69 protein-coding genes, 1 tRNA gene and 1 pseudogene are annotated in these 52645 nt (G+C 60.6%); 25 read left to right on the top strand and 46 right to left on the bottom strand.

The genetic code is table 11. From position 1 onward, the window contains the following. Nucleotides 1-71 precede the first annotated feature (71 nt). Nucleotides 72-686: an FMN-dependent NADH-azoreductase gene (locus J2X43_RS25055; RefSeq protein WP_112387931.1), complete on the top strand. Its 615-nt coding sequence runs from the start codon at nucleotides 72-74 to the stop codon at nucleotides 684-686. 76 nt (nucleotides 687-762) lie between these two features. Here J2X43_RS25055 and J2X43_RS25050 read toward each other — a convergent pair whose 3' ends face one another. The 3 genes from J2X43_RS25050 to ilvA form a co-directional block, all read right to left on the bottom strand. Further along, a complete protein-coding gene (locus J2X43_RS25050; protein WP_310298861.1) occupies nucleotides 763-2034 on the bottom strand; it encodes a GGDEF domain-containing protein in 1272 nt (423 codons plus the stop codon). A gap of 193 nt (nucleotides 2035-2227) precedes the next feature. Beyond that, a complete protein-coding gene (locus J2X43_RS25045) occupies nucleotides 2228-2560 on the bottom strand; it encodes an HlyU family transcriptional regulator (protein WP_112387929.1) in 333 nt (110 codons plus the stop codon). Nucleotides 2561-2597: 37 nt separating this feature from the next. Next, nucleotides 2598-3854, bottom strand: a complete 1257-nt coding sequence (gene ilvA, locus J2X43_RS25040; RefSeq protein WP_310298857.1) for a threonine ammonia-lyase — start codon at nucleotides 3852-3854, stop codon at nucleotides 2598-2600. Between the two features lie 195 nt (nucleotides 3855-4049). Here ilvA and J2X43_RS25035 point away from each other — a divergent pair, with 195 nt between their 5' ends. Together J2X43_RS25035 and J2X43_RS25030 are read left to right on the top strand one after the other, a co-directional pair. Next, nucleotides 4050-4427, top strand: coding sequence for a VanZ family protein (locus tag J2X43_RS25035; protein WP_310298854.1), 378 nt, complete (start codon nucleotides 4050-4052; stop codon nucleotides 4425-4427). A gap of 33 nt (nucleotides 4428-4460) precedes the next feature. Continuing rightward, nucleotides 4461-4546, top strand: a tRNA-Leu gene (locus J2X43_RS25030). A 5-nt stretch (nucleotides 4547-4551) separates the two neighbouring features. Here the strand turns inward: J2X43_RS25030 and J2X43_RS25025 are convergent. From J2X43_RS25025 to wrbA, 3 genes are all read right to left on the bottom strand, one after another. After that, nucleotides 4552-4959: a GFA family protein gene (locus J2X43_RS25025; RefSeq protein WP_310298851.1), complete on the bottom strand. Its 408-nt coding sequence runs from the start codon at nucleotides 4957-4959 to the stop codon at nucleotides 4552-4554. 74 nt (nucleotides 4960-5033) lie between these two features. Further along, entirely contained in the window at nucleotides 5034-5297 is a 264-nt protein-coding gene (locus J2X43_RS25020) for a hypothetical protein (protein ID WP_112387926.1), read from the bottom strand. A 422-nt stretch (nucleotides 5298-5719) separates the two neighbouring features. Continuing rightward, the gene (gene wrbA, locus J2X43_RS25015; RefSeq protein ID WP_310298848.1) at nucleotides 5720-6316 is read right to left on the bottom strand and encodes an NAD(P)H:quinone oxidoreductase type IV; all 597 of its coding nucleotides are present in this window, start codon (nucleotides 6314-6316) and stop codon (nucleotides 5720-5722) included. A 223-nt stretch (nucleotides 6317-6539) separates the two neighbouring features. Between wrbA and J2X43_RS25010 the strand changes: the two genes are divergently transcribed. From J2X43_RS25010 to J2X43_RS24975, 8 genes are all read left to right on the top strand, one after another. Continuing rightward, on the top strand, nucleotides 6540-7316 hold the full coding sequence (locus tag J2X43_RS25010) for a competence/damage-inducible protein A (protein ID WP_310298845.1): 777 nt from the start codon (nucleotides 6540-6542) through the stop codon (nucleotides 7314-7316). Between the two features lie 111 nt (nucleotides 7317-7427). Continuing rightward, nucleotides 7428-8270, top strand: a complete 843-nt coding sequence (locus tag J2X43_RS25005) for a universal stress protein (RefSeq protein WP_310298842.1) — start codon at nucleotides 7428-7430, stop codon at nucleotides 8268-8270. 159 nt (nucleotides 8271-8429) lie between these two features. Continuing rightward, nucleotides 8430-8924 carry a xanthine phosphoribosyltransferase gene (gpt, locus tag J2X43_RS25000; RefSeq protein WP_112387922.1) on the top strand — a complete coding sequence of 165 codons (495 nt, stop codon included), beginning with the start codon at nucleotides 8430-8432 and terminating at the stop codon, nucleotides 8922-8924. 195 nt (nucleotides 8925-9119) lie between these two features. Continuing rightward, complete coding sequence (locus J2X43_RS24995; RefSeq protein WP_112387921.1) at nucleotides 9120-9713, top strand: PDC sensor domain-containing protein; 594 nt, start codon at nucleotides 9120-9122, stop codon at nucleotides 9711-9713. Between the two features lie 590 nt (nucleotides 9714-10303). Next, nucleotides 10304-14128: a vitamin B12-dependent ribonucleotide reductase gene (locus J2X43_RS24990; protein ID WP_310298836.1), complete on the top strand. Its 3825-nt coding sequence runs from the start codon at nucleotides 10304-10306 to the stop codon at nucleotides 14126-14128. Nucleotides 14129-14364: 236 nt separating this feature from the next. Next, nucleotides 14365-15225, top strand: a complete 861-nt coding sequence (lepB, locus tag J2X43_RS24985; protein ID WP_310298833.1) for a signal peptidase I — start codon at nucleotides 14365-14367, stop codon at nucleotides 15223-15225. 226 nt (nucleotides 15226-15451) lie between these two features. Then, nucleotides 15452-16045, top strand: a complete 594-nt coding sequence (locus J2X43_RS24980) for a carboxymuconolactone decarboxylase family protein (protein ID WP_310298831.1) — start codon at nucleotides 15452-15454, stop codon at nucleotides 16043-16045. 113 nt (nucleotides 16046-16158) lie between these two features. Continuing rightward, complete coding sequence (locus J2X43_RS24975; protein WP_310298828.1) at nucleotides 16159-16338, top strand: DUF1508 domain-containing protein; 180 nt, start codon at nucleotides 16159-16161, stop codon at nucleotides 16336-16338. A gap of 182 nt (nucleotides 16339-16520) precedes the next feature. On the opposite strand, the gene J2X43_RS24970 is transcribed toward J2X43_RS24975, so the two are convergent. The 4 genes from J2X43_RS24970 to J2X43_RS24955 form a co-directional block, all read right to left on the bottom strand. Then, nucleotides 16521-16715 (bottom strand): hypothetical protein, encoded by a 195-nt coding sequence (locus J2X43_RS24970; RefSeq protein ID WP_310298825.1) that lies wholly within the window; start codon nucleotides 16713-16715, stop codon nucleotides 16521-16523. Nucleotides 16716-16733: 18 nt separating this feature from the next. Continuing rightward, nucleotides 16734-17768 (bottom strand): alpha/beta hydrolase, encoded by a 1035-nt coding sequence (locus tag J2X43_RS24965; RefSeq protein WP_405049644.1) that lies wholly within the window; start codon nucleotides 17766-17768, stop codon nucleotides 16734-16736. A gap of 84 nt (nucleotides 17769-17852) precedes the next feature. Continuing rightward, nucleotides 17853-18698, bottom strand: coding sequence for an oxidoreductase (locus J2X43_RS24960; RefSeq protein WP_310298822.1), 846 nt, complete (start codon nucleotides 18696-18698; stop codon nucleotides 17853-17855). A gap of 84 nt (nucleotides 18699-18782) precedes the next feature. Beyond that, nucleotides 18783-19670 (bottom strand): LysR family transcriptional regulator, encoded by an 888-nt coding sequence (locus tag J2X43_RS24955; protein WP_310298819.1) that lies wholly within the window; start codon nucleotides 19668-19670, stop codon nucleotides 18783-18785. 130 nt (nucleotides 19671-19800) lie between these two features. Here J2X43_RS24955 and J2X43_RS24950 point away from each other — a divergent pair, with 130 nt between their 5' ends. Further along, nucleotides 19801-20634 (top strand): oxidoreductase, encoded by an 834-nt coding sequence (locus J2X43_RS24950; protein ID WP_310298816.1) that lies wholly within the window; start codon nucleotides 19801-19803, stop codon nucleotides 20632-20634. Between the two features lie 55 nt (nucleotides 20635-20689). Here the strand turns inward: J2X43_RS24950 and J2X43_RS24945 are convergent, their stop codons facing one another. Further along, nucleotides 20690-21679, bottom strand: a complete 990-nt coding sequence (locus J2X43_RS24945; RefSeq protein WP_310298813.1) for a zinc-dependent alcohol dehydrogenase family protein — start codon at nucleotides 21677-21679, stop codon at nucleotides 20690-20692. A gap of 101 nt (nucleotides 21680-21780) precedes the next feature. On the opposite strand from J2X43_RS24945, the gene J2X43_RS24940 reads away from it, so the two are divergent. Next, nucleotides 21781-22638 carry a LysR family transcriptional regulator gene (locus tag J2X43_RS24940; protein WP_310298810.1) on the top strand — a complete coding sequence of 286 codons (858 nt, stop codon included), beginning with the start codon at nucleotides 21781-21783 and terminating at the stop codon, nucleotides 22636-22638. A gap of 15 nt (nucleotides 22639-22653) precedes the next feature. Here J2X43_RS24940 and ftsZ read toward each other — a convergent pair whose 3' ends face one another. Further along, complete coding sequence (gene ftsZ / locus J2X43_RS24935) at nucleotides 22654-23673, bottom strand: cell division protein FtsZ (RefSeq protein WP_310298806.1); 1020 nt, start codon at nucleotides 23671-23673, stop codon at nucleotides 22654-22656. Between the two features lie 215 nt (nucleotides 23674-23888). Here ftsZ and J2X43_RS24930 point away from each other — a divergent pair, with 215 nt between their 5' ends. From J2X43_RS24930 to J2X43_RS24905, 6 genes are all read left to right on the top strand, one after another. Continuing rightward, entirely contained in the window at nucleotides 23889-24107 is a 219-nt protein-coding gene (locus J2X43_RS24930; RefSeq protein ID WP_112387910.1) for a hypothetical protein, read from the top strand. A gap of 91 nt (nucleotides 24108-24198) precedes the next feature. Next, a complete protein-coding gene (locus tag J2X43_RS24925; RefSeq protein ID WP_310298804.1) occupies nucleotides 24199-25200 on the top strand; it encodes a 2-dehydropantoate 2-reductase in 1002 nt (333 codons plus the stop codon). A 134-nt stretch (nucleotides 25201-25334) separates the two neighbouring features. After that, a complete protein-coding gene (locus J2X43_RS24920) occupies nucleotides 25335-25490 on the top strand; it encodes a hypothetical protein (RefSeq protein WP_162698787.1) in 156 nt (51 codons plus the stop codon). 8 nt (nucleotides 25491-25498) lie between these two features. After that, nucleotides 25499-26395, top strand: coding sequence for a dihydrodipicolinate synthase family protein (locus tag J2X43_RS24915; RefSeq protein WP_310298798.1), 897 nt, complete (start codon nucleotides 25499-25501; stop codon nucleotides 26393-26395). Nucleotides 26396-26490: 95 nt separating this feature from the next. Then, nucleotides 26491-26757, top strand: coding sequence for a hypothetical protein (locus J2X43_RS24910; protein WP_310298794.1), 267 nt, complete (start codon nucleotides 26491-26493; stop codon nucleotides 26755-26757). Between the two features lie 114 nt (nucleotides 26758-26871). Continuing rightward, nucleotides 26872-27177 carry a DUF1883 domain-containing protein gene (locus J2X43_RS24905; protein WP_112387906.1) on the top strand — a complete coding sequence of 102 codons (306 nt, stop codon included), beginning with the start codon at nucleotides 26872-26874 and terminating at the stop codon, nucleotides 27175-27177. A gap of 18 nt (nucleotides 27178-27195) precedes the next feature. On the opposite strand, the gene J2X43_RS24900 is transcribed toward J2X43_RS24905, so the two are convergent. Together J2X43_RS24900 and J2X43_RS24895 are read right to left on the bottom strand one after the other, a co-directional pair. Beyond that, nucleotides 27196-28512 (bottom strand): replication-associated recombination protein A, encoded by a 1317-nt coding sequence (locus J2X43_RS24900; RefSeq protein WP_310298790.1) that lies wholly within the window; start codon nucleotides 28510-28512, stop codon nucleotides 27196-27198. Then, nucleotides 28509-29912 (bottom strand): DegQ family serine endoprotease, encoded by a 1404-nt coding sequence (locus J2X43_RS24895; protein ID WP_112387904.1) that lies wholly within the window; start codon nucleotides 29910-29912, stop codon nucleotides 28509-28511. The genes J2X43_RS24900 and J2X43_RS24895 overlap by 4 nt, the downstream gene beginning before the upstream one ends. Nucleotides 29913-30051: 139 nt before the next feature. On the opposite strand from J2X43_RS24895, the gene J2X43_RS24890 reads away from it, so the two are divergent. Continuing rightward, nucleotides 30052-30423 carry a YkvA family protein gene (locus J2X43_RS24890; RefSeq protein WP_310299615.1) on the top strand — a complete coding sequence of 124 codons (372 nt, stop codon included), beginning with the start codon at nucleotides 30052-30054 and terminating at the stop codon, nucleotides 30421-30423. Nucleotides 30424-30453: 30 nt separating this feature from the next. Then, nucleotides 30454-30798, top strand: coding sequence for a lysozyme inhibitor LprI family protein (locus tag J2X43_RS24885; protein ID WP_112387902.1), 345 nt, complete (start codon nucleotides 30454-30456; stop codon nucleotides 30796-30798). A 3-nt stretch (nucleotides 30799-30801) separates the two neighbouring features. Here J2X43_RS24885 and J2X43_RS24880 read toward each other — a convergent pair whose 3' ends face one another. From J2X43_RS24880 to J2X43_RS24870, 3 genes are all read right to left on the bottom strand, one after another. Beyond that, nucleotides 30802-31140: a type II toxin-antitoxin system PemK/MazF family toxin gene (locus J2X43_RS24880; protein ID WP_112387901.1), complete on the bottom strand. Its 339-nt coding sequence runs from the start codon at nucleotides 31138-31140 to the stop codon at nucleotides 30802-30804. Continuing rightward, the gene (locus J2X43_RS24875; protein WP_112387900.1) at nucleotides 31127-31345 is read right to left on the bottom strand and encodes a type II toxin-antitoxin system PrlF family antitoxin; all 219 of its coding nucleotides are present in this window, start codon (nucleotides 31343-31345) and stop codon (nucleotides 31127-31129) included. The genes J2X43_RS24880 and J2X43_RS24875 overlap by 14 nt, the downstream gene beginning before the upstream one ends. Nucleotides 31346-31415: 70 nt before the next feature. Next, nucleotides 31416-31871 carry a MarR family transcriptional regulator gene (locus J2X43_RS24870; protein WP_310298782.1) on the bottom strand — a complete coding sequence of 152 codons (456 nt, stop codon included), beginning with the start codon at nucleotides 31869-31871 and terminating at the stop codon, nucleotides 31416-31418. Nucleotides 31872-31948: 77 nt separating this feature from the next. On the opposite strand from J2X43_RS24870, the gene J2X43_RS24865 reads away from it, so the two are divergent. Continuing rightward, nucleotides 31949-32353, top strand: a complete 405-nt coding sequence (locus tag J2X43_RS24865) for a GFA family protein (protein ID WP_310298779.1) — start codon at nucleotides 31949-31951, stop codon at nucleotides 32351-32353. Between the two features lie 59 nt (nucleotides 32354-32412). On the opposite strand, the gene ilvD is transcribed toward J2X43_RS24865, so the two are convergent. Beyond that, complete coding sequence (ilvD, locus tag J2X43_RS24860) at nucleotides 32413-34248, bottom strand: dihydroxy-acid dehydratase (RefSeq protein ID WP_112513875.1); 1836 nt, start codon at nucleotides 34246-34248, stop codon at nucleotides 32413-32415. 326 nt (nucleotides 34249-34574) lie between these two features. Between ilvD and msrP the strand changes: the two genes are divergently transcribed. The 3 genes from msrP to J2X43_RS24845 all read left to right on the top strand — a co-directional run bounded on the left by msrP (nucleotide 34575) and on the right by J2X43_RS24845 (nucleotide 37167). Further along, on the top strand, nucleotides 34575-35522 hold the full coding sequence (gene msrP / locus J2X43_RS24855; RefSeq protein ID WP_310298775.1) for a protein-methionine-sulfoxide reductase catalytic subunit MsrP: 948 nt from the start codon (nucleotides 34575-34577) through the stop codon (nucleotides 35520-35522). Next, a complete protein-coding gene (gene msrQ / locus J2X43_RS24850; RefSeq protein WP_310298771.1) occupies nucleotides 35522-36181 on the top strand; it encodes a protein-methionine-sulfoxide reductase heme-binding subunit MsrQ in 660 nt (219 codons plus the stop codon). The genes msrP and msrQ overlap by 1 nt, the downstream gene beginning before the upstream one ends. A 143-nt stretch (nucleotides 36182-36324) precedes the next feature. Beyond that, nucleotides 36325-37167: a dienelactone hydrolase family protein gene (locus tag J2X43_RS24845; RefSeq protein ID WP_310299612.1), complete on the top strand. Its 843-nt coding sequence runs from the start codon at nucleotides 36325-36327 to the stop codon at nucleotides 37165-37167. A 76-nt stretch (nucleotides 37168-37243) separates the two neighbouring features. On the opposite strand, the gene rplQ is transcribed toward J2X43_RS24845, so the two are convergent. From rplQ to tuf, 28 genes and pseudogenes are all read right to left on the bottom strand, one after another. Continuing rightward, complete coding sequence (gene rplQ / locus J2X43_RS24840; protein WP_112513879.1) at nucleotides 37244-37669, bottom strand: 50S ribosomal protein L17; 426 nt, start codon at nucleotides 37667-37669, stop codon at nucleotides 37244-37246. 122 nt (nucleotides 37670-37791) lie between these two features. After that, nucleotides 37792-38802, bottom strand: a complete 1011-nt coding sequence (locus J2X43_RS24835; protein ID WP_112387893.1) for a DNA-directed RNA polymerase subunit alpha — start codon at nucleotides 38800-38802, stop codon at nucleotides 37792-37794. A gap of 100 nt (nucleotides 38803-38902) precedes the next feature. After that, nucleotides 38903-39292, bottom strand: a complete 390-nt coding sequence (gene rpsK, locus J2X43_RS24830; RefSeq protein ID WP_003547577.1) for a 30S ribosomal protein S11 — start codon at nucleotides 39290-39292, stop codon at nucleotides 38903-38905. A 132-nt stretch (nucleotides 39293-39424) separates the two neighbouring features. After that, complete coding sequence (rpsM, locus tag J2X43_RS24825) at nucleotides 39425-39793, bottom strand: 30S ribosomal protein S13 (RefSeq protein ID WP_112387892.1); 369 nt, start codon at nucleotides 39791-39793, stop codon at nucleotides 39425-39427. Between the two features lie 225 nt (nucleotides 39794-40018). After that, on the bottom strand, nucleotides 40019-40669 hold the full coding sequence (locus J2X43_RS24820; protein ID WP_112387891.1) for an adenylate kinase: 651 nt from the start codon (nucleotides 40667-40669) through the stop codon (nucleotides 40019-40021). Beyond that, entirely contained in the window at nucleotides 40666-42006 is a 1341-nt protein-coding gene (secY, locus tag J2X43_RS24815; protein ID WP_112387890.1) for a preprotein translocase subunit SecY, read from the bottom strand. Before secY ends, J2X43_RS24820 begins: the two co-directional genes overlap by 4 nt. Nucleotides 42007-42241: 235 nt before the next feature. Continuing rightward, nucleotides 42242-42715, bottom strand: coding sequence for a 50S ribosomal protein L15 (gene rplO / locus J2X43_RS24810; RefSeq protein ID WP_112387889.1), 474 nt, complete (start codon nucleotides 42713-42715; stop codon nucleotides 42242-42244). Between the two features lie 15 nt (nucleotides 42716-42730). Further along, nucleotides 42731-42940: a 50S ribosomal protein L30 gene (rpmD, locus tag J2X43_RS24805; protein WP_016553562.1), complete on the bottom strand. Its 210-nt coding sequence runs from the start codon at nucleotides 42938-42940 to the stop codon at nucleotides 42731-42733. Nucleotides 42941-42954: 14 nt separating this feature from the next. Next, nucleotides 42955-43524 carry a 30S ribosomal protein S5 gene (gene rpsE, locus J2X43_RS24800; protein WP_027509270.1) on the bottom strand — a complete coding sequence of 190 codons (570 nt, stop codon included), beginning with the start codon at nucleotides 43522-43524 and terminating at the stop codon, nucleotides 42955-42957. A 131-nt stretch (nucleotides 43525-43655) separates the two neighbouring features. Next, on the bottom strand, nucleotides 43656-44018 hold the full coding sequence (rplR, locus tag J2X43_RS24795; RefSeq protein ID WP_112387888.1) for a 50S ribosomal protein L18: 363 nt from the start codon (nucleotides 44016-44018) through the stop codon (nucleotides 43656-43658). A gap of 12 nt (nucleotides 44019-44030) precedes the next feature. Then, complete coding sequence (gene rplF / locus J2X43_RS24790; RefSeq protein WP_112387887.1) at nucleotides 44031-44564, bottom strand: 50S ribosomal protein L6; 534 nt, start codon at nucleotides 44562-44564, stop codon at nucleotides 44031-44033. Between the two features lie 42 nt (nucleotides 44565-44606). Continuing rightward, nucleotides 44607-45005, bottom strand: a complete 399-nt coding sequence (rpsH, locus tag J2X43_RS24785; protein WP_022718381.1) for a 30S ribosomal protein S8 — start codon at nucleotides 45003-45005, stop codon at nucleotides 44607-44609. Nucleotides 45006-45017: 12 nt separating this feature from the next. Next, nucleotides 45018-45323 (bottom strand): 30S ribosomal protein S14, encoded by a 306-nt coding sequence (gene rpsN, locus J2X43_RS24780; protein ID WP_074067600.1) that lies wholly within the window; start codon nucleotides 45321-45323, stop codon nucleotides 45018-45020. A 32-nt stretch (nucleotides 45324-45355) separates the two neighbouring features. Further along, a complete protein-coding gene (gene rplE / locus J2X43_RS24775) occupies nucleotides 45356-45913 on the bottom strand; it encodes a 50S ribosomal protein L5 (protein ID WP_112387886.1) in 558 nt (185 codons plus the stop codon). Continuing rightward, complete coding sequence (rplX, locus tag J2X43_RS24770; protein WP_112387885.1) at nucleotides 45913-46215, bottom strand: 50S ribosomal protein L24; 303 nt, start codon at nucleotides 46213-46215, stop codon at nucleotides 45913-45915. Before rplX ends, rplE begins: the two co-directional genes overlap by 1 nt. Before the next feature lie 12 nt (nucleotides 46216-46227). Continuing rightward, the gene (gene rplN, locus J2X43_RS24765) at nucleotides 46228-46596 is read right to left on the bottom strand and encodes a 50S ribosomal protein L14 (RefSeq protein ID WP_018900268.1); all 369 of its coding nucleotides are present in this window, start codon (nucleotides 46594-46596) and stop codon (nucleotides 46228-46230) included. 260 nt (nucleotides 46597-46856) lie between these two features. Continuing rightward, a complete protein-coding gene (gene rpsQ, locus J2X43_RS24760) occupies nucleotides 46857-47096 on the bottom strand; it encodes a 30S ribosomal protein S17 (protein ID WP_112387884.1) in 240 nt (79 codons plus the stop codon). Between the two features lie 11 nt (nucleotides 47097-47107). Continuing rightward, the gene (gene rpmC, locus J2X43_RS24755; RefSeq protein WP_007812871.1) at nucleotides 47108-47308 is read right to left on the bottom strand and encodes a 50S ribosomal protein L29; all 201 of its coding nucleotides are present in this window, start codon (nucleotides 47306-47308) and stop codon (nucleotides 47108-47110) included. Nucleotides 47309-47318: 10 nt separating this feature from the next. Continuing rightward, on the bottom strand, nucleotides 47319-47732 hold the full coding sequence (rplP, locus tag J2X43_RS24750) for a 50S ribosomal protein L16 (RefSeq protein ID WP_003573792.1): 414 nt from the start codon (nucleotides 47730-47732) through the stop codon (nucleotides 47319-47321). A 36-nt stretch (nucleotides 47733-47768) separates the two neighbouring features. After that, complete coding sequence (gene rpsC / locus J2X43_RS24745; RefSeq protein ID WP_018857109.1) at nucleotides 47769-48488, bottom strand: 30S ribosomal protein S3; 720 nt, start codon at nucleotides 48486-48488, stop codon at nucleotides 47769-47771. Next, entirely contained in the window at nucleotides 48488-48877 is a 390-nt protein-coding gene (gene rplV / locus J2X43_RS24740; RefSeq protein ID WP_112387883.1) for a 50S ribosomal protein L22, read from the bottom strand. Before rplV ends, rpsC begins: the two co-directional genes overlap by 1 nt. Nucleotides 48878-48879: 2 nt before the next feature. Continuing rightward, a complete protein-coding gene (rpsS, locus tag J2X43_RS24735; protein ID WP_007531666.1) occupies nucleotides 48880-49158 on the bottom strand; it encodes a 30S ribosomal protein S19 in 279 nt (92 codons plus the stop codon). 15 nt (nucleotides 49159-49173) lie between these two features. Then, nucleotides 49174-50010, bottom strand: a complete 837-nt coding sequence (gene rplB, locus J2X43_RS24730) for a 50S ribosomal protein L2 (RefSeq protein ID WP_112387882.1) — start codon at nucleotides 50008-50010, stop codon at nucleotides 49174-49176. An 11-nt stretch (nucleotides 50011-50021) separates the two neighbouring features. After that, nucleotides 50022-50315 (bottom strand): 50S ribosomal protein L23, encoded by a 294-nt coding sequence (locus tag J2X43_RS24725; RefSeq protein WP_112387881.1) that lies wholly within the window; start codon nucleotides 50313-50315, stop codon nucleotides 50022-50024. Beyond that, nucleotides 50312-50932, bottom strand: a complete 621-nt coding sequence (gene rplD / locus J2X43_RS24720; RefSeq protein ID WP_112387880.1) for a 50S ribosomal protein L4 — start codon at nucleotides 50930-50932, stop codon at nucleotides 50312-50314. The genes J2X43_RS24725 and rplD overlap by 4 nt, the downstream gene beginning before the upstream one ends. A 13-nt stretch (nucleotides 50933-50945) precedes the next feature. Beyond that, entirely contained in the window at nucleotides 50946-51587 is a 642-nt protein-coding gene (rplC, locus tag J2X43_RS24715; protein ID WP_112387879.1) for a 50S ribosomal protein L3, read from the bottom strand. 34 nt (nucleotides 51588-51621) lie between these two features. Continuing rightward, complete coding sequence (rpsJ, locus tag J2X43_RS24710) at nucleotides 51622-51930, bottom strand: 30S ribosomal protein S10 (protein ID WP_003547547.1); 309 nt, start codon at nucleotides 51928-51930, stop codon at nucleotides 51622-51624. A 310-nt stretch (nucleotides 51931-52240) separates the two neighbouring features. Next, nucleotides 52241-52645 (bottom strand): annotated as a pseudogene (tuf, locus tag J2X43_RS24705) (elongation factor Tu); the annotation flags it as partial.

The raw sequence follows: 52645 nt of genomic DNA, 5'->3' as shown, positions 1-52645 counted from the left end.
TTCTCATCTCGAAGCCACGGCAAACCTCCCTGACAGCCGCGGCAAACCCAATTCGAAATGAGGAGCCTGCCATGTCTTCCATCCTTCTTCTGACCTCCAGCCCGCGCGCTGAATCGCTGTCGACGACGATCGCTGCCGATCTCGCCAACAAGATCGCCGCCCAGAATGCCGGCAGCGTCGTTGTTCGCCGCGACCTCGCCGCCAACCCGCTGCCGCATATCGATGACCTCTTCACTGCCGCGATCCGCAAGCCTGCCGACCAGCGCACGGCGCAGGAAGCCGAAGCCGTCAAGACCTCCGACGCGCTGGTTGACGAGCTGCTTGCCGCCGACACCATCGTCATCGGCACCGGCCTCATCAACTTCAACATCTATTCTTCGCTGAAGACCTGGATCGACAACGTTGCGCGTGCCGGCCGCACTTTCAGCTACACCGAAAACGGCCCCGTTGGCCTCGCCACCGGCAAGAAGGTCTATGTGGTGCTCGCTTCGGGCGGCGTCTATTCGCAGGGCCCAGCCGTCAGTATGAACCATGCTGTTCCGTACCTGAAGTCGGTTCTCGGCTTCCTCGGGATCACTGACGTCGAGACCATCTATGTCGAAGGCCTGGCCTTCGGTCCGGAAGCGGCCGAAAAGGCAATCGGCGCCGCCAAGGCCCGCGCAGAAGAAATCGCCCTCGCCGCTTAACGGCTCGACGCATCCCCAAGGAAAACGGCCGGTTCATCACCGGCCGTTTTTCGTTGTCAGTCTATGCCTTCGAAATTCAGCTGACCTTGACGAGACCAGAGCGGCCGACGACGCAGTTGCGGCCGCTCTTCTTTGCCTGGTAGAGCCGGTCGTCGGCGGCAGAGAGAACCGTCGTGAAGCTGACGCCGTCTTCGTCCGCCGTGGCGACGCCTATGCTGACGGTCACAGGCTTGCCGTCGGGCGTCTTGACGCTGGTGGCGATCGTCCAGCGGAGACGTTCGGCGACCAGCAGGCCTTCCTCCTGATCGGTTCCCGGGCAGATGGCGACGAATTCCTCGCCGCCGAAGCGGAAGACGCGGTCGGCCGAGCGCAGGATTGTGCCGAGGCGCGCGGCAATCGCCTTCAGCACTTCATCTCCCTGCAGGTGACCGAAATTGTCGTTCACGTCCTTGAAATGGTCGGCATCGATGATGATCACCGTTCCCGGCAGTCCCTGGCGCAGCGCCTCGCGGATCATCACCGGCGCTTCCAATTCCATGCGGCCGCGGTCATAGACGCCGGTCAGGATATCGCGTCCGCTGCGGTCGAGCAGATCGTTGTAGCGCTCGCGGAAGGTCAGATCGCCGAAGACGTCGCTGATCGAACGCGCCGAGGACGGCAGGCGGTCGCGCCTGACATAGATTTCGTAGACTGCAAACAGCACCGTGTAGATCAGGACGGCGAACATTTTCGCCTTCCAGCCATCCCAGAAAGCCGCCAGCGGCACGTCCATGAAATAATGCAGCGCGCCGAAGAAGCCGATCTGGTCGAAGGTCAGGAGCACGAAACCGCAGATCATGAAGCGCAGGATGACCTTGCGCCGGATGTAACGGCCGAGCCGCTCATAGAGCAGGATGATGCCGATCGAATCCAGGTAGAGCAGCGCCGTGCCCCAGATCATCAGCCAGCCCATTTCCTTGAGGAAACCGAAATCGGCCTCGTTGCCGGGCGAAAGCTGGATGGTGTGATGCAGCTGCAGGATCCAGGCGATCGCCACCGTCAGCAGATTGCCGATGAACAGACCGTAGATCGGCTGGCGGACGGTTGCGGCATCCTCCTGCAGATAGAGCATCAGGATCATCATCAGCTTGCCGGCAAAGAACACCGAAGAGCCCGGCGATGCCACGCCGAAGGGCAGCGAGACGTAGAAGACCGCCGCCAGATAGGTTTCCATGAAATGCATGACGCCGAGCGCGGCGACGAAGACGCCAAGGCCCAGGCGGTTTCTGAAATGCAGCAGCGTCACCATCAGCCCGAAATAGCCGATGGCTTCGAGGACGAAGAGGCCGAGATTGGTGGCTTCGATCATCGCGGCGCGCTCCCAGGCGAATTCCGCGCATCATTCACCGCCTGCGCAGGGCGCGCATGCGGGCGATGAGCCAGTCCGGATGGAGAGCGGGTTGGAGCAACCACGAAATGATCCTGCGATTCCCTTCGCAGCACCTTTGGCGGAAATCACTTAAAATTAAGTGACAGAAGCCCGTGTCCGGCGCTAGGCGAACCTAGACCTGGCGCTGCTTGACGCCGTCGCCGAAAAGCGACGCGCCGTGCTGGTCGATGATCTGCTGTGCCTTGCGCACGGTGCACTCGTTGGCATCGTCGAGCGAGGAGAACATATCGGCGCGGATGAAGGTGCGAACGAGCACATCCTCGCCTGCTCCCTTCTCGATCCGGCCTGCCAGACGGTACTGGCCGCCTTCCTTCTGCGGTTCGGCATAGATGGCGCAGTCGCCGTAGAGCTGCGGCTCAACGGATTTGCTGCTGCCGCTGCTCGCAGCCGCCTTGTCGCCGCCGCCTGAGAACATCGAAAAAATGCTGGAGAATATCGAAGCCATGTTTCGCCTTTAACACGAGGGCCAGCCGGCCGCAAAGTCAAATGATCAGGTTTGCCAGGATCTCGTTTTCGGTAATGTCCTCGAAGCCCATGCCCGATTTGTCGAAGTTCTCGATCAGAGTCGCGAAATTCTCAGGCGCCTTGGTTTCGATGCCGATCAGGATCGAGCCGAAATTGCGGGCCGTCTTCTTCAGATATTCGAAGCGGGCGATATCGTCATCCGGGCCAAGCATATTGAGGAAGTCGCGAAGCGCGCCGGGGCGCTGCGCCAGCCGCAGGATGTAGTATTTCATGAGGCCCGCGTAGCGCATGGCGCGCTCCTTGACATCGGGCAGGCGCTCGAAGTCGAAATTGCCGCCGGAGACGACGGCAACGATGGTCTTGCCGCGGATATCTTCCGGATCCATCGCCGCAATCGCCGTCAGCGACAGCGCGCCCGCAGGCTCGAGCACCACGCCTTCGACATTCAGCATTTCCGAGATCGTCACGCAGATCGCGTTCTCGGGCATCAGCATCACCTGATCGGCCGGAAAATCCTTCAACGCTGCGAAATTGAGATCGCCGATGCGGGCCACGGCGGCGCCGTCGACGAAGTTGTCGACCTTGGCGAGCGTCACCGCCTCACCCGCCTCGATACTGCGCTTGAGGCTCGCAGCGCCCGCCGGCTCGGTGAAGACGAAACCGGATTTCGGCACCACGCCATCCAGATAGCCGGTGATCCCGGCCGCCAGACCGCCGCCGCCCACCGGCATGACGATCATGTCGGGGACCTTGCCATCGGGTAGCTGCTGCATGATTTCGGCGGCCACCGTCGCCTGCCCCTCGATGATGTCCTCATGATCGAAGGGCGGCACCATGACGCCGCCGATGGCTTCCACGTGATCGCGGGCCGCCTTGTAGCACTGGTCGAAGAAGTCGCCATAAAGCTTGATGGTGATGAATTCGGCACCGAACATGCGCGTCTTGTCAATCTTCTGCTGCGGCGTGGTCACCGGCATGAAGACGACGCCAGGCACGCCGAAATGGCGGCAGACGAAGGCAAAACCCTGCGCGTGATTGCCGGCCGAGGCGCAGACGAAGGTGCGTCCTTCGCCGCCTTCGGCAATCGCCTTGCGGAAGAAATTGAAGGCGCCACGGATCTTGTAGGAACGGACCGGCGAGAGGTCTTCGCGCTTCAGCCAGATCTCCGCGCCATAGCGCGCCGAAAGATGATCATTGAGCTGCAGCGGCGTTGCCGGAAACAGGCTGCGCAGCGCCTCCCCGGCATTTTCAACATCCTGACGATTGACGGTCATCGGTCCATTCCTCATTTCGAGGGTCCGCTATGACATAGAGCGCGGGCCGAAAGAAAGCCTGAAAGCAGCCGCGGCGGTTCGGTTGCGGCAAGCATTTCTTAAGCCCGCTTTCCACAACACGGCGCGGACACGGTTTTTTGCAGTGCACCCAGGAGGCGGCGCTGCTAATGTGACGGAATGATAACACCGAAAATCATGAGACCGCTGGCCTGGCTGGTGCTGGCCGCGATCGTCTTCGTCACGATATCGCCGATCAGCCTGCGCCCGCACACGATGACCACGGTCGATTTCGACCGCGCGCTCGCCTACGCCGTTACCGGCTTCATCTTCGTGCTCGGCTATCCCAAGCAATGGAAGCTGATCGTCCTGCTGCTCGCCTTCGGCGCGATCGCCATCGAGGCGTTGCAATATTTCTCGCCCAGCCGCCACGCCCGCCTGCACGACGGCATTATCAAGGGCATCGGTGCCGCGATAGGCGCCATGGCCGCCCACGGCCTCCTGAAAATCCGTGCCCGCAAGGCGGCTCCCAAAGAGCCAGCGGACCCCGCCCCCTCCAGCGCCGCACTTGACTGAATCGCGCCAGTCGTTGATTGAGAAGCGCGCGCTGCGGGCGTGGCGAAACTGGTAGACGCAAGGGACTTAAAATCCCTCGGCCTTAGGCTATGCGGGTTCGATCCCCGCCGCCCGCACCAAGCCTCTACTCCGGGTCCTTCTCATAGACGGTGACGCCATCGGGCAGCTTTACCCAGCGGTGCCTGCGGCAATCGTAGACCGATTCCTGTGGCGGCGGGAAATCCGGATCGGCGAAGGCGCCGACGGAGACCGCCACCGAGCGATGCTCCTCGCCGTCCTCCGTGTGATAGAGATTGCTGCCGCAGACCGGGCAGAAGCGGAAGAGAAATCTGGCGCCCTGGTCGCCGGTGCGAATGTAGTCGGTGGCCCGGCCGGTCACCTTATAATCGGGGCCGAAGGCTGCGAGCGCGGCGAAGACGCTGCCGGTGCGGCTCTGGCAGGCGAAGCAGTGGCAGACACCAACGCCGAGCGGTTCGCCTTCGACCACGATCTGCAGTTGGCCGCAGGTGCATTTGGCAATTCTCGTCACCATACGCGAAACTCCCAGGAACATACTCAGCGCGAAAAGCTGGCGCGGATCAAGGCGAAGTCAAACGGCGGCTATACTCAGCGATGGATCTTCCAATAGTCGGAACCGGTCCGGCGCGAGATCAATTTCAGCGTGCCGTCGGGCTGCACCACATATTTCTCGAAGACGCGATAGCCGAACTTGTCGGGGAATTCGTGATCGACCACGTGGCCGGGCGCTGCTCCATAATAGACCACCCTGTTGCCATAGGTCAGGCTGCCGCGCATTGGCTCGGGCGGCGGCATCGTGGTGTTGCAGGCCGCCAGCGGCAGCAGAAGCATCAGAAAAACAGCGGCGCGCATCGGCGAATCTCCTTTGAAATCCGTCATATAGGACGTCATGACAGGGCGTCACCGGCGATTGCACCATTTTTGCGCAGTCCGCCAGAATGCCGAAGGCTTTATCATCGCGTTCGAATGTGCTTGTATATTGTGCAGAACGGGGCGCTGGCGATTGATTGGCCGACGCAAGATGCAAGAATGACGATGCGGCGTATGTGTAGAGATTGTCTTGTGGGAGTAAGACGGTGGTATACGATTGGGATGGCGTCAGAACGAAGCGTCTGAGATTCTACAAGGCGACTGCGGCCTGTATTTTCGCAACGGCGATCGCGGCAGTGTCTTTTCTTGCCCTGACTTCACAGCTTCATAATCTGGGCTGATACGCCCAGCAAAAACGGCGCAGCCGAGGCCGCGCCGTTCCCATTGATCAGCGTCAATAGGTGTTAGGCGAGCTTGGCTGCAAGCTTTGCAACGTGAGCGCCCTGGAAGCGTGCACCTTCGAGTTCGATCTCGGAAGGCTGGCGCGAGCCGTCGCCGTTGGTGATCGTCGAAGCGCCGTAGGGCGAGCCGCCCTTAACTTCCTCAGTGCCCATCTGACCCTGGAAGGCATAGGGAAGACCGGCATAGGCCATGCCGTGGTGCAGGAAGGTCGGGACGAAGCCGAGGATCGTCGATTCCTGGCCGCCGTGCTGGGTCGCCGAGGAGGTGAACATCGAGCCGACCTTGCCGACGAGCTTGCCGCCGAACCACAGACCGCCGGTCTGGTCCCAGAAATTGCGCATCTGCGAGGCAACGGTGCCGAAGCGGGTACCGGCGCCGACGATGATCGCGTCATATTCGACGAGTTCGTCAACGGTTGCGATCTCGGCCTTCTGGTCGAGCTTGTAATAGGAAGCCTTGGCGACTTCTTCGGACACCAGTTCCGGTACGCGCTTGACGGTGACGTCGGCGCCAGCCGACTTCGCACCTTCAGCTACGGCATAGGCCATGGTTTCGATGTGGCCGTAAGCCGAGTAGTAGAGAACGAGGACTTTTGCCATTTCAAGCTCCGTCTGGGTTGATTGGGTTTGTAACCGGTGCCGGTTCTATCAGCCGCGCGTCGATGGCACAGCCCGCCTAAACAGAACTCAGTGTTCACTGTATGAAGACGCAAAAGTGCTTGCTGTCTTATTTTTGTGATTTTCGAACAGTTTTTCCGCCGCATTTGCAAGCGGCGCAATCGGCGCTACCTATAGCGGACGATTTTCATTCCGGACTGTTTCCATGACCAATCAGACCATCGTGACTGCCGCCATGCTCGCCATCGGCGACGAACTGCTTTCGGGCCGTACCAAGGACAAGAATATCGGCTATCTCGCCGATTTGCTGACGCTCTCGGGCATCGATCTCAAGGAAGTCCGCATCGTCGCCGACGAGGAGGACTCAATCGTCGAGGCGCTGAATGCGCTGCGCGGCCGCTACGACTATGTCTTCACCTCCGGCGGCATCGGCCCGACCCACGACGACATCACGGCGGATGCGATTTCCAAAGCGTTCGGCGTGCCCTGCGAACACGATGCGAAGGCGATGTCACTGCTCGCAGACATGTACAAGCGCCGCGAGATGGAGTTCACCGAAGCCCGCCAGCGGATGGCGCGAATGCCGCGGGGTGCTGCCCATATCGACAATCCGGTCTCGACGGCACCGGGTTTCATCATCGGCAATGTCCATGTGATGGCCGGCGTGCCGCAGGTCTTCCAGGCGATGATCGGCAATGTGCTGCCGACGCTGAAGACTGGCACCAAGGTGTTGTCGCTGGCGATCGCCTGCCCCTATGGCGAGGGTGATATCGGTACGCCGCTGGCGGCGATCCAGAAGGCGCATCCGGAGACCAGCATCGGCTCCTATCCGCGCTATGTCGGCCAGAAATTCTCGACCGAGATCGTCGTGCGCGGCCGCTCGCAGGACGTCATCGACGCCGCCGGCAAGGAGGTCGAAGCGATGATCGAGGATATCCGCAAGGCCAAGGCGATTGGCGAGAACCAGTCCGCCGAAGCTTGAGACACGCGGCCTTTTGCCGCCAAGCCTTTGATCTCAGTCAAGGAACCGGAGCACCATCGAAAGCATTCTTTAGACGCGGAAGTTCATTTCAGCCGCCCAAGGAGAATTGATATGTCCTACAAAACCATACTGGCCATTCTCGATACTGCCGATAACAGCGCAACCGTGGCAGATTTCGCGTTTTCGATTGCAGCGGCAAACAATGCCCATGTGATCGGGCTGCACGCCGAGACGCTGTCTGCGGTTCCGCTGGTTGCGCCGATGGAGATCCCGGATCCGGTTGCCGTTCAGGCGCTGCAGGACATGGCGCATTCCGAAACGCTCGAGGTCGAGCGCATCTTCCGGCAGAAGGCGGAGGCGAGCGGCGTGCCCTTCGAATGGCGAAGCTTTGCAACCGCGACCGGCTACGGCTCGGCGCCGCTGATCGAAACCGCCCGCAGTGCCGACCTGCTGATTGCCTCGCAGGCCGACCCCGCCAAGCCTTCCGACAGCCATGTCGATGTCGACAGCTTCCTGTTCGAGAGCGGACGTCCGGTGCTGATGATACCCTATATCCTGCGCACGCCGAAGCCGATCAAGCGGGTGCTGGTTGCCTGGAACAGCTCTAAGGAAGCGGCGCGCGCCACGCTGGATGCCCTGCCGATCCTCAAAGCCGCAGACGAAGTCGAGGTGTTCTCGGTCGATCCGGTCGATACGGCGACGCAGAGTGCCGGCATGGCGGGAGCCGACATTGCCGCAAATCTGGCCCGCCATGGCGTCAAGGTCAGCCTCGCCACTGCCGAGAGCGCCAACAAGAGCGCATCCTCGGTCATCGAGAACCGGCTTTCCGACAACAGCGTCGATCTGCTGGTCATGGGCGCCTATACCCATTCGCGGCTGTGGCAGCTGATTTTCGGCGGCACCACCAAGTCGCTGCTGCAGTCGATGACGGCGCTAACGCTGCTCTCCCGTTGATGACATCTGGGCGGGACTTGCGTTTTGACCGCAAATCCCGCTATTTCAGGCGACCGGTGACGGGTTCCGGCACTTTTCGCGCAGCCCCGGCTGCGCGATTTGCGTTTGTGTCAGCCCCAGGTCGCCGGCGGTCTTTCTTTCATGCCGCGGAGCAGCCCCATGTCCCTTCCCGATAAAGCCTTTCCCGTTTCCTGGGATCAGTTCCACCGCGACGCCCGTGCTCTGGCCTGGCGCATCGCCGGGCTGAAGAAGGAATTCACCGGCATCGTCTGCATCACCCGCGGCGGGCTGGTTCCGGCAGCGATCATCTGCCGCGAACTGAACATCCGGCTGATCGAAACGGTCTGCGTCGCCTCCTACCACGACTACGTCAACCAGGGCGAAATGGTCGTGCTGAAGGGGATCGCACCGGAACTGCAGCAGAATGGCGGCGAAGGCATTCTCGTCGTCGACGATCTGACCGACACCGGCAAGACCGCCGCCCAGGTGCGCCGCATGCTGCCGAAGGCGCATTTTGCTTGCGTCTATGCCAAGCCGCAGGGCGTGCCGACGATCGATACGTTCGTCACCGAGGTCAGCCAGGATACGTGGATCTATTTCCCGTGGGATATGGGCTTCACCTATCAGGAACCGATTGCAAAAGGCCCCAAATAAACCTAAAGACGATATTTCCGACCGGCGCAGCTGGTGCGGGTATTGATTGTTATCTTAGTAATATTGCGAACGTATAGTGGGTGCTCGGCAAGGGCATCCACAGATTACCGGCACAAGGGCGCGCCGGCAAATCTGCCCCTGCCACAGATATATACCGGCAACGGCGTGCCTCTGGGCGCGCAGCAAGGAAGGGTAATGCGGTACCGGGGTTGGGTTATTGCGGTCGTGGCTTCAGGGCTTTCGATCCTGCCAACTGCTGTCTTTTCCCCTGCCCTTGCAGAACCTGCCTATATCTCGGTCGTCCGGGAATATGTCGATAAAGTCGTGCGGCCGATGGTCAAGGATCCTGTTGTCATGAAGGCTATCAAGGACCAGAACATCAAATTCGGCGATGTCAGCAAAACCGACATCCAGGTACTCGACTCCACCTACCGTGCCGAGATCGAGACCGGTCAGTACCAGATGCTGACCAATCTCTCGGCGAAACCGGTCTCGCGATATCTCAAGGCCGAACAGGACAATTCGCAGGGCATCATCATTGAATTCTTTGTGACCGATAAAAACGGACTGAATGTCGGCGAGAGCCGTCCGACCGTGGATTACTGGCAGGGCGACGAAAATAAATATCTGAGAACCTTCGCCAGCGATTCGGATGAGATCTTCATCGACCGCGCCGAACGCGACGATGTCACGCAAATCCTTGAAACACAGGCAAGTTTCACGATCCGCGACGAGAATGGCGCAGCGATCGGCATCGCCACCGTAACGATCGCGTTGGACGCGATCTGAGCGTTCTTCGCATTCCGAATCGCAATGCCGATTTGGGGCGCAATAGCCATCGCAAGATTTGGAAATTCGTGTTTTTTTGATGACACCGGTATCATTGGCGGCTCAAGCCGCTGCAAGCCCTTGAAAAACAAGGCCTCCGGGCTTTTCCCCACTGTCCACAGCCCCATCCACAATATCTTGTGGTGAACGCTTCGTTAAAAACCACCCCTTGACGGAATCGCCTGTTTCAAACTTAATAGGCTTCGATGTTGCGGCGGCAGCTGGACCGGAAGTAACGAGGCCGGTTCTCTTCAAAAAACGAGCGTAGAATCAGGGTGTTGTATCCATCGCGGGTGTGCACTTCGACGGCTTTTGCGCGCGATTTTTTGGCTCCAAAAAACAACATCCGGGGCTGGCGAAAATAAGCTGTTAATACTATATTTAGTGCTAGCAGCCATCATCACCACAAGATACAGGAAGGACATCTCCGGATGACACCCCTGTCACGATACGGATACGAGAACTGGCTGCGCTCTTTACGGCGCTGCCGGATGAGGAAACTTGCGCCTTGGTCATCGGGGACGGGGCGCGCAATCTAGAGGTTAGGCAACATGCGCATCGAACGGCGTTTTACGAAGGCAGATCAGGGCGCCTATACGGAGATCGAATTCCGCAAGGCGACCAGCGAGATCAAGAACCCTGACGGTTCGATCGTCTTCCGCCTCGAGAACATCGATGTTCCCGCGCAGTTTTCGCAGGTTGCCGCCGACATTCTGGCGCAGAAGTATTTTCGCAAGGCCGGCGTACCCGCCAAGCTGAAGAAGGTTGAGGAAAACGACGTTCCTTCCTTCCTGTGGCGCTCGGTTGCCGATGAAGCGGCGCTGAAGGATCTGCCGAAGGATCAGCAATACGGCTCCGAGACCGACGCCCGTCAGGTCTTCGACCGCCTCGCCGGCACCTGGACCTACTGGGGCTGGAAAGGCGGCTATTTCTCGTCCGAGGAAGATGCCTCTGCTTTCCGCGACGAACTTGCCTACATGCTTGCCACACAGCGCGTTGCCCCGAACTCGCCGCAGTGGTTCAACACCGGCATGCATTGGGCCTATGGCATCGATGGCCCCGGCCAGGGCCACTATTATGTCGATCCGTTCACCGGCAAGCTGACCAAGTCCAAGTCGGCTTACGAACATCCGCAGCCGCATGCCTGCTTCATCCAGTCGGTTGAAGACGATCTCGTCAACGAAGGCGGCATCATGGACCTCTGGGTCCGCGAAGCCCGTCTCTTCAAGTACGGTTCCGGCACCGGTTCCAACTTCTCCTACCTGCGCGGCGAAGGCGAACGCCTTTCCGGCGGCGGCCGCTCCTCCGGCCTGATGAGCTTCCTGAAGATCGGCGACCGGGCTGCCGGCGCCATCAAGTCCGGCGGCACGACCCGCCGTGCGGCCAAGATGGTGGTCGTCGATATCGACCATCCGGATATCGAGGAATACATCAACTGGAAGGTCAAGGAAGAGCAGAAGGTTGCCGCGCTCGTCACCGGTTCCAAGGTTGTCGCCAAGCATCTGAAGGCGATCATGAAGGCCTGCGTCAATTGCGACGGTGGCGATGACGGCGATTGCTTCGACGCCAACAAGAACCCAGCCCTGAAGCGCGAAATCCGCGCTGCCAAGAAGGACCAGGTTCCGGAAAACTATATCGGCCGCGTCATCCAGTTCGCCCGGCAGGGCTACAAGGACCTCGAGTTCAAGACCTATGACACCGACTGGGATTCGGAAGCCTATCTGACGGTTTCGGGCCAGAACTCCAACAACTCGGTCTCGATCAAGGACGACTTCCTGCGCGCTGTCGAGAACGACGGTGACTGGAACCTGACCGCCCGCAAGGACGGCAAGGTCATGAAGACGCTGAAGGCCCGCGACCTCTGGGAGTCGATCTCCTACGCCGCATGGGCATCGGCCGATCCGGGCCTGCATTTCAACACGACGATGAACGACTGGCACACCAGCCCGGCGGCCGGCCCGATCCGTGCTTCCAACCCGTGCTCGGAATACATGTTCCTCGACGACACGGCCTGCAACCTTGCTTCGCTCAACCTGCTGCAGTTCAAGGACGCGGCAACCAAGCGCATCGATATTGCGGATTACGAGCATGCCGTCCGTCTTTGGACCGTCGTTCTCGAAGTCTCCGTGATGATGGCGCAGTTCCCGTCGAAGCAGATTGCCGAGCGCTCCTACGAATACCGCACGATCGGCCTCGGCTACGCCAATATCGGCGGCCTGCTGATGTCGTCGGGCATTCCCTACGACTCCGACGAAGCCCGTGCCATCGCTGGCTCGCTGACGGCGATCATGACCGGCATTTCCTATGCCACGTCGGCCGAAATCTCCGCTGAACTCGGTCCGTTCCCGATGTTCAAGCCGAACCGCGAAGCCATGCTGCGCGTCATCCGCAACCATCGCCGCGCCGCCCATGGCGAGACGTCCGGCTACGAGGGTCTGTCGATCAACCCGGTCGCCCTGATCCACTCCGAAAATCCGGATCAGGATCTGGCCGCACACGCCAAGAGCGCCTGGGACAAGGCACTCGAGCTCGGCGAAAAGCATGGCTACCGCAACGCTCAGGCAACCGTTATCGCGCCGACCGGCACGATCGGCCTGGTCATGGATTGCGACACGACCGGTATCGAGCCTGATTTCGCACTGGTGAAGTTCAAGAAGCTCGCCGGCGGCGGCTACTTCAAGATCATCAACCGCGCCGTTCCGGAAGCGCTGCGCACGCTCGGCTACTCCGAAAGCCAGATCGCCGAGATCGAAGCTTACGCAGTCGGCCACGGCAACCTGAACCGGGCACCGGCCATCAACCCCGGCTCGCTGAAGGCCAAGGGCTTCACCGACGAGAAGATCGAAGCGGTCAACGGCGCGCTCAAGCAGGCCTTCGACATCAAGTTCGTCTTCAATCAGTGGACGCTCGGCACCGATTTCCTCAAGGGCACGCTGAAGGTTTCCGACGAGCAGCTCGGCGACATGAGCTTCAACCTGCTCGACCATCTCGGCTTCTCGAAGAAGGACATCGAGGCGGCCAACGTTCACGTCTGCGGTGCGATGACGCTTGAGGGCGCACCGTTCCTGAAGAACGAGCACCTCGCCGTCTTCGATTGCGCCAATCCCTGCGGCAAGATCGGCAAGCGTTACCTCTCGGTCGACAGCCACATCCGCATGATGGCGGCTGCCCAGCCGTTCATCTCCGGCGCGATCTCCAAGACGATCAACATGCCGAACGATGCTACGGTCGACGATTGCAAGAGCGCCTACATGCTCTCCTGGAAGCTCGGCCTCAAGGCGAACGCCCTCTACCGTGACGGCTCCAAGCTGTCGCAGCCGCTGAACGCCTCGCTGATCGAGGACGAAAGCGACGAGGATGCGCTGGAGGATCTGCTGCAGCAGCCGGTCGCGGCTCAGGCCGTAACGATCACCGAGAAGATCATCGAGCGTGTGGTCGAACGCGTCACCCGCGAACGTGAAAAGCTGCCGAACCGCCGCCAGGGCTACACCCAGAAGGCTGCCGTCGGCGGACACAAGGTGTATCTCCGCACCGGCGAATTCGGCGACGGCCGCATCGGCGAAATCTTCATCGACATGCACAAGGAGGGCGCTGCCTTCCGTGCGATGATGAACAACTTCGCCATCGCCATCTCGCTGGGTCTCCAGTATGGCGTGCCGCTCGAAGAATATGTGGAGGCCTTCACCTTCACCAAGTTCGAACCGGCCGGCATGGTCATCGGCAACGATGCTATCAAGAACGCCACGTCGATCCTCGACTACGTGTTCCGCGAACTGGCCGTCTCCTATCTCGGCCGCCATGACCTCGCGCATGTCGATACGTCCGACTTCTCGAACACGGCTCTCGGCAAGGGTATCCAGGAAGGCAAGACGAACCTCGTCTCGACCGGCTGGACCCGCGGCTACAAGCCGACGCTGGTTTCGAACGGCGAACGCCAGGCTGCCGGCGAACCGAAGGGTTCGGCGACCGCTGCTCCCGCCCGTGCCTCCTCGACCGCGACTGTTACCTCCTTCGCCGGCGCTGCCGCCCGCAAGCTGGAACCAACGGTTGCCATCTCCACCTCCGAAATCGTCGCCTTCAAGCGCGATTACGAGGAGCGCGCCAAGGAACTGGCCGAAGAGATCGCCGAGGAAGTGATCGAGGAGATCGCCACCGAAAGCCAGCAGCAGGCAACCGCCCTCTTCTCCGACAAGGCCGCCGCCGACGCTGCGACCGCCAAGACGGAAGCCAAGAAGGTCGAAGCCGAACGCCGCGCCCGCTCCATCATGCAGGGCTACACGGGCAACATGTGCTCCGAGTGCCAGAACTTCACGATGGTGCGGAATGGCACGTGCGAGAAGTGCGATACCTGCGGCGCGACAAGCGGTTGCAGTTGATTTCTGAGCGCTTTTGCTTTGCTGAAAAAATAAGTGCCAGCCGGAAATCCGGCTGGTTTTTTCTTTTGTGCAGCCAGCAAGTTTGATGCAATGAAATGCAATTATAAGTTAAGCATCCCACAGTTTCATTTACAATTTATCGGTCAACGCTCTTGATGAAAATTCTACGCGCTTTTCGTGCCCGCCACCCTGTATGCGCGGCCATTATCGGCTTTCTGTTCGGGCCGGATGTCGTAATGGCCTATCTCGGTCGCGGCTGGTTGGCTGTTGTCTATTTCATCGCCGGGCTTGCAATCAGTTCAGGACAGATTCTGTTCTTCGCAAAATATGCCATCCCCGGAGCCTACGGATACATCGCCGCTCTCGCATGGAGAGTGATCGGGGCTTTTCATGGCCGTCTCGCTGCGCGTAAGCTTGGACAGCATACCGCCTTTCCATGGTATTCGCATTGGTACAGCTTGCTTTTGATCTTTGCTGGCCTCTCTCTGACCTTGGCGGTTTTGGTGAGGAGCCTGGTCTTTCAGGCATTCACAATTCCGGCCAGCGCCATGATGCCGACAGTGCAGAGTGGCGATTATCTTATCGTTGCGAAATACCCCTATGGTTACGGCCGCTACTCATTTCCCTACGATATGGGTCCGCGTACACCGATATTCGCGCGCAGTCCGGAACGGGGCGACGTCGTGATACTGCGGTTTCCGCCTGATCCGACGATTGACTACGTCAAGCGAGTCGTTGGCCTGCCGGGGGATCGAGTGCAGATGAGGTCCGGCATCCTCTACCTGAATGGAATGGCCGTACCACGCGAGCCGGCTGGCGAATTCAGCTATCAAGGGAAAGCCGCGCCGGCTTTCAAAGAGACCCTGAATGGGCGCAGCTACGAGGTCATCGAGATGACAGACTCTGCACGTGGTGACGATACGTCCGAATTCACCGTTCCGGACGGCCACTATTTCGTTCTCGGCGACAACCGGGATAATAGTCTCGACAGCCGGTTCGACGTAGGATTTGTCCCCGCTGAGAACATCTATGCCAAAGCGGTCGTTGTGCTCTTCAATTCCGAAGATCCGGCGCGACGCATGGTATGGGTAAAATAAGGCCTGCTGAACCTTGGCCGCCTGTTGCGCGATACAAATTTTGCTTCGAGCGGCGATCTTCTGCTTCTGTGGCAAGCCGGTCGGGTTCGACCACATAGTCGAGCGGCCAATCTCCAAGAATACGCGTGATCGAGCGATCGTTCTTGATCCATCCGCCCACTCATGCGCATAGGCAAAACCGCCATTCTGGAATATCTTGCCCGGACCAGCGAAGGAGGATCGCGCAATGACCTTCATTCATACGCCCCATGCATCCGAGAACGACAAGACCGCGTCGATGTACGCCTCGGCGGAGGCGAGTTACGGTTATCTGCCGAACATGTACCGCGCCTTCGGGCACCGGCCGGAGGTGATGGAGCATTGGGGGGCGCTGTTGTCCAGTATTCGCAGCCATATGACGCTGAGGCGCTATGAGCTGGTGACGCTGGCTGCTGCGCGGGAGCTCAAATCGTCCTATTGCATGCTGGCCCATGGTTCCGTGCTGCTGCGCGAGGGTTTTACCAATGACGGGCTGGCGGCGACAGCGGGTGGGGCCGAGAAGGCACCGGTCGATGCGGCCGAGCGGGCGATCATGGAATTTGCCGCCAAGGTGGTGCGCGATGCCACGACCGTCACCCAGCAGGATGTCGATGCCCTGAAGAAGCATGGGCTTTCGGACGCGGAGATCTTCGACATCACGGCGGCTGCTGCGGTGCGCTGCTTCTTCTCCAAGATGCTCGACGCGCTTGGTGCCGCGCCAGACCACGTCTATGCCGAGCGGCTGGATCCCAATCTGCGCAAGTCGCTTGCCATCGGACGGCCGATCGACGGGCTCGTCTGAGGCTGCAATCGCTACCCTCTTTTTCACCATCCAGCGGCTGTAGCCAATTCGTGGAGCGAGCGGCTCTTCTCGCTTAGGTTTTCCCGATCAAGCAACACTGACGGGAGGAAAAGATGGCGAGCTGCAAGGAAGCAAACGTCGACACCTGGGAGATCTATCAAAGCAACGGCTGGCGCTGGCGGCGAACCGCGCGCAACGGCGACATCGTGGGTGCGTCGACTGAAGCCTATGTCAATAAAAGCGATTGCATCGACAATGCGCGGCGCAACGGGATGACCTGCAATCCGGTGTGAGCGCCCACGCTCATTTTAACCCCGCACTTGCCACCTGGATCCAATGCGCCGGGGGGGGGCGGCATCGATTTGGCGGACCAAAGCCATTCACCGCGCGGGTGCGCGGTGAATGGCCCCTGTCGTCAGCAAGCAGATCGGTATCGCCCGACGCTGGCCTCAACCATTGCACTGGCTAGCCGGTCTTATCGGCCGCGCCGCCTCGCCAGCGCAATCACTACAGCACCGGCGGCAGCCACCAGCGCACCCCAATAGATCCACGGCGTTTGGTCGATCATGAAGCTCTCGGCGGGATAAGGGAAATAGCCGCTGCCCTGCCCGATCCAAACGAGGCCGACCAGCACCAGGAGCGTGCCAAGCACATAGGCTGCCTTAACCATCATCGGTCTCCTTGAGGATCATTGCTGCGGGGTGTCAGCAAAGTGGCGCATGGCGAATTCGGCGACGCGCTGGTTGGAACTATCGGCATCGGCAAGCAGATGCGGGAAGAGCTGCCAGCCGTGGATCAGGCCCGGCCAGACCTCCAGCGTCACCTCGACACCTGCTGCTTTCGCCTTGTCGGCAAGCCGCAGGGTGTCGTCGAGCAGCGCTTCGCTGTCCGAGACCTGCAGGAAGAGCGGCGGCAGGCCGGAAAGATCGGCAAAGAGCGGTGAAACATCTGGGTTGTCAGGCGCCGTCGCGCCGAGATAGGGCTTGGCCAGCGCCTCGATCCCAGTCTTGGTGATGACCGGATCGGTGGCGGCATTCGATGTCATCGAGGCGCCGCTGGCCGAAAGATCGGTCACCGGGCTGAGCGCAATGACGGCGGCGGGCAGCTGGCGGCCGGCCTTTTTCTGGCGCAGAACGGCCTCGATCGCCAGATTGGCGCCGGTGCCATCGCCGGCAAGGATGATGTTGCCGCTCTCATAGCCGTTCTCCAGCATCCAGCGATAGGCAGTCCTGATATCGTCGATCTGTGCGGGATAGCGGCCCTCGGGGACCAGCCGGTAGTCGATCACCAGCACATCCGAGGAGGCAGCCTTGGCGAGAGATCCGGCCAGGAGCCGGTGGGTGCGCGGCGAACCGCCGTGGAAGCCACCGCCATGCACATAGAGGATGCCGCGGCGGCCGAGCGGGTGGTGAAGACGGGCAGGCCAGATGAGGTCAGCCTCGACGCCATCGGCATCCATGTGACGGATCTGCACGCGCGCGGGCTCCGGATTACCAGCCATGAAACTACGGAAGGCCGCGGCGCGTTTTTCCGGGGTGGCAGCATCGGCGAAATGCTCTTTCCAGCGCCCGGCCAATTCCTCGACCTGCTGTTTCGATTGCGCGCTCTGCGGCGGAATGTCGGCGGCGCCGGCATCCGCCGCAACCAGCAAGCCCGGCAGCAATGCCAATGCAAACCCGGCCGCCCTCACGCCAGCAGCTGCAGACAATAACCGGTCACGCATTCATCCCTCCGAAACCAAACGGCCGCCCTGCCCGATCATCGAACAGGACGGCCGCAGAAGTCAAAGGCTTGCTGCGTCTTCCGCTCAGTCTTTCGGAAAATCAGCGCCGATGCTGGTTTCCTTCCAGGCTTCGACGAGCGCCAGACGCTCGGCAAGCTTCTTGGTGACCGCCTCGTAGCCGAAGGCGCCGAGCACGAGATGACGAGGTGCCTTCTCGACTTGCGTGATCTTGATCATCGCTTCGGCAGCGCGCACCGGATCGCCCGGCTGCTGGCCGCTATAGCCCGCCGTCTGCTTCATCCGGCCGGCAGCGGTCTCGGCATAGTCGCTAATCTTGCTCTCGGTCTGGCGCAGCGAACGGCCGGCCCAATCCGTGCGGAACGGTCCGGGCTCGACGCAGGTGACCTGGATGCCGAGTGCGGCCGTCTCGGCAGCGAGCGAATCCGAGAAGCCTTCGACGGCATGCTTGCTGGCCGAATAATAGCCCGAGGCCGGGAAGCCGATGAAGCCGGCAACCGAGGTGATGTTGATGATGTGGCCGCGGCGGCGGGTGCGCATGCCGGGAAGCACGGCGCGGGTCATGGCGAAGAGACCGAAAACATTGGCCTCGAACTGATCGCGGATTTCCTGGTCGTCGCCTTCCTCGATCGAGGACTGGTAGCCGTAGCCGGCATTGTTGACAAGAACATCGATGCGGCCGAAGCGCTCCTCGGCGGCCTTCACGGCAGAAGCAATCTGTCCCTGGCCGGTGACGTCGAGCGCGACGGCGAGCGCATTGTCATGGCCTTCGGCGAGATCCGCGACGCGGGCCTTTTCGCGGGCGGTGACGATGGTCGGCCAGCCGCGGGCGATGGTGAGTTTGGCCAGCTCGCGGCCAAAGCCTGTCGAGCAGCCGGTGATGAACCAGACGGGGGCGTTGTCTTGGGACATGATCTATTCCTGATCTTTGGGAAGTGCCTCTGGGAGGCTGGAGGTAACAGGATTGATGTAGGGCAAAACGGCGAAATTTCCAGATTACTCCGCCTTCATCGCCTCGATCAGCGCCCGGAAGCCGGCCGACATGTGGCGGCGGCTGGGATAGTAGAGATAGAGCGGCTCCTCCGGCTGGCACCAGTCGTCGAGCACCTTGATCAGACGCCCGGCGGCGACATGCTCGGCGACGCGGTTTTCCCAGACATAGGCGAGAGCAACGCCGCCGAGGGCCGCTTGCGTCATCAGCTCGTGATCATCGAGCGACAGCGGTCCGTTCGGGTTGAAGGTGACCGGCTGCCCGTCGCGTTCGAAATCCCAAGGATAGCGCAGGCCGGAGGGATACATATTCTGGATACAGAGATGGCGCTTCAGATCATGCGGCGTCAACGGCTTGGGACGGTGCGCGAAATAGGCGGGCGAGCCGACGACGGCGAGACGCAGGCGCGGGCGGATGCGCAGCGCGATCATCCCCTCCGTGACGCGCTCACCGAAGCGGATGCCGGCATCGAAGCCTTCCTCGACGATATCGACCAGCCGGTCGGTGGCGCTGATCTCCAGCTGCAGATTGGGGTTCTTCGACAGGAGCGGTCCGATGATATGGCCGATGACGAATGGGGCGATAGAATTGGCGACATTGAGGCGCACCTTGCCGAAGGGCGTGTCGCGAAACTGGTTCAGCGCATCGAGCGCCGAGGCGATCTCACCGAAGGCGGGATCGAGATGTGATTTCAGGAGTTCGCCCGCCTGGGTCAGCGAGACGCTGCGGGTGGTGCGGTTGAGCAGCCGGATGCCGATCCGCTCTTCGAGATTGAGCACCGCATGGCTGATCGCCGAAGCTGTGACACCCCTTTCCTCGCCTGCCTTGCGGAAGCTGAGATGCCGGGCGACAGCCGCAAAGGCCGCCATTTCGGAGAGATCGGTCGCACGCATTGATGAATCTCACTCAACATAATTCGTAGAATAACAAATCTTATGCATGAGCCGCTTTCAGGTCAAATTCTCCTCACCGGCACAGAGAAACCGGCACTCACAACGAAGAGAGATCTGAAAGGAACGTGTCATGAAAGTCTGGTTCATCACTGGTGCATCCCGCGGCTTTGGCGCGCTGATGACCAAGGAAGCGCTTGCCGCAGGCGACGCCGTCGTCGCCACTGCCCGCAATCCGAAGACCGTCATCGATGCCATCGGCGACCACCCCAATCTGCTGGCTACCGCACTCGATATCACCGACGAGCGACAGGCGCAGGAAGCGGCGGCAGCGGCCGTCCAGCGCTTCGGCCGCATCGACATTCTGGTCAACAATGCAGGATACGGATTGCTCGGCGCTGTCGAGGAAGCCACCGCCGATGAGATCGAGAAGATCTATGCGACCAATGTCTTCGGCCTGTTGAAGGTCACCCGTGCGGTGCTGCCCCATATGCGCCGTCAGCGCTCGGGCCATGTCCTGAACTTCTCGTCGATCGGCGGCTATGCGGGCTATCCCGGCTGGGGCGTCTATGGCTCGACCAAGTTTGCGGTCGAAGGTCTTTCGGAATCGCTGGCGATGGAGATCGAGCCGTTCGGCATCAAGGTCACGATCGTCGAGCCCGGCTTCTTTCGCACCGATTTCTTGGCCGACAATTCGCTGTCGATCAGCCCGGCATCGATCCCCGACTATATCGGCACACCCGCCGGCAACATGCGTGACTTCGCCGCCAGTGCCAATCACGCCCAACCCGGCGATCCCGCGAAATTCGCAGCCGGCATCGTGACGCTGGTGAATGCCGAAAACCCGCCGCTGCGCATGCCCTTCGGCAGCGATACGGTGGCCAAGCTCGGCGAGAAGAATGCCTTCGTCGAGCAGGAACTTTCCATCTGGCGGGCGCTGGCCGTTTCGACCGATTTCGCCGCCTGAGGCAGGTCGCCTACACGAAAACGCCGCCCGTTTATGACGGGCGGCGTTTCTCGTCTCATCCGATATCGATTACCAACTTGCCCCTGGCCTGGCGCTCCTCGATCAGCCGATGAGCATCGGCGGTTTCATTGAGCGCAAAGCGGCGGGCGTCGAGGCGCGGGGCCAGCTGTCCGGCTTCGGCAAGCCTGGTTGCCTCCTGCATGATCTCGCCGTGGTGCTCGCGTCCTTCGCCAGTCAGGAGCGGCAGCAGCGTGAAGACGCCGGAATAGGTGGCCGCCTTGAAGGAGAGTGGGGCCAGCGCATGCGTGCCCCAACCGAGGCTGGTCACCACATGGCCGAAACGCTTGACGGCCTTGAAGGCGGCATCGAGCCCTGCCCCGCCAACGGTGTCATAGACGATATCGAAGCCCTTGCCGCCGGTATATCTGGCCACATAGTCCTCGACGCTTTCGGTGGTGTGATCGATCGGGGTCGCACCGAGGCTGCGGATATAGTCCGCCTTGGCGGCACCATCGGCAGCGTAGACGTCAGCGCCGAATGCCTTGGCGATCTGCACCGCGACATGACCGACGCCGCCTGCACCGCCGAGAACCAATACCGTCTGGCCGGACTTCACGGCAGCGCGGTCGACCAGCCCTTCCCAGGCGGTGATGAAGACCAGTGGCAAGGCGGCGGCTTCGCGCATCGTCAGGTTAGCGGGCTTGATCGCCAGCAGGCGGGCATCGACGGCGGCGAACTCCGCCAGCGAGCCCTGCACGCCGCCGACACCGCCGGTCATGCCATAGACTTCGTCGCCCGGGCGGAAGCCGGAAACGCCCTTGCCAATCTCCTCGACAATACCGGCGAGATCGATGCCGAGAATGGCAGGCAGCGGCTGGCGGGCATGCTCTGCGGCACCTGCGCGGATCTTGGTGTCGAGCGGATTGACGCCGCTCGCCTTGATGCGCACCAGCACTTCGCCTGCACCCGGTTTCGGGCGGGCGATCTCGGCCAGGCGGAACGGTGCATTGTGGTTTTCGAGGATCAGGGCTTTCATCGTGTTCATGTCGGTCACTCCGTTTTCGATGAGCGGATGATCCTCCCAACACGATTGAATGAAAATCAAAGATATCGCATGATCTCCATTCATTATTGAATGAGGCGATCATGGAATGGAGCGACGTCAGGATCTTTCTCGCGATTGCCCGCGAAGGCACGCTGGGTGCGGCCGCCCGCAGGCTCGGCCAGACACAACCGACCATGGGGCGGCGGCTCAAGGCGCTGGAGGCTGCGACCGGTCACATGCTGTTCCAGCGAACGGCCGACGGATTCGTGTTGACAGACGAGGGCAGCATCGTTCTGCAGCATGCGTTACGGATGGAAGAGGAAGCCGTTGCGCTGGAGCGGCAACTGCAGGGCAGCACGCGATCGCTTGAGGGAATGCTGCGGATTTCATGCTCGGACTGGTTCGGCCTTCACATGCTGACGCCTGTCTTGGCGGAATTCTCGCTGGCGCATCCGAAGGTCTCGGTCGAATTGCTGACGGATGCGCGGCTACTAAACCTGTCCCGGCGCGAGGCCGATCTGGTGTTTCGCATCCGGCCATTCACCGAGCCGGAGGTGATCTCACGCAAGCTGATGCATATCGGCTATGGACTTTACGTTGCGAAAGGCACCCCTCACCCAACGGCAGGCGACGGCAGCGGCTTTGCCATCGTCACCATGGACGAGGCCTTTGCCGAGATGCCCGATGTGCATTGGGTGACCCGCATGTTCCCGAAGGCGACGATCACCATGCGGAGCAACAATCGCGATGTGCAGGCAGCGCTCTGCGCCCGCGGCGCTGGAATGGCCGTTCTGCCGCGGCCGCTCGGCGACAATTTTGAAGGCCTGGAACGCGTCGAAGTGCCCGAAGCGCCGCCGGGGCGTGATACATTCGTCGGCTATCATCGCGATCTGAAGCGACTGCCGAGGCTGAGGGCCTTCATGGATGTGGTGATCAGCCGGTTGGCGTCAACCGGCTGATCACCGAGCGGCGACTTACTGCAGCGTACGGATCGGAACCTGCTGCACAGCGTGGCCCGGAGCTGCTGGCGCGCCATTGCCATCGAGGCCGGTTGCGACAACTGCGACACGGAACTTGCCGTCGAGATTGCGGTCGAAGATCGCGCCCACGACGATGTCGGCATCGTCCTGAACTTCGTCGCGGATGCGGCTTGCCGCTTCATCGACTTCGAACAGCGTCATGTCGGAACCGCCGGAGATCGAGATCAGTACGCCCTTGGCGCCCTTCATCGAGATGTCGTCAAGCAGCGGGTTGGCAATGGCGGCTTCTGCAGCCTTCATGGCACGGCCTTCGCCTGCCGCTTCGCCTGTGCCCATCATCGCCCGGCCCATGCCGCGCATGACCGACTTGACGTCAGCGAAGTCGAGATTGATCAGGCCTTCCTTGACGATCAGATCGGTGATGCAGCCGACGCCGGCGTAGAGAACGCGGTCGGCGGTCATGAAGGCATCGGCAAAAGTCGTCTTGGCATCGGCAATGCGGAACAGGTTCTGGTTCGGGATAACGATGACGGTGTCGGCCGCCTGGCGCAGTGCCTCGATGCCGACATCGGCCGTGCGCATACGGCGGTTACCTTCGAAGGTGAAGGGCTTGGTGACAACGCCGACGGTCAGGATGCCTGCCTGGCGTGCCGCGTGGGCGATGACGGGTGCTGCACCCGTGCCGGTGCCGCCGCCCATGCCGGCGGTGACGAAGCACATGTGGGAACCAGCCAGATGATCCATGATCTCGTCGATCGATTCCTCGGCGGCCGCATGGCCGACCTCAGGCAGCGAGCCCGCGCCAAGGCCTTCAGTGACATGCGCACCAAGCTGGATGCGGCGCGATGCCTTGGAGGTCGCGAGCACCTGGGCATCGGTATTGGCGGCGATGAAATCGACACCCTCAAGATTTTCTGCAATCATGTTGTTGATCGCATTGCCGCCACCGCCGCCGACGCCGATGACAGTGATACGCGGCCGCAGTCCCGAAATGCCGCTCTTGGCGTCGCTCATCGTACTCTCCTTTGATGCCTCACTCATGCCCCGCCCTCGTTGCGGAACAGCGAATCGAGTGTAAGGCTAAAGGCGCAAGAAGGCAGAGGCGGGGCGAAAGAACAAGATGCAGCCGCTCCGAAAGAAAATTCGGAACCTTTTTCACCGCTGCGCATTATGACGGATTCATGTCATCTTCATCATCATCATTGCCAACGGAGAGGAGTACCGCTGAGATGCCTAGCATTGCCGCACGCCAGACCGTCGCCCCACCCCACGAGCATACGCTGACCGTTCAGGAAGCACTGGAGCCGCTGTTCCTGGCGCTTGAGCAGGAAGTCGAGATCAAGATGGTGGCTGCTGCGTTGCGCGCCGGCTGGTCGGCCGAGGATGCTGTCGCAGCAATCGATGAGCTGCGCCGCACCGAACTCGTCGATGGCGCAACTGCGCACTAATTTGGGCGCTCGTGAAAAATTGTCATTCGCCATCGCCTGCGAATGACCTAAGTCTAACGCGACGATCACATCTTCGCGGAGACCTTCCCCAATGTCCTTCAAATCGATCTGCGTTTACGGCGCCGGTGCGCTTGGCGGCGCCATCGCGGCCAAGCTGGCATCCGCGGATAGCGGCGTCACCGTTTCGGCGGTGGCGCGTGGCGCACATCTCAAAAGCATCCGCAAAAACGGCTTGCGGCTGTTCGAGGCCGGCAGCGAAACACCGATTACGGTGCAGATCACTGCAACGGACGATCCCTCCACCCTGCCGCCGCAGGATCTGATCATTACCGGCCTCAAGGGGCATCAGCTCGGCGATGCCGCCGAAGGGATCGCCACGCTCCTCAAGCAGGGAACGCGGGTGATGATGATCCTCAACGGCATTCCCTGGTGGTACTTCCACCGCGACAGCCAGAGCCCGCATGCCGAACTGCAGTTCGAGGAACTCGACCCGGCCGGACGGCTGTGGCGGCTGATCGGCCCGGAGCGCGTCATCGGCTGCGTGGCGATGCAGGGCGCCGAGGTCGTCAGGCCGGGCGAAATCCAGCTGTCGAACAATGGCCGCTATATCCTCGGCGAACCCTCCGGCGAAATGAGCGCCGATCTCGAGGGTATCAAGAGCCTGCTGACGGGCGCCGGGCTGAATATCTCCACCACCCCACGCATCCGCGACGATATCTGGAACAAGCTGACCGGCAACGCCGCCTTCAATCCGCTGAGCGCGCTGACGCGCGCCCTGATGACCGATATCATGGCGGACCCGGCGCTCTACGACATGGTCGGCAAGATCATGAACGAGGTTCGTGCCGTCGGCAGCGCGCTGGGCGCCACATTCTCGATCACCATCGAGGAACGTCTCGAGCAATCACGGCATATCGGCGCCGTCAGAACCTCGATGCTGCAGGATTTGCTCGCCGGCAAGGCGCTGGAGATCGTGCCGCTGAGCGGCATGGTGGTGGCTCTCGGCCGCCTTGCGGCGGTTCCGACGCCGGTGTCTGAAGTGGTGCTTGCGCTGACCTCGCAGCTCGATATCGAGAACAGACGCACAATCTAGCGCGGACCTCCGATTTAGCCGCATGGCTTCTGACCTGTGCCATTTATTCTTTTCATATATGACACGCGGCTGCCCGGAATGGATTTCCTACGCCTGGCGGCCTTAACCTCTGCGGAGAATGCAGAGGTAATCCCATGCGCAACGTCATGCCTGCCAATCCGCTTCGCGACCGGCCGCGCCGAGCCGTCAAGGCCCGCGCCATGCGTGAACGGCGCACGGCCCAGGTGCTGATGCTGTTCGGCGTCATTCTTGCCTGCGTCGAACTCTACGTGATCGTCAGCTGGATCTGAGCCCTTCGATGCGACGCAATCTTTCGCTGCGCCTTTCCGGCGCCATCACCCCGCTTGTCACCCCTTTCCGCCACGGCGCGCTCGACATCAAGGCACTCGAGATGCTGGCCGAATGGCAGATCGCCAGCGGCATCGGCGCGCTTGCGGTTGGAACCGTCACCGGCGAAGGCCCGACGCTTTCGCAGGCCGAGTGCGACAAGGTTCTCTCGGCAGTGCTGCGCGTTGCCGGTGACCGCATTCCCGTTCTTGCCGCGACCGGCACCAACTGCACGGCGAAGACCATCGAGGCGACGCGACGGGCAGAAGCGCTCGGCGCCAGCGCGGCGCTGGTCACCGTCCCCTATTATTCGAAGCCGGGGCAGAAAGGCATTCTGCATCACTTTGGCGAACTGGCGGCAGTCACCAACCTGCCGCTGATCATCGTCAACGATCCCGCGCGGACGGCCTCGCCGCTTCTGCCATCGACGCTCGACGTGCTTTCTGCCGATGGCACGATCTTCGGCCTGCTCGACATCGAGGGCGATATGGCAACGCTTGCCTGCTGCAGGGACCGCCTTCATCTCTTCACCGGCAATGCCCTCGGCGCCCCGGCCTTTCTTGCCTGTGGTGGCGACGGCGTGATTGCGCCTGTCGGCAATGTGCTTCCGAAACTCGTGACCTCGCTGCAGCATGCCGCGGCTTGCGTAAACCTGCCTGCGGCGCTCACGCTTGCCGATCGCATGACGGCGCTGATCGACGCCATCGGCGGCGACCCTGCCTGTATCAAATATGCGCTGAGTGCCTATCCGGGCATTGGCGCAGACGTTCGCCTGCCGCTCGTTGCCGCCGATGATGCATCAAGAGAGGCGGTCGCCGCGGCGCTGATGCCCTTCGCCGCCACGCCGAAACGCGCATTATCCCTATGACAATCTTATACATTCGGCCACGGCGCGGAATGGAAAGGCAATCCGTCTCTCCATAGATTTGAACGGTAAGCCAGACATCTCGAAAGGACATATCGATGTCACGTCTTTCTTCCGGCGCGTCCGCCGATCCGCTTCAACGCAACACCGCGCCGGCCCGCTTCACCATCGGCAGGAACAGGCGCGGACGGTGGATCGTTGCCGACCGCGACGGGCTGGTCGGCGGCCTCTTCATCAACGAGGCCGCCGCCCTTCATTTCGCTGCCGCTGAGTGCAATCACAACCCCGCCGAGATCTACCGTGCTGCAGACGGGATCGTGACGGAACTCAGCGTCTTCGACGCGACAGAGCCCCGGCTGCATTGAGGACGCAGGCTCCCGTTGTGCCAAGACGGGAGCCTTCCCGCACAGGCTGCCAAACTTTTCTTTAACTGGCACAGACTAAGATTGCCGTCGGACAGCAGCCAGTTTTTGAGACCGATGACCAAGCCGAATTTCCGCTTCAAGCACTACGACCTTCACGAACAGCGCGCCGGAACGATCGTCGAGGTGGCGCTGAATGCGGTCAACAATGTCCGCCTGATGACGGCGCCGCAATTCCAGCGCTTCACAGAAGTTCTCGATTTCAAATATATCGGCGGCGTCGCCAAGAAATCACCGGTCAAGATGGTGATCCCCGACAGCGGCCACTGGCACCTGATCGTCGATATGGAAGGCCATCACGGGCTGGCGGAATCCGCCGTTAAGGTGATCGCGGCGCCGGGCGCTCAGAAGAAGGCTTCGTAAAGCCGCCGAGCTGTAGGTTCAGCGCGGATTGCGCTCTTTGCGGAGCTTGGACCACCATTCCAGCCGTTTGCGGATTTCGCGCTCGAAGCCGCGCTCCGGCGGATCGTAGAAGGTCTTGCGGCCCATCTTCTCCGGAAAGTAGTCCTGGCCTGAAAAGGCGTCCGGCTCATCGTGGTCGTAGCGATAGCCGTCGTTATAGCCTTCATCCTTCATCAGCTTGGTCGGCGCATTCAGGATGTGCTTCGGCGGCAGCAGCGAGCCGTTCTGCTTGGCGGCCATCGTCGCGGCCTTGAAGGCGGTATAGACGGCGTTGGATTTCGGTGCCGTGGCCAGATAGACGCAGGCCTGCGCCAGCGCCAGTTCGCCCTCTGGCGAGCCGAGGTAATCGTAGGCGTCCTTGGCAGCATTGCAGATGACCAGCGCCTGCGGATCGGCAAGGCCGATATCCTCCACGGCCATCCTCACCAGCCTTCGGCCGAGATAGAGCGGATCCTCGCCGGCATCGAACATGCGCGCCAGATAGTAGAGCGCTGCATCGGGATCGGAGCCGCGAACAGATTTGTGAAGCGCGGAAATCAGATTGTAGTGGCCGTCCTGCGCCTTGTCGTAAACCGGCGCCCGGCGCTGGACGATGCGCGTCAGTCCCTCGGTATCGAAGATTTCGCCCGGCCTTGCAGCACGCCAGACTTCCTCGGCCAGCGTCAGGATCGCCCGGCCATCGCCGTCAGCCATGCGGAGCAGGCTCGCCCGCGCGTCATCGGTCAGCGGCAGCGGCTTCTGCTCGACGGCTTCGGCGCGCGTCAGCAATTCGCTGAGGCTCTCCTCGCCATGCGACTTGAAGGTCAGGACGCGGGCACGCGACAAGAGAGCGGCGTTGAGTTCGAAGGACGGGTTTTCGGTGGTCGCACCGACGAGAATGACGGTGCCGTCTTCCATAACCGGCAGGAAGCTGTCCTGCTGCGCCCGGTTGAAGCGATGGATCTCATCGACGAAGAGCAGCGTCTGGCGTCCATCCATCCGCCGCAGCCGCGCGGTTTCGAATACCTTCTTCAGATCGGCGACACCGGAGAAGATCGCCGAAATCTGTTCGAAGGCAAGGCCAGCCTCGCCCGAGAGAAGCCGGGCCACCGTCGTCTTGCCAGTACCGGGCGGCCCCCAGAAGATCATCGACCCCAGCGATCCGCTTTCGATCATACGCCTGAGAACGCCGTCCTCACCGGTCAGATGCTCCTGACCGGCGACCTCCGACAGTGTCTGCGGCCGCAGACGATCGGCAAGAGGCCGCCGGTTGGCGACCTCGTCTGGAACGCGTGGGGCGAACAGATCATTGCTCATCGGAAGAACTGCCTGATCCGCTGGCCGTCGCGTTCGATCTCGACACGCCAGAGACCGGCATCATCAGCGGCGATCTGCGACAATTGCTCGGTCGTCTGCACCGGCGTGCCGTTGATGGCGACGATGATGTCCTTCGGCTCGAAACCGAGACGGGCGGCTGGAGAGTCTTCCTTGACCTCAGAGACAACGACGCCTGATGATTCCGTCGGCATACGCAGCTCGTCGGCGACGCGCGGCGACAGGTTTTCGACGACGGTGCCGGTAAAGGGCGTGCGGCCGCCAATGGTGCGCTGGTCGCGCGGCGAGGTTTCAGGGGCGCGATCGAGCTTCAGAGCCACTTCCTGCTCGCCGCCGTTTTCGACGACGCCAAGCTTGACGGTGTTGCCGAGGCCGGCCGTTGTCAGGCGGTAGAGAAGCGCATCGGGATGCTCGACGGGAATACCGTTGACGGCAGTGACGATCTCACCGGCTTTGAGACCGGCCTTCTGCGCCGGGCTGCCATCGGTGACCTTGACGATCAGCGCGCCACGGGCCTTGTCCAGGCCGAGCGCCTCGGCGACCTCTGACGTCACGGCATCGAAGGTGGCGCCGACATAGGGCCGCTCGAAGGATTTCACGCCGGCATCGGCCGAGGTCAGGAAGACCTTGACGAGATTGGCCGGGATAGCAAAGCCGATGCCGTTGGAACCGCCGCCGCGCGAGAAGATCGCAGTGTTGATGCCGATCAGCTCACCCTTCATGTTCATCAGCGCGCCGCCGGAATTGCCGGGGTTGATCGAGGCATCGGTCTGGATGAAGAAGCCGAACTCGTTCTTGACCACCTGGTTGCGGGCGAGCGCCGAGACGATGCCTGAGGTCACCGTCTGGCCGACGCCGAACGGATTGCCGATCGCCAGAACGAGATCGCCGACTTCGACCGCATCGGAGTTGCCGATTGGCAGCGTCGGGAAATTGGCCTTGGTCTCGATCTTCAGGACGGCGAGATCGAGGCGGTCATCGCGCAGTACCACCTTGCAGGGAAACTCGCGCCCGTCCGACAGCGCTACCTTGATGTCGTCAGCACCTTCGATGACATGGTTGTTGGTGACGACGGTGCCGTTTGCCTCGACGATGACGCCGGAGCCAAGCGAGGACTGCTTCTCGGAGCGGTTCGGCATCTGCTGGCCGAAGAACTGCTCGAAGAAGGGATCGCCGGCGAAAGGCGACTGCCGCTGAACGGTCTTCTCGGCATAGACATTGACGACGGCGCCTGACGTCTGCTTCACCAGCGGCGCGAAGGACAGCTGCATTTGCATCTGGCTCTGCGGCACGGCTTTCGCGTCCTCTGCGTGAACGCCAAGCGGCAGGAGCACGGCGAGCGCAAAGAGCGGGACAAACGAACGTTTCGACAGGCCTAGCATCGTATTTCCTTCTGAAATGCTACAAGGATCAATGTTGTAACGCCGGACGCTAGAAAGGAAAGAGGGCGGAAGCATGGAAGAAGCGAGCACGCGAAAAAGCAATTGAGGAGCTTGCCACATTGATTCAGGAAATGCGCATCTGAGCCTGATAAGCCAAGCGAAAACATGGGCCAAGTCACTCAAGCGTGACATTGTCGCTCTGTGGCTCGCAGCACGCGATCCGCGCGTCCCCTGGCATGCCAAAGCCGTTGCCGGCGCGGTCGCCGCCTATGCGCTGTCGCCGGTCGACCTCATCCCGGATTTCATCCCTGTTCTTGGCTATCTCGACGACATCATCATCGTGCCGCTCGGCATTCTGCTGGCGGTGCGGCTCATCCCGCCGCCACTGATGGCCGAACTTCGGGCGCAGGCGACAGAGCGTGCGGAACGCCCGGTCAGCCGCACCGGATTGATCTTCATCCTTGCCGTCTGGGCTTGCTGCATCATCTTCCTGATCCGGGCGTTCCTCTGAGCGCCGTAACCGCAAACAGGAATCCACTGCATGAAAGCCACCGCTATCGCCCTCGCCTTCATCCTCTTCCCGATCTTCGCACCGCTCGCCCATGCCGCAAGCTTCGACTGCGATGCCAAGGAACTGAAGCCCGACGAGAAGGCGATCTGCGACAACCGGGCGCTCAACGACGCAGATGTGAAGATGGTCACCACCTTCGACCTGCTATCCGGCCTGCTCGCCATGGGCTCGCGTGGCACGCTGCAGGACGAGCAGACCGCCTGGCTGAAGAAGCGCCAGGAATGCCAGGCGGACGCGGCCTGCATCAAGGCGGTCTATGACGAGCGGCTGAAGCAGCTTGGCGAGACGTATAAGAATATCAACAGGCCGCTTTAGTCATCAGCTGCCAATATGGGCTCGGATTGTAGACATGACAGCCGAGAGCGTCGCATCGGGCAACCGGCCGATCCTGTCGATCTGTCCCGTCTCGACAGTCGCAATCTTGGCCGGACGGACGACAGACGGCGCTGGCAGGCCGGCGGCATGATGATCGTCGATCGCGACGTCTCCAACCCACGGGCGGTTTTCTGCTGAGGTGATCATCACGGCCCACACCAACGCCTCGTTCTCTCCGAGGGTGCCAGCCGAAACGACCAGCGCCGGGCGGCGCTGGCGCGTGTCGCGGTCGGTGTAAGGGAAAGGCACCCTTACGATGTCGCCCTGCTCAAAGATCGGCATAGGCCTTCCGGTCAGCTTCGCTGTCCCACTCGGAGAAGGTCGCGAACGGATCGTCGGCAAGCGGCTCAGCTGCGCGCGATATCACGACACGGTTTTCATCCTCGAGCGTATAGACAATGGAATCGCCTTCCCGAAGGCGCAGTGCAGAACGCACAGCCTGCGGAATGGTTGTCTGTGCTTTGCTCGTTATCTTGCTTGTGATCATTGCTCACCTCTCGATGAATGTAAGGAAGTTCCTTACCGATAGCAATGCGTGGCCATCCGAAGCAAGCAGCCTAGGCCTGCTGCTTGCCGCTCAGCGATGCAAGCACCTCAGCAATAACCCCAGTCGCCTCGCGCAAGCGCTGCTCGCCAAACTCACCGCCATGCCGATCCGCCCATTTCGCCTGGCGTCCTTGTATGTCGCTGAGGGTCACTCTGCCCGCCTCGGTCAACTCCATGAGTTTCGCCCGCTGGTGCGCGGGGTTGTCGCGATAGGCGATCAGGCCCTCGCCTTCGAGAAGATCGGCAACACGCTGCACGCCCTGCCTCGCCAGACCCAAGGCGCGGGCTGTATCGGCTACCGACATCGGCGCATGGTCGGCTGCGGCCAAGACTTGCCAGCGGGCGCTGGTCTGGCCCGCTGGCCTGGCGAGTGTGTCGCCTTCCGCCTGCAGATGTCCCGCAAGCCGCAATACCGCGATCGAGAACTCTGCGAACGCATCGCCCTCGGCTGCTCGTTTCGATTTCATATTGACAATATGTTGTCCATTTTCAATAATGACAATATATTGTCATATTAGATTTGAAATAGCAAGGGAGAGAGGCGATGAAGAAGACGTACCACGGAAGTTGCCATTGCGGCCGGATCAGCTACGAAGCCGATATCGACCTGCAGGCCGGTACCGGCAAATGCAACTGCACGATCTGCTGGAAGCGCCGCTACTGGGGCATCAACATCAAGCCGGAGGATTTCCGGCTGACCTGTGAAGAAGCAGGCATCGGCGACTATCAGTTCGGCAGCATGTCCGGTCATCACCGCTTCTGCACCACCTGCGGCGTGGCACCCTATGGCCACGGCTATGTCGCAGACGTCGGCGGCGACTACGTCTCGATCAATCTCGCCTGCCTCGATGACCTCGATCCGTCGGAACTTGCCGAGGCGCCGCTGCAGCATTTCGACGGCCGCAATAACAGCTGGTGGAACACGCCTGCCGAAATACGGCATCTCTGAAAAAGAAAAGAGCAGCTGACTCTTAATCTGCTCTCTGGTTCAACTCAAACCGGATCGACTTATTCCGGCAGGATACGCACTGCACCGCGATCGGCGCTTGTTGCAAATGCCGCATAGGCCTTCAACGCCGTCGTGACATTACGTTTGCGCACTTCAGCCGGGCGCCAGCCCTTGGCTTCCTGCTCGGCGCGGCGCGTTGCCAGCTCCGCGTCGCTGACGCGCAGGCTGATCGTGCGGTTCGGGATGTCGATGTCGATCATGTCGCCCGGCTGCACGAGGCCGATGGTACCGCCGTTTGCGGCTTCCGGCGAGGCGTGGCCGATCGACAGACCCGAGGTGCCGCCCGAGAAGCGGCCGTCGGTGATCAGCGCGCAGGCCTTGCCGAGGCCCTTCGACTTCAGATAGCTGGTCGGATAGAGCATTTCCTGCATGCCCGGTCCGCCCTTCGGTCCTTCGTAGCGGATGACGACGACATCGCCGGCAACCACTTCGTTGCCGAGAATGGCCTTTACCGCGGCATCCTGGCTTTCATAGACCTTCGCCGGGCCGGAGAATTTCAGGATCGATTCATCGACGCCTGCGGTCTTCACGATGCAGCCGTCGAGCGCCAGATTGCCCTTCAGAACGGCAAGGCCGCCATCCTTGGAGAACGGGTGCTGGGCGTCGCGGATGACGCCCTTCTCACGGTCGAGATCGAGTTCGTCCCAGCGGGCGCTCTGGCTGAAGGCAACCTGCGTCGGCACGCCGCCGGGAGCGGCACTGAAGAGCTTCAGGGCGGCCGGATTGTCGGTGACCGAAATATCCCACTCGGCCAGCGCATCGCCAAGCGTCGGCGCATGAACGGTCGGCAAGCCCGCGTTGATGAGGCCGGCGCGGTTCAGCTCACCGAGGATCGCCATGATGCCGCCGGCACGGTGGACATCTTCCATGTGAACGTCGGATTTCGCAGGTGCCACCTTCGACAGGCAGGGCACGCGGCGCGACAGACGATCGATGTCTTCCATGGTGAAGTCGATTTCGCCCTCATGGGCGGCCGCCAGAATGTGGAGGACGGTATTGGTCGATCCGCCCATGGCAATATCAAGCGCCATGGCATTCTCGAAGGCACCCTTGCTGGCGATGGTGCGCGGCAGTGCCGTTGCATCGTCCTGCTCGTAGTAGCGCTTGGCGAGCGCGACGACGCGGCGGCCGGCTTCGAGGAAGAGTTCCTTGCGGTCCGAATGGGTGGCGAGTGTCGAGCCGTTGCCGGGCAGCGACAGGCCGAGCGCTTCCGTCAGGCAGTTCATCGAATTGGCGGTAAACATGCCGGAGCACGAACCGCAGGTCGGACAGGCCGAACGCTCGATGACCTTGACGTCTTCGTCGGAAACCTTGTCGTCGGCAGCCGCGACCATGGCGTCGACGAGGTCGAGCGCATGGGTCTTGCCGTTCAGAACCACCTTGCCGGCTTCCATCGGACCGCCGGAGACGAAGATCGTCGGGATGTTGAGACGCAGCGACGCCATCAGCATGCCGGGGGTGATCTTGTCGCAGTTGGAGATGCAGACCATGGCGTCGGCGCAATGCGCGTTGACCATGTATTCGACGCTGTCGGCGATCAATTCGCGCGACGGCAGCGAATAGAGCATGCCGTCATGGCCCATGGCGATGCCGTCATCCACCGCGATGGTGTTGAATTCCTTGGCGACACCACCGGCTGCCTCGATTTCGCGGGCAACCAGCTGGCCGAGGTCCTTCAGGTGGACGTGGCCGGGCACGAACTGCGTAAACGAATTCACCACCGCAATGATCGGCTTGCCGAAATCGCTGTCCTTCATGCCCGTGGCGCGCCAAAGGCCGCGCGCGCCCGCCATGTTGCGGCCGTGGGTCGTGGTTCTCGAACGATAGGCTGGCATCGGTGTGTTCCTCAAAGTGCCGGATTTATCTGCGATATAGGGCGGCAAAGCTGTTTGCTGGCCGACGATCGCCGTATTTTGGAATTGTCCTAATCCAATCGGCAGGACCTGTCACTACCGGCAAGGGCAAATCCGGTACGGCGCACCAAGGCGTCCATCGGGCATATACGGAGCGAAGGAGCCTTTTGTTACAGGCTATTCCTTCACATCCGAACACAAAAAATTGGCTTTCCGTCAGGCTGGTTCAAGGCCTAGACACTAATCTGAAAACGCCCATCATGCGTTTAAAGAGATATTTGGGCGGCCCCCAGCCCAGGAGGTTTGAAATGCTGACCTACCGCCCCCCGAAAATCCGCTCGTCGGAGATCACCCCGCATCAGGTCTACCTGCGCCGCCGCGAGTTTCTCGGCGCTGCGACGCTCGGCGCCATGGCGCTCTACGGCGCCGGAAAGGCGAGTGCCGCAGCGCTCAACGCCGTCGACAGCAAATATACGGTCGATGAAAAGACGACGCCGCTGAAGGACGTCACGACCTACAACAATTTCTATGAATTCGGCCTGGACAAGGGCGATCCCGCAGCACTCTCGGGTGACTTCAAGCCCCTGCCCTGGACCGTCAAGGTCGACGGTATGGTCAACAAGCCCGGCACATTCGATCTGGATGCGCTGATGAAGGAATTCCCGATCGAAAGCCGCACCTACCGGATGCGCTGCGTCGAAGCATGGTCGATGGTCATCCCCTGGGACGGTTTTCCGCTGGCTGCTCTGCTGAACAAGGTCGAGCCGCAGGGCAGCGCCAAATACGTGGCCTTCGAAACCGTGGTTCGTCCTGAAGAGATGCCGGGACAGAAGGGTATTTTCCAGTCGCTCGAATGGCCCTATGTCGAGGGCCTTCGCCTCGATGAGGCGATGAACCCGCTGACGCTGCTCGCCGTCGGCCTCTATGGCGAAACGCTGCCGAACCAGAACGGCGCGCCGATCCGCCTCGTGGTTCCCTGGAAATATGGCTTCAAGGGAATCAAGTCGATCGTCCGCATCACGCTCACCGACCAGCAGCCGAAGAACACCTGGCAGGTCACCAACGCCCAGGAATACGGCTTCTATGCCAACGTGAACCCGGCGGTCGATCACCCGCGCTGGAGCCAGGCGACAGAACGGCGGATCGGCGAAAGCGGCTTCTTCGGCGCCAGCCGCCATCCGACGCTACCCTTCAACGGCTACGCCGACGAGGTCGCGAGCCTCTATTCCGGTATGGATCTGAGAGCGAACTTCTGATGGCGGGTCTTTCGTTCAGTCTGCCGAAGCGCTGGCAGCCGGCTTCCGTCTGGGCGCTCTATGCCGTCGGCCTGCTGCCCGCCGCATGGACCTTCTATCTCGGCGCCAGCGACCAGCTCGGCGCCGACCCGGTCAAGACATTCGAGCTCTTCCTCGGCCTCTGGACGATCCGCTTCCTGATCCTGACGCTGGCCGTCTCCGCGGTCCGCGACCTGCTCGGCTGGAACTATCTGCGCTACCGCCGGGCGCTGGGGCTGCTGACCTTCTACTATGCGCTGATGCATTTCACCGTCTACATGGTGCTCGACCAGGCGCTGGACCTGTCTGCGGTTCTGGATGACGTCTTGAAGCGGCCGTTCATCATGTTCGGCATGGCAGGGCTTGCCCTTCTCGTTCCCCTCGCCGTCACGTCGAATAATTTCTCGATCCGCAAGATGGGCATGAAATGGATCTGGCTGCACAAGCTGATCTACATCATCGCCGCCGCGGGTGCCCTGCACTTCGCGCTGTCGACCAAGATCCTCGACCTCGAGCAATATATCTATGTCGGCCTGATCATCCTGCTGATCCTCTACCGGTCCTGGCGGCCAATCGCCAAGAGCCGGAAACGGGCGACACAAGGGCGCCAGAGAGGGCGGACTGCAGCGACAGTGAGCTAGCGGCGAAGCGAGCCCCGGCTCGGCATGGAAAACTGCGGCAATTCTGCAGGTCCGAAGCCTATGGACGCCGATAGTTCAGCGCCTAAATCAATATCCGTGAAGGATAGTGTTTGAATGGCCGCTATCGCGCGCGGGACCGCCCCATGAAAACTGCAGCGCTTGCTTTCGGATTTTGGCTACTGGCCGCCGTACCGCCTGGTCTGACGGCTCAGGCGGACCAGTTGGTGCGATTTGACAGTGCCGCCGTTAAGCCAAGCCCGTTCCTCGCCCGCAAGATAAAAGACGAAGGCATCAGTCTTCCGCAATCCCAGGCCACGCACTTGCAGGGCCATCTAAGCCGGCCGCCGGGAGACGGTCCATTTCCGGCCGTCGTCGTCATGCATGGCTGCGGCGGCATCCATCCGAACACCAGGACCTATTGGCCGCAGCGACTGACCTCATGGGGCTACGCCGTCCTTGTCGTCGACAGCTTCACGACCCGCAATATCGACAACACCTGTCAACGCTATCTGCCGGATCGTGTCTTCGATGCCTATGGCGCGCTCGATTATCTGGCCACTTTGCCGTTCGTCGATGCTGGGCATGTCGCGCTGCTGGGGTTTTCCGCTGGTGGGATCGCGGCGCTGGAGGCCACGAAAGCCGAGGGCAACGAACAGCTTATGGACCGTAAATTCAAGGCAGCGGTCGGCTACTATCCGGTCTGCGCACCTCATGCCGGCGATGCGACGGTACCGACCTTGATCCTGAATGGCGATGTCGACGATTGGAGCCCGGTCGAACGCTGCCGGCAGAGGATTTCACATCTCAGCGGCAAAGGCCCTCCCATCGAACTCGATGTCTATCCTGGTGCCTATCACGCATTCGATGCGCCGGACGTTGCAACGCCGAAGATGATGCTCGGCCATAGGGAGGAATATGACGCCCCCGCCGCCGAACAGTCCTTCGCGCGGGTGAAAGACTTCCTGCACCAATATCTGCAGAACTGAATGCAGCCCGCCACCACAAACGAAAACAGCCGGGCTTTGCAGCCCGGCTGTTTTGCTTCCGGAGAACCGGAAAGAATTAAGCAGCTTCAGCCGCAGCGGCTTCTGCTTCGACGCGAGCCTTGTCGGCTGCGCCCTTTGCGCTGACGTCGCGGTCAACGAATTCGACGACTGCGAGAGCGGCGTTGTCGCCCTGGCGGAAGCCGGCCTTCATGATACGCAGGTAGCCGCCGTTGCGGGTGGCGTAGCGCGTAGCAATCGCGTCGAACAGCTTCGAGACGACAGCGGTGTCGCGGATCTGCGAGATCGCCTGACGGCGAGCGTGCAGGTCGCCGCGCTTGCCGAGGGTAACGAGCTTTTCAACGATCGGACGGATTTCCTTTGCCTTCGGCAGGGTGGTCACGATCTGCTCATGCAGGATGAGCGAAGCCGCCATGTTGGCAAACATTGCCTTGCGGTGGCTGGCAGTTCTGTTCAGCTTGCGGCCGGCTTTTGCGTGGCGCATTGCTATTCTCCTTTGATGCAGGGCTCTTCGCTTCTAGCGGGCCTGCCGTTTCCTGGCACATACAGGCGATCTGCCTGCTGTTTGACTGGGAAAGGCAGCCTCAGAGCCTGCCTTTTTGGTTCTTAATACTGGTCTTCGTAACGCTTTGCGAGATCTTCGATGTTCTCGGGCGGCCATGCCGGCACTTCCATGCCGAGGTGCAGGCCCATGGAAGCGAGAACTTCCTTGATTTCGTTCAGCGACTTGCGACCAAAGTTCGGGGTGCGGAGCATTTCTGCTTCGGTCTTCTGAATGAGGTCGCCGATGTAGACGATGTTGTCGTTCTTCAGGCAGTTTGCCGAGCGAACGGACAGTTCGAGTTCGTCTACCTTCTTCAGGAGCGCCGGGTTGAAAGCCAGTTCGGTGACGGCTTCTTCCTCGGTTTCCTTCTGCGGCTCGTCGAAGTTGACGAACACGCCAAGCTGATCCTGGAGGATGCGAGCCGCGAAAGCGACTGCGTCTTCACCGGAGATCGAGCCATCGGTTTCGATGGTCATGTTCAGCTTGTCGTAGTCGAGAACCTGTCCTTCACGGGTATTTTCAACCTTGTAGGACACCTTCTTGACCGGCGAATACAGGCTGTCGACCGGGATGAGACCGATCGGAGCATCTTCCGCACGATTGCGTTCGGCCGGAACGTAGCCCTTGCCGTTGTTGACGGTGAATTCCATACGGATTTCGGCGCCCTCGTCGAGCGTGCAGATCACATGCTCGGGGTTGAGGATTTCAATATCGCCGACCGTCTGGATGTCGCCAGCCGTTACAACGCCCGGGCCCTGCTTGCGCACGACCATACGCTTTGCGTCGTCGCCATCCATCTTGATGGCGATTTCCTTGATGTTGAGCACGATGTCCGTAACGTCTTCGCGGACGCCCGGGATCGAGGAGAATTCATGCAGCACGCCATCGATCTGCACTGCCGTCACTGCAGCACCGCGCAGCGAGGAGAGCAGAACGCGGCGAAGCGCGTTGCCGAGGGTGAGGCCGAAACCGCGCTCCAGCGGCTCTGCTACAAGCGTCGCCTTGGTGCGCGAGCTCGAAGAGAACTCGACCTTGTTCGGCTTGATCAATTCCTGCCAGTTCTTCTGAATCATATCTTTGCCTTCCGTTCGTTGCCACCATCCAATCGTGGCAACCGAGCTTGAGAAGCGCCGGGAGCGCGACTGCGCTCACCGGCGTTGTGAGTGGCGATGATCAGACGCGGCGCTTCTTGCGCGGACGGCAGCCATTGTGCGGGATCGGGGTCACGTCGCGGATGGACGTGATCATGAAACCGGCAGCCTGGAGCGCGCGCAGAGCGGATTCACGGCCGGAACCCGGGCCGCAAACTTCGACTTCCAGCGACTTCATGCCATGTTCCTGAGCCTTCTTTGCGCAGTCTTCAGCAGCGATCTGGGCAGCGAACGGGGTCGACTTGCGCGAACCCTTGAAGCCCTTGGCACCAGCAGACGACCAGGCAATCGCGTTGCCCTGTGCGTCGGTGATGGTGATCATCGTGTTGTTGAAGGTCGAGTTGACGTGCGCCACGCCCGACGAGATGTTTTTACGTTCGCGACGGCGAACGCGTACGGCTTCCTTGGCCATTCTTATCCCTTTCTTGGATATCGTCACCGCCGTAATGCCAGCGGCTCCACCGGAGTGATACCCGACAGGCACCGCTCCAAACTCAAAAGAGGCCGGCGGACCGCCAGCCTCCCCTTCCCGGTTTCCCGGAAATTACTTCTTCTTACCAGCGATCGCCTTTGCCGGACCCTTGCGGGTGCGAGCATTGGTGTGCGTGCGCTGACCGCGGACCGGAAGGCCGCGACGATGACGAAGGCCGCGGTAGCAGCCGAGGTCCATCAGGCGCTTGATGTTCATCGCGGTGTCGCGACGAAGATCACCTTCTACCTGATAATCGCGGTCGATGGTTTCGCGGATCTGGAGCACTTCGGAGTCCGTCAGCTGATGGACGCGCTTGTCGGCCGGAAGACCGACCTTCTCCATGATTTCCTTAGCAAACTTCGGACCAATCCCGTGAATGTAGGTCAACGCGATAATCACGCGCTTCGCAGTCGGGATGTTGACGCCAGCGATACGTGCCACGCCTGTTCTCCTTGCATTCCTGTTGCCATCCGGCAAGAGGGCTTCGTTATGCCGCCCTCCGTAGGGCCGCTCGTTCATATTTGGGGTTCGTACATGTCAAAACGACCGAACCCGGACTTCCTTGGGAAATCCGCGCCGATCGCATCAAATGTCGCGAGTTGGCGCGGTGTTTAACGGAATCAGTGCTGAAAGGCAACCGCTCCCGCCAAGTTTATTTTCGAAGACCTAGAGCTTCGAAAGAATGGCGTCGATCTCCGCAGTCACGTGATCGATATCCGCCATTCCATCCACCACCTTCAGCTTACCCTTTGCATGGTAATAGCCGATCAGCGGCGACGTTTCCTTGTAGTAGGCTGCCAGGCGGGTCACCACGGTCTCGCGGTTGTCGTCCGGGCGGCGCTTGAAGTGAGTCGAACCGCAGCGGTCGCAGACCCCCTCCACCTTCGGCTTCACGTTGGTGTCGTGATAGCCGGCGCCGCAGTTGGCGCAGGTGTAACGGCCGGAGACGCGATCAGCGAGGATCTTGTCGTCGACTTCAATCTCAATGACGGCCGAGAGCTCGATCCCCTTGCCCTTCAGCATCACCTCGGTGGCATCCGCCTGCACGAGCGTGCGCGGGAAGCCGTCGAGGATGAAGCCGTTGGCACAATCGGGAGCATCGAGACGCTCGGAGACGATGGCATTGACGATCTCGTCGGAAACAAGCTTGCCGGCGTCCATGACAGCCTTTGCCCGCTTGCCTACCTCCGTGCCGGCCTGAACGGCTGCACGGAGCATGTCACCGGTGGAGAGCTGCGGAATGCCGTGCTTCTCCACGATCCGCTGGGCCTGGGTCCCCTTACCCGCGCCCGGCGGCCCCAAAAGTATGAGTCTCATCGCCCCCTCTTTCCTCCACGCAACTTCGATTTCTTGATCAGGCCTTCGTACTGCTGTGCAATCAGGTGACCCTGAATCTGCGCAACCGTATCAAGAGTTACGCTAACCACGATCAAAAGCGAAGTCCCACCAAGGGATAATGGGATGCCGGTTTGCGACACCAGGATCTCGGGCAGGATGCAGACGAACACGAGGTAGATTGCGCCGATCACCGTGATTCGGGTCAGGACGTAATCGATATATTCGGCGGTACGCTCACCTGGACGGATGCCCGGGATGAAGCCGCCATGCTTCTTGAGATTGTCGGCCGTGTCCTTCGGATTGAAGACGATGGCCGTATAGAAGAAGGCGAAGAAGGCGATCAACGCGCCGTAAAGCAGCATGTAGAGCGGCTGGCCGTGGCCGAGCGCGGCTACGATCGACGTCGCCCAGGACGGCAGAGCCGTGGTGTTGGCAAAGCCAGCAAGCGTTGCCGGCAGCAACAGCAGCGACGACGAGAAGATCGCCGGAATGACGCCCGATGTGTTGAGCTTCAGCGGCAGGTGCGACGTGTCGCCCTGGAACATGCGGTTGCCCACCTGGCGCTTCGGATACTGGATCAGAAGGCGGCGCTGGGCGCGTTCCACGAAGACGATGACGGCGATGACGCCAATGGCGATCAGGATGACGGCGAGAATCAGCGTCGTCGACAGAGCGCCGGTGCGGCCGAGCTCGAGGGTGCCGGCCAGTGCGGTCGGAAGACCTGCGGCGATACCGGCGAAGATGATCAGCGAAATACCGTTGCCGATGCCGCGCGAGGTGATCTGCTCACCGAGCCACATCAGGAACATCGTGCCGCCGAGCAGCGTGATGACGGTCGAAATCTTGAAGAACCAGCCCGGATCGACGACGAGACCGTTGCCGCTCTGGAGGCCGACCGCAATACCATAGGCCTGCAGCGTGCCGAGCAGCACCGTGCCGTAACGGGTGTACTGGTTGATGATCTTGCGGCCCTGCTCGCCTTCCTTCTTCAGATTTTCGAGCGCCGGCACGACCGAGGTCATGAGCTGCACGATGATCGAAGCGGAAATGTAAGGCATGATGCCGAGCGCGAAGATCGCCATACGCTGTACGGCGCCGCCCGAGAACATGTTGAAGAGGCCGAGAATGCCGCCTGCCTGGCCGCGGAAGGCCTGGGCATAGGCTTCAGGGTTGAGGCCCGGAAGCGGGATGTGCGTACCCAGGCGATAGACGAGGAGAGCTGCCAGTGTGAACCACAGGCGCTTCTTGAGATCCTCAGCTTTGGCGAAGGTCGAAAAATTAAGATTGGAAGCCAACTGTTCCGCTGCAGAAGCCATGCGATTCTCCGCGCTACCCATTCCAGCCCTTCGCGAAGTGGCCGGACCCGGAAAAGGTATGTCAATATTCAAAAGCCGGGCTTCGGACGGATTGCTGGCGCAACCATTGCCTCACCCTTGATTTCGTCGGAAACCGGCACGCCGCGGGGGTGCAACGATACAGGTTTTGTGAGGCCCACATATGGGAGCAAAATCGCCCGGTGTGAAGCACCCCGGGCGACATATCATAAGATTATTATTCTGCCGCTGCGGCAGAAAGAAGCGTGATGGAACCGCCAGCCTTTTCGATCTTCTCGACAGCAGACTTGGAAGCGCCTGCAACTTCGATCTTGACCTTGGCCTTGAGTTCGCCGCCGGACAGGACGCGAACGCCGTCCTTGGCACGGCGGATGACGCCAGCAGCCTTCAGGGCAGCTGCGTCAACGGTCTGCTTGGCATCGAGCTTGCCGGCATCGACGGCAGCCTGGATGCGCTCAAGCGACACGACAACGTAGTCGGCCTTGAAGATGTTGTTGAAGCCGCGCTTCGGCAGACGACGGTAGATTGGCATCTGACCGCCTTCGAAGCCGTTGATGGCAACGCCCGAACGGGACTTCTGGCCCTTGACGCCGCGACCACCGGTCTTGCCCGAGCCCGAGCCGATACCGCGTCCGAGACGCTTACGGCTGTGGGTCGAACCTTCGTTGTCCTTGATTTCGTTCAGTTTCATGATCGTATCCCCTGCTTACTTCTCGTCGACGATACGAACGAGATGCTGCACAGCGCGGATCATGCCACGGACGGAAGGCGTATCTTCCAGCGTGCGGCGGCGGTGCATCTTGTTGAGGCCCAGACCGATCAGCGTGCGCTGCTGAACGTCAGGACGGCGGATTGGGCTGCCGATCTGCTCGACGGTAACCGTCTTTGCTTCGGTCTTCTTGGTAGCCTTGGCCATGGGTCAGACTCCTCTTATTCTTCAGAGGCGTTGCCGGAGGCGGCACGGCGAGCCTGAAGCGTAGCATACTTGATGCCGCGCTGAGCTGCGATGTCCTTCGGGTGAACCTGGTGCTTCAGAGCGTCGAAGGTAGCGCGAACCATGTTGTATGGGTTCGAGGAACCGGTCGACTTGGCGACAACGTCGTGAACGCCGAGCGTTTCGAAAACGGCGCGCATCGGACCACCGGCGATGATACCGGTACCGACCTTGGCCGAGCGCAGCAGAACCTTGCCGGCGCCGTGGCGGCCGTGAACGTCGTGATGCAGGGTACGGCCTTCGCGCAGCGGCACGAAGATCAGCTCGCGCTTGGCGGCTTCCGTGGCCTTGCGGATCGCTTCCGGCACTTCGCGTGCCTTGCCGTGACCAAAGCCTACGCGGCCCTTCTGGTCACCGACGACGACGAGAGCGGCAAAACCGAAACGGCGGCCACCCTTGACGACCTTGGCGACGCGGTTGATCGCGACCAGCTTGTCGACGAATTCGCTATCGCGCTCTTCGCGGCTCTGACGGTCATCCCGCGAGCCTCTTCTTTCCTGTGCCATTGTCCTTTTCCTTTTTCTTTTCCGGGTGCAACGGGCAAACAAAACGAGGACCGCATCAGCCTCCCATCAGGGAGCGTTTGCGGTCCGGTGAGATCCGGCCGGCGCTTCGCAGCGTCCGGCCGGAAACTTTATTAGAAGGACAGACCGCCTTCGCGGGCTGCGTCTGCCAGGGCCTTGATACGGCCGTGGTAGATGAAGGCGCCACGGTCGAATACGACCTCGCTGACGCCTGCCTTCGTTGCGCGCTCTGCAACGAGCTTGCCGACGAGGGCAGCTGCTGCGGTATCGGCACCGGTCTTCAGAGAACCGCGCAGATCCTTATCGAGAGTCGAGGCAGACGCGAGCGTCTTGCCTGCAACATCGTCGATGACCTGAACGTAGATGTTCTTCGAGGAGCGATGAACCGACAGGCGCGGACGGCCATTGGCCACCGACTTGAGATGACGGCGCACGCGGTTGGCACGACGTGCAAGTGCTTCTTTCCTGCTAGCCATTTCGCGTGATCCTTACTTCTTCTTGCCTTCTTTGCGGATGATCCGCTCTTCGGCATACTTGACGCCCTTGCCCTTGTAAGGCTCAGGACCGCGGTATTCGCGGATTTCTGCGGCAACCTGGCCGACCTGCTGCTTGTTGATGCCGGTGACGACGATTTCCGTCGGCTTCGGCACAGCGATCGTGATGCCCTGCGGCGGCTCATAAACCACGTCGTGGCTGAAACCGAGCGCCAGCTGCAGGTTCTTGCCCTGAAGCGATGCGCGGTAACCGACGCCGTTGATTTCGAGCTTGCGCTCGAAGCCGTCCTTGACGCCCTTGAAGATGTTTTCGATCATCGTGCGGGACATGCCCCACTTCGAACGAGCATCCTTCGACTGCGTGAGCGGCGTGACCACAACCGCGTTGTTTTCGAGCTTGATGCCGACTTCGTCGTTTGCGACGAAGAACAGCTCGCCCTTCGGGCCCTTTGCAGTAACCTTCTGGCCTTCGACCGTAGCCGTGATCCCAGCAGGTACCTGAACGGGCTTCTTACCGATACGAGACATGTTTCAATCCTGTCTGTTCGCTATGGAGATCCTTGCTCAATCTTAGAAGACCGAGCAAAGAACCTCGCCACCAACGTTCTGTTCGCGAGCCTGGTGATCGGCCATCACACCCTTCGGAGTCGAAAGGATGGTGATGCCGAGGCCGTTCGCGACCTGCGGAATGGACTTGACCGAGACATAAACCCGGCGGCCCGGCTTGGACACGCGGCCGATCTCACGGATCACCGATGTGCCTTCGTAGTACTTCAGCTCGATGCTGAGTTCCGACTTGCCATTGCCGAAATCGACAACGGAATAGCCACGGATGTAGCCTTCGGACTGCAGAACATCGAGAACGCGTGCACGGAGCTTCGAAGCAGGCGTCGATACCGACGACTTGCGGCGGGAAGCGCCGTTACGGATGCGAGTGAGCATATCGCCCAACGGATCAGTCATTGTCATCTAACCTGCTCCTTACCAGCTGGACTTGACGATGCCCGGCACCTTGCCGAGATTGCCGAGTTCACGCAGTGCGATACGCGACATGCGCAGTTTGCGGTAGTATGCGCGCGGACGGCCCGATACTTCACAACGGTTGCGAATACGGGTCTTCGATCCATCGCGCGGCAGGGATGCCAGCTTGATCGAGGCCTTGAACCGCTCTTCAATCGGAAGAGACTGGTTCATGATGATCGCCTTCAGAGCTGCACGCTTTGCAGCCTGATTTGCGACCGTAGTACGGCGGCGCTTGTTCTTTTCAACTGCGCTGGTCTTCGCCATGTCAGGTTCCTTTTCTACGCTCGTCGTTACGGTTACTGACGGAACGGGAAGCTGAACTCTGTGAGCAGAGCGCGTGCTTCGTCGTCCTTCGTTGCCGTCGTGCAAACGATGATGTCCATGCCCCACATCTGATCAACCTTATCGTAGTTGATCTCAGGGAACACAATGTGCTCCTTGATGCCCATGGCGAAGTTGCCACGGCCGTCAAAGCTCTTCGGGTTCAGGCCGCGGAAGTCGCGAACGCGCGGAAGCGCGATGTTCACGAGACGGTCCAGGAACTCGTACATGCGGGCGCCGCGGAGAGTAACCTTCGCGCCGATCGGCATCTGTTCGCGGACCTTGAAGCCAGCGATGGAGTTACGTGCACGGGTGATGACCGGCTTCTGACCAGCGATAGCGGCCAGGTCGGCAGCAGCAACAGTCGGCTTCTTCGAATCAGCCGTTGCTTCACCAACACCCATGTTGATTACGATCTTGTCGAGCTTCGGGATCATCATCTCGTTGGCGTAGGAGAACTTCTCCTGCATGGCCGCACGGATGCGCTCGACATATTCCTTCTTGAGCCGTGGCTCGTACTTTGCCTCAGCCATCAGATCACCTCACCGGAACGCTTAGCTACACGGACCTTCTTGCCGTCAACAACCTTGAAACCAACGCGGGTCGGCTTGCCGTCCTTGTCGATGATGGAAAGGTTGGACAGGTGAACCGAAGCTTCCTTGTTGATGATGCCGGCTTCCTGGGTCTGCGTCTGGCGCTGATGGCGCTTTACGACGTTGACGCCGCGGACAACGGCACGATCTTCCTTGGGCAGGACCTGGAGGACTTCGCCAGTACGGCCCTTGTCCTTGCCTGCGAGCATGACGACCTTGTCGCCCTTACGAATCTTCTGCATCGGTCTCGCTCCTTACAGTACTTCAGGAGCCAGCGAGATGATCTTCATGTGGTTCTTGGCGCGAAGTTCGCGCGGAACCGGTCCGAAGATACGGGTGCCGATCGGCTCTTTTTTGTTGTCGATGAGGACTGCTGCATTGGTGTCGAAGCGGATGATGCTGCCATCAACACGACGGATTTCCTTGGCGGTGCGAACGACAACCGCCTTCATCACGTCACCCTTCTTCACGCGGCCGCGCGGGATCGCTTCCTTGATCGAAACGACGATAACGTCGCCGATCGAGGCATACTTGCGCTTCGAGCCGCCCAGCACCTTGATGCACATGACACGACGTGCGCCGGAATTATCCGCCACGTCGAGGTTTGTTTGCATCTGAATCATATCAGGTCGCCTTTTTGGTTTACCGGAATGGTTGGGCTCTCGCCCCCTACCCCGGCTTATGAAAATTGTCAGCCGGCCGCTTGCCACAAGGACAGGCGAAAACACGGCAATAGCTTGAATAGCGCGGGATCGATCGTGCCAGGGTGGTTTCCCAACGGGACCTTCCGTGCGCTCAAAGCAAAAGAACGCCCGGCTTTCGAGCGTTCTGACGCTGCTTCATACAGATATTTCCGCGAGGCGCAAGGCCTCGCCGAAAATTCTTACTTAGCCTGGGCGGAAATGACCGTCCAACGCTTGTCCTTGGAGATCGGCGCGCATTCCTCGATGGAAACGGTATCGCCGATCTTATACTGGTTGTTTTCGTCGTGGGCCTTGTACTTCTTGGAACGACGAACGGTCTTCTGGAGCAGCGGGTGAGCGAAACGGCGCTCGACGCGGACTACCACAGTCTTCTCGTTCTTGTCGCCAACGACGACGCCCTGCAGAATGCGCTTCGGCATGATTTTTTCCTTTACGCCTTTGCTTCTGCCGCCTTCTGGCGGGCAATGGTTTTCACGCGGGCGATATCCTTGCGGACTTCGTCGATACGCGAGGACTTTTCGAGCTGGCCGGTTGCCTTCTGGAAGCGCAGGTTGAACTGCTCCTTCTTCAGGTCGGCGAGCTTGTCCTTGAGCTGATCGGCCGTGAGGCCGCGGACTTCTTCGGCTTTCATCTGCCTCTCCTTACTCTGCAATGCGCTGTACGAAGCGCGTCTTGACCGAGAGCTTGGCAGAGCCGAGACGAAGTGCCTCGCGGGCGATCTCTTCGCTGACGCCGTCGATCTCGAACATCATACGGCCGGGCTTGACCTTGCATGCCCAGTATTCAACGGAGCCCTTACCCTTACCCATACGGACTTCGGTCGGCTTTGCGGTTACCGGAACATCCGGGAACACGCGGATCCACACACGGCCGGCACGCTTCATGTAGCGCGTGATCGCGCGGCGGGCCGCTTCGATTTCACGTGCGTTGACGCGGTTTGGCTCCTGAGCCTTAAGGCCGAATTCACCAAAGGCGAGATCAGACCCACCCTTGGCGACGCCCTTGATGCGGCCCTTGAATTGCTTGCGGTACTTGGTACGCTTTGGCTGCAACATTTTCTTATTCTCCGAACTTCTTAGCCACCAACGCTATCAAGCGTTGTCGCGGCGACGATCGCGATCACGGCTAGCCGGACCCTGAGCATCACCCTCGAGTGCGCGGCGCTCGGAGGCCATCGGATCGTGCTCAAGGATTTCGCCCTTGAAGATCCAAACCTTGATGCCGCAGATACCGAAAGCGGTTTCCGCTTCGGCTGTGCCATAGTCGATGTCCGCACGCAGCGTGTGGAGCGGAACGCGACCTTCGCGATACCATTCCGTACGAGCGATTTCGGCACCGCCGAGACGGCCTGCGCAGGTGATCTTGATGCCTTCGGCGCCAAGACGCATGGCAGACTGAACAGCGCGCTTCATGGCGCGGCGGAAAGCCACGCGACGCTCGAGCTGCTGGGCGATCGACTGGGCAACCAGCGTTGCGTCGACTTCCGGCTTGCGAACTTCAACAATGTTGAGGTGCGTTTCGGAGTTCGTCATGTCCGACAGCTTCTTGCGGAGCTTGTCGATGTCTGCACCCTTCTTGCCGATGATCAGACCCGGGCGAGCCGAGTGGATCGTGACGCGGCACTTCTTGTGCGGACGCTCGATGACGACCTTGGCGATACCAGCCTGCTTCAGTTCGCTCATGACGAACTTACGCATCTTCAGGTCTTCGTGCAGCAGCTGACCGTATTCGGCATTGTCCGCAAACCAGCGGCTATCCCAGGTACGGTTGATGCCAAGACGGAAACCGATTGGATTGATTTTCTGACCCATTATGCGGCCTCCTCTTGTGCCTGCACTTCGCGCACGACGATCGTCAGGTGCGCGAACGGCTTCTCGACGCGAGATGCACGGCCGCGGCCACGAGCGTGGAAGCGCTTCATGACAATCGACTTGCCAACGTAGGCTTCTGCTACGACCAGCGAGTCAACGTCGAGATCGTGGTTGTTCTCGGCGTTTGCGATCGCAGATTCGAGCGTCTTCTTGACGGCGCCCGAAATGCGCTTGCGCGAAAATTCCAGCTCAGCGAGTGCACGCTCGACCTTCATGCCGCGGATAAGCGCGGCCACCAGGTTGAGCTTCTGTGGGCTGACGCGGAGCGTGCGGGCGACTGCTTGCGCCTCGTTGTCCTTCAGCCGGCGTTCGGCTTTTGCCTTGCCCATCGTTACTTCCTCTTTGCCTTCTTGTCCGCGCCGTGACCGTAGTAGGTCCGCGTCGGAGAGAATTCACCGAACTTGTGACCGACCATGTCTTCGTTGACGCTGACCGGTACATGCTTGCTGCCGTTGTAGACGCCGAAGGTGAGACCGACGAACTGCGGCAGGATCGTGGAGCGACGGCTCCAGATCTTGATTACTTCTGCACGTCCGCCTTCACGAACCTTCTCAGCCTTCTTGAGAAGATAGCCGTCAACGAACGGACCTTTCCATACTGAACGAGCCATTGGAGACTTCCTCTCTTACTTCTTACGCTGATGACGCGAGCGCATGATCATCTTGTCGGTCGACTTGTTCGACCGGGTGCGCTTGCCCTTGGTCGGCTTGCCCCACGGAGTAACCGGGTGACGGCCACCAGAGGTGCGGCCTTCACCACCGCCGTGCGGGTGGTCGACCGGGTTCATGACGACACCGCGGTTATGCGGACGCTTGCCGCGCCACACCGTACGACCGGCCTTGCCGTCGTTGATGTTGCCGTGGTCAGGGTTCGAAACCGCACCGATCGTCGCCAGGCAAGAGCCGTGAACGAGACGCTGTTCGCCAGAGTTCAGACGAAGGATCGCCATGCCTGCATCGCGGCCGACCAGCTGAGCGTAGCCGCCAGCCGAGCGGGCGATCTGACCACCCTTGCCGGGCTTCATTTCCACGTTGTGGATGATGGAGCCGACCGGGATGTACTGCAGCGGCATTGCGTTGCCGGGCTTTACGTCGACAGCCTTTTCAGAAGCGATGACCTTGTCGCCGGCAGCGAGACGCTGCGGAGCGATGATGTAGGCCTGTTCGCCGTCTGCGTAAGCGATGAGCGCGATGAAAGCCGTACGGTTCGGGTCATACTCGATACGCTGAACCGTGCCTTCAACTTCAAACTTGCGGCGCTTGAAGTCGATCAGACGGTAGGTACGCTTGTGACCGCCGCCGATGAAGCGGGCAGTGATACGGCCGAGGTTGTTACGGCCACCGCTCTTCGTCAGACCTTCCGTCAGCGCCTTGACCGGCTTGCCCTTGTAGAGCGAGGAGCGGTCGACGATGACCAGCTGACGCTGGCTCGGGGTGATAGGATTGAATGTTTTCAATGCCATGTTTTTATTCCTCAGAGACCGGTGGAGACGTCGATCGTCTGGCCTTCAGCCAGCGTTACGACAGCCTTCTTCACGTCCTGCTGCTTGCCGGCAAAACCGCGGAAACGCTTGGTCTTGCCCTTGCGGAGCAGCGTGTTGACGGCCGTGACCTTGACGCCGAAGAGCGCCTCGACTGCAGCCTTGATTTCCGGCTTCGACGCCTTCTTGGCGACATTGAAAACAACCTGGTTGTTCTCAGATACCAGAGTGGACTTTTCGGTGATCGACGGCGAGACGATCACATCATAGTGGCGAAGATCGGTCACTTGAAACGCTCCTCTAGAGCTTCAACGGCAGCCTTGGAAAGCACGAGCTTGCCGCGGCGGACGATGTCATAAACGTTGATGCCCTGGATCGGGAGAACATCGATGTTCGGGATGTTCTGGGCAGCGAGCTTGAAGTTGCCGTCGAGCTCAGCACCACCGATGAAGAGCGCGTTGGTCAGACCGAGCGTCTCGAAGGTAGCGGCCAGAGCCTTGGTCTTTGCTTCAGCAGCAACGAGGTTGTCGATGATGATGACATCATCGGACTTCAGCTTTGCCGACAGGGCGAGACGCAGGCCGAGAGCGCGAACCTTCTTCGGAAGGTCGTGTTCGTGGCTGCGGGCGACCGGGCCGTGAGCCTTACCACCGCCGCGGAACTGCGGAGCACGAGCCGAATGGTGACGAGCGCGGCCCGTACCCTTCTGCTTGTACATCTTGGCGCCGGTGCGCCAAACGTCGGCGCGGCCCTTGGCCTGGTGAGTGCCCTGCTGCTTCTTGGCAAGCTGCCAGCGGATAACGCGGGCAAGAATGTCTTCACGGGGCTCGAGGCCGAAAATCGCGTCAGAAAGAGAAACCTTCCCTGCGTCTTTTCCCTCGAGGGTCTTGACGTTGAATTCCATTGGTCCGGCTCCCTTACTTCGCTGCCGACTTGACGGCATCGCGCACGATGATCCAGGCACCCTTGGAACCGGGTACTGCACCCTTGATCAGGATCAGACCGCGATCTTCATCGGTCGAAACCACTTCCAGGTTCTGAGTCGTAACGCGCGTCTGGCCCATGTGACCAGCCATCTTCTTGTTCTTGAAAACCTTGCCCGGATCCTGGCGCGAGCCCGTCGAACCGTGCGAACGGTGCGAAACCGACACACCGTGCGTGGCGCGGAGACCGCCGAAGCCGTGGCGCTTCATGGCGCCGGCAAAGCCCTTACCGATCGTGGTACCCGTCACATCGACGAGCTGACCGGCTGCGAAGTGACCAGCCTTGATTTCGGTGCCAACTTCGAGGAGCTGATCTTCCGAAACGCGGAATTCCTGGAGCTTCGCCTTCGGCTCAACGTTGGCAACTGCGAAGTTGCCGCGCATGGCCTTGGAGGTATTCTTGACCTTGGCCGTGCCAGCACCAAGCTGGACAGCGACGTAGCCATTCTTTTCGACAGTACGCGTAGCGACGACCTGGCAGCCTTCCATACGCAGTACGGTAACTGGAACATGCTCACCAGCGTCGTTGTAGACGCGTGTCATGCCCACCTTCTGTGCAATCACACCTGAACGCATCGGTTCAATCCTTCCAAATCCGCTCGAGCAGGGCTCAGAGCTTGATCTCAACATCGACACCGGCGGCGAGATCGAGCTTCATCAGCGCGTCTACCGTCTGCGGGGTCGGATCTACGATGTCGAGGAGGCGCTTATGCGTGCGCATCTCGAACTGCTCGCGGCTCTTCTTGTCGATGTGTGGGGACCGGTTAACCGTAAACTTCTCGATGCGAGTCGGAAGCGGAACGGGGCCCCGGACGCTTGCGCCGGTGCGCTTCGCCGTCGACACAATCTCGCGCGTGGAAGCATCGAGAATTCGGTGATCGAACGCCTTCAGGCGAATGCGGATATTTTGGCCGTTCATTCGACATTATCCTTGTGTTCTGTTTTTCGCGCGCCCTTCTCAAGACGCGTTTTTTGTTTTCGCTAAGGCGGACCACCGGTTTCAAAGATCGAGAAGGACACCGCGAGAACGGCATCCCTATCCACTCTTCGGGCCTTTAAAGCCCACCTTATTGTTAGTTTTGTTCGCCGCTCCGCGAACGAAGCAGCACGCAAATCGCGCTTGCGCGCCATTTGCAACATTTCTGTGTAATAAGCAAGCGGCCTAAACCGCCTGCATCATAATAATGTCATTCGAATCGGCCGCCCCTTTCGAAGCGGCCGATCGATGATTACTCGATGATCGAGGCGACGATGCCGGCGCCGACGGTACGGCCGCCTTCGCGGATTGCGAAGCGCAGCTTTTCTTCCATCGCGATCGGAACGATCAGCTCGACAACAACGGTGACGTTGTCGCCCGGCATAACCATTTCCGTGCCTTCCGGAAGCGAAACGATACCGGTCACGTCAGTCGTACGGAAGTAGAACTGCGGGCGGTAGTTCGTGAAGAACGGCGTATGACGGCCGCCTTCTTCCTTCGTCAGGATGTAGGCTTCGGCATTGAACTTCTTGTGCGGCTTGACAGAACCCGGCTTGCACAGAATCTGACCACGCTCGACGCCGTCACGGTTAACACCGCGAACCAGAGCGCCGATGTTGTCGCCAGCCTGGCCCTGATCGAGCAGCTTGCGGAACAT

It is taken from the genome of Rhizobium sp. BE258 (genome assembly GCF_031457345.1).
In the GTDB taxonomy this organism is placed as follows: domain Bacteria; phylum Pseudomonadota; class Alphaproteobacteria; order Rhizobiales; family Rhizobiaceae; genus Rhizobium.
This window is presented reverse-complemented; position numbering and strand designations above follow the sequence as displayed.

Bases quoted from the DNA above. Each gene is read 5' to 3' on its own strand.
- J2X43_RS24870 (WP_310298782.1), bottom strand. From the start codon at position 31,871: ATGAAATCGAAACGAGCAGCCGAGGGCGATGCGTTCGCAGAGTTCTCG.
- rplP (WP_003573792.1), bottom strand. From the start codon at position 47,732: ATGTTGCAGCCAAAGCGTACCAAGTACCGCAAGCAATTCAAGGGCCGC.
- J2X43_RS24970 (WP_310298825.1), bottom strand. From the start codon at position 16,715: ATGGTTAAGGCAGCCTATGTGCTTGGCACGCTCCTGGTGCTGGTCGGC.
- J2X43_RS25005 (WP_310298842.1), top strand. From the start codon at position 7,428: ATGTCCTACAAAACCATACTGGCCATTCTCGATACTGCCGATAACAGC.
- rpmD (WP_016553562.1), bottom strand. From the start codon at position 42,940: ATGGCCAAGGCTACCAAGAAGACCGAAGCAAAGACGGTTACCGTCGAG.
- secY (WP_112387890.1), bottom strand. From the start codon at position 42,006: ATGGCTTCTGCAGCGGAACAGTTGGCTTCCAATCTTAATTTTTCGACC.
- J2X43_RS24950 (WP_310298816.1), top strand. From the start codon at position 19,801: ATGAAAGTCTGGTTCATCACTGGTGCATCCCGCGGCTTTGGCGCGCTG.
- J2X43_RS25010 (WP_310298845.1), top strand. From the start codon at position 6,540: ATGACCAATCAGACCATCGTGACTGCCGCCATGCTCGCCATCGGCGAC.
- J2X43_RS24895 (WP_112387904.1), bottom strand. From the start codon at position 29,912: ATGCTAGGCCTGTCGAAACGTTCGTTTGTCCCGCTCTTTGCGCTCGCC.
- J2X43_RS25045 (WP_112387929.1), bottom strand. From the start codon at position 2,560: ATGGCTTCGATATTCTCCAGCATTTTTTCGATGTTCTCAGGCGGCGGC.
- J2X43_RS24820 (WP_112387891.1), bottom strand. From the start codon at position 40,669: ATGAGACTCATACTTTTGGGGCCGCCGGGCGCGGGTAAGGGGACCCAG.
- J2X43_RS25020 (WP_112387926.1), bottom strand. From the start codon at position 5,297: ATGCGCGCCGCTGTTTTTCTGATGCTTCTGCTGCCGCTGGCGGCCTGC.
- J2X43_RS24900 (WP_310298790.1), bottom strand. From the start codon at position 28,512: ATGAGCAATGATCTGTTCGCCCCACGCGTTCCAGACGAGGTCGCCAAC.
- J2X43_RS24930 (WP_112387910.1), top strand. From the start codon at position 23,889: ATGCCTAGCATTGCCGCACGCCAGACCGTCGCCCCACCCCACGAGCAT.
- J2X43_RS24940 (WP_310298810.1), top strand. From the start codon at position 21,781: ATGGAATGGAGCGACGTCAGGATCTTTCTCGCGATTGCCCGCGAAGGC.
- rplQ (WP_112513879.1), bottom strand. From the start codon at position 37,669: ATGCGCCACGCAAAAGCCGGCCGCAAGCTGAACAGAACTGCCAGCCAC.
- rpsJ (WP_003547547.1), bottom strand. From the start codon at position 51,930: ATGAACGGCCAAAATATCCGCATTCGCCTGAAGGCGTTCGATCACCGA.
- J2X43_RS24925 (WP_310298804.1), top strand. From the start codon at position 24,199: ATGTCCTTCAAATCGATCTGCGTTTACGGCGCCGGTGCGCTTGGCGGC.
- J2X43_RS24880 (WP_112387901.1), bottom strand. From the start codon at position 31,140: ATGCCGATCTTTGAGCAGGGCGACATCGTAAGGGTGCCTTTCCCTTAC.
- J2X43_RS24835 (WP_112387893.1), bottom strand. From the start codon at position 38,802: ATGATTCAGAAGAACTGGCAGGAATTGATCAAGCCGAACAAGGTCGAG.
- rplV (WP_112387883.1), bottom strand. From the start codon at position 48,877: ATGGGCAAGGCAAAAGCCGAACGCCGGCTGAAGGACAACGAGGCGCAA.
- J2X43_RS24995 (WP_112387921.1), top strand. From the start codon at position 9,120: ATGCGGTACCGGGGTTGGGTTATTGCGGTCGTGGCTTCAGGGCTTTCG.
- J2X43_RS24875 (WP_112387900.1), bottom strand. From the start codon at position 31,345: ATGATCACAAGCAAGATAACGAGCAAAGCACAGACAACCATTCCGCAG.
- J2X43_RS24865 (WP_310298779.1), top strand. From the start codon at position 31,949: ATGAAGAAGACGTACCACGGAAGTTGCCATTGCGGCCGGATCAGCTAC.
- rplN (WP_018900268.1), bottom strand. From the start codon at position 46,596: ATGATTCAGATGCAAACAAACCTCGACGTGGCGGATAATTCCGGCGCA.
- J2X43_RS24845 (WP_310299612.1), top strand. From the start codon at position 36,325: ATGAAAACTGCAGCGCTTGCTTTCGGATTTTGGCTACTGGCCGCCGTA.
- lepB (WP_310298833.1), top strand. From the start codon at position 14,365: ATGGCCTATCTCGGTCGCGGCTGGTTGGCTGTTGTCTATTTCATCGCC.
- rpsN (WP_074067600.1), bottom strand. From the start codon at position 45,323: ATGGCGAAGACCAGCGCAGTTGAAAAGAACAAGCGCCGCCGTACTACG.
- rpsC (WP_018857109.1), bottom strand. From the start codon at position 48,488: ATGGGTCAGAAAATCAATCCAATCGGTTTCCGTCTTGGCATCAACCGT.
- ilvA (WP_310298857.1), bottom strand. From the start codon at position 3,854: ATGACCGTCAATCGTCAGGATGTTGAAAATGCCGGGGAGGCGCTGCGC.
- rpsQ (WP_112387884.1), bottom strand. From the start codon at position 47,096: ATGCCGAAGCGCATTCTGCAGGGCGTCGTCGTTGGCGACAAGAACGAG.
- rplF (WP_112387887.1), bottom strand. From the start codon at position 44,564: ATGTCTCGTATCGGTAAGAAGCCCGTTCAGGTACCTGCTGGGATCACG.
- rplR (WP_112387888.1), bottom strand. From the start codon at position 44,018: ATGGCTAGCAGGAAAGAAGCACTTGCACGTCGTGCCAACCGCGTGCGC.
- J2X43_RS24960 (WP_310298822.1), bottom strand. From the start codon at position 18,698: ATGTCCCAAGACAACGCCCCCGTCTGGTTCATCACCGGCTGCTCGACA.
- rplD (WP_112387880.1), bottom strand. From the start codon at position 50,932: ATGGAATTCAACGTCAAGACCCTCGAGGGAAAAGACGCAGGGAAGGTT.
- rplE (WP_112387886.1), bottom strand. From the start codon at position 45,913: ATGGCTGAGGCAAAGTACGAGCCACGGCTCAAGAAGGAATATGTCGAG.
- rpsH (WP_022718381.1), bottom strand. From the start codon at position 45,005: ATGACAATGACTGATCCGTTGGGCGATATGCTCACTCGCATCCGTAAC.
- J2X43_RS24975 (WP_310298828.1), top strand. From the start codon at position 16,159: ATGGCGAGCTGCAAGGAAGCAAACGTCGACACCTGGGAGATCTATCAA.
- msrQ (WP_310298771.1), top strand. From the start codon at position 35,522: ATGGCGGGTCTTTCGTTCAGTCTGCCGAAGCGCTGGCAGCCGGCTTCC.
- J2X43_RS25050 (WP_310298861.1), bottom strand. From the start codon at position 2,034: ATGATCGAAGCCACCAATCTCGGCCTCTTCGTCCTCGAAGCCATCGGC.
- ilvD (WP_112513875.1), bottom strand. From the start codon at position 34,248: ATGCCAGCCTATCGTTCGAGAACCACGACCCACGGCCGCAACATGGCG.
- rplB (WP_112387882.1), bottom strand. From the start codon at position 50,010: ATGGCATTGAAAACATTCAATCCTATCACCCCGAGCCAGCGTCAGCTG.
- J2X43_RS25035 (WP_310298854.1), top strand. From the start codon at position 4,050: ATGAGACCGCTGGCCTGGCTGGTGCTGGCCGCGATCGTCTTCGTCACG.
- rplO (WP_112387889.1), bottom strand. From the start codon at position 42,715: ATGAAACTGAACGAAATCAAGGACAACGAAGGTTCGACCCACAGCCGT.
- J2X43_RS24955 (WP_310298819.1), bottom strand. From the start codon at position 19,670: ATGCGTGCGACCGATCTCTCCGAAATGGCGGCCTTTGCGGCTGTCGCC.
- rpsK (WP_003547577.1), bottom strand. From the start codon at position 39,292: ATGGCCAAGGAAGCCGTACGCGTTCGCCGTCGCGAACGTAAAAACATC.
- gpt (WP_112387922.1), top strand. From the start codon at position 8,430: ATGTCCCTTCCCGATAAAGCCTTTCCCGTTTCCTGGGATCAGTTCCAC.
- msrP (WP_310298775.1), top strand. From the start codon at position 34,575: ATGCTGACCTACCGCCCCCCGAAAATCCGCTCGTCGGAGATCACCCCG.
- J2X43_RS24920 (WP_162698787.1), top strand. From the start codon at position 25,335: ATGCGCAACGTCATGCCTGCCAATCCGCTTCGCGACCGGCCGCGCCGA.
- rplX (WP_112387885.1), bottom strand. From the start codon at position 46,215: ATGCAGAAGATTCGTAAGGGCGACAAGGTCGTCATGCTCGCAGGCAAG.
- J2X43_RS24980 (WP_310298831.1), top strand. From the start codon at position 15,452: ATGACCTTCATTCATACGCCCCATGCATCCGAGAACGACAAGACCGCG.
- J2X43_RS24990 (WP_310298836.1), top strand. From the start codon at position 10,304: ATGCGCATCGAACGGCGTTTTACGAAGGCAGATCAGGGCGCCTATACG.
- J2X43_RS24915 (WP_310298798.1), top strand. From the start codon at position 25,499: ATGCGACGCAATCTTTCGCTGCGCCTTTCCGGCGCCATCACCCCGCTT.
- rpsS (WP_007531666.1), bottom strand. From the start codon at position 49,158: ATGGCTCGTTCAGTATGGAAAGGTCCGTTCGTTGACGGCTATCTTCTC.
- J2X43_RS25025 (WP_310298851.1), bottom strand. From the start codon at position 4,959: ATGGTGACGAGAATTGCCAAATGCACCTGCGGCCAACTGCAGATCGTG.
- rplC (WP_112387879.1), bottom strand. From the start codon at position 51,587: ATGCGTTCAGGTGTGATTGCACAGAAGGTGGGCATGACACGCGTCTAC.
- J2X43_RS24945 (WP_310298813.1), bottom strand. From the start codon at position 21,679: ATGAACACGATGAAAGCCCTGATCCTCGAAAACCACAATGCACCGTTC.
- wrbA (WP_310298848.1), bottom strand. From the start codon at position 6,316: ATGGCAAAAGTCCTCGTTCTCTACTACTCGGCTTACGGCCACATCGAA.
- ftsZ (WP_310298806.1), bottom strand. From the start codon at position 23,673: ATGAGCGACGCCAAGAGCGGCATTTCGGGACTGCGGCCGCGTATCACT.
- rpsE (WP_027509270.1), bottom strand. From the start codon at position 43,524: ATGGCACAGGAAAGAAGAGGCTCGCGGGATGACCGTCAGAGCCGCGAA.
- J2X43_RS24905 (WP_112387906.1), top strand. From the start codon at position 26,872: ATGACCAAGCCGAATTTCCGCTTCAAGCACTACGACCTTCACGAACAG.
- J2X43_RS24965 (WP_405049644.1), bottom strand. From the start codon at position 17,768: ATGCGTGACCGGTTATTGTCTGCAGCTGCTGGCGTGAGGGCGGCCGGG.
- J2X43_RS24885 (WP_112387902.1), top strand. From the start codon at position 30,454: ATGAAAGCCACCGCTATCGCCCTCGCCTTCATCCTCTTCCCGATCTTC.
- J2X43_RS24910 (WP_310298794.1), top strand. From the start codon at position 26,491: ATGTCACGTCTTTCTTCCGGCGCGTCCGCCGATCCGCTTCAACGCAAC.
- rpmC (WP_007812871.1), bottom strand. From the start codon at position 47,308: ATGAAAGCCGAAGAAGTCCGCGGCCTCACGGCCGATCAGCTCAAGGAC.
- J2X43_RS25055 (WP_112387931.1), top strand. From the start codon at position 72: ATGTCTTCCATCCTTCTTCTGACCTCCAGCCCGCGCGCTGAATCGCTG.